The organism is Synechococcus sp. Tobar12-5m-g, from assembly GCF_024345415.1.
In the GTDB taxonomy this organism is placed as follows: domain Bacteria; phylum Cyanobacteriota; class Cyanobacteriia; order PCC-6307; family Cyanobiaceae; genus Regnicoccus.
Window position 1 is genome coordinate 1 of the sequence record NZ_JAGQBB010000003.1, and the last position, 53,844, is coordinate 53,844.

At 65.1% G+C, this 53,844-nt stretch carries 62 protein-coding genes and 2 pseudogenes (1 of these 64 only partly in view); 42 read left to right on the forward strand and 22 right to left on the reverse strand.

The features are described from left to right. Nucleotides 1-385: tyrosine-type recombinase/integrase (locus KBY66_RS02890; protein ID WP_399224716.1), on the forward strand; the 385-nt coding region annotated here is incomplete at its 5' end. 33 nt (nt 386-418) lie between these two features. Here KBY66_RS02890 and KBY66_RS02895 read toward each other — a convergent pair. Together KBY66_RS02895 and KBY66_RS02900 are read right to left on the reverse strand one after the other, a co-directional pair. Further along, the gene (locus tag KBY66_RS02895) at nt 419-580 is read right to left on the reverse strand and encodes a helix-turn-helix transcriptional regulator (RefSeq protein ID WP_255087653.1); all 162 of its coding nucleotides are present in this window, start codon (nt 578-580) and stop codon (nt 419-421) included. Between the two features lie 296 nt (nt 581-876). Next, complete coding sequence (locus tag KBY66_RS02900; protein ID WP_255087654.1) at nt 877-1,872, reverse strand: TIR domain-containing protein; 996 nt, start codon at nt 1,870-1,872, stop codon at nt 877-879. A gap of 121 nt (nt 1,873-1,993) precedes the next feature. Here KBY66_RS02900 and KBY66_RS02905 point away from each other — a divergent pair, with 121 nt between their 5' ends. From KBY66_RS02905 to KBY66_RS02975, 15 genes are all read left to right on the forward strand, one after another. Next, nucleotides 1,994-3,625: an ArnT family glycosyltransferase gene (locus tag KBY66_RS02905; RefSeq protein ID WP_255087656.1), complete on the forward strand. Its 1,632-nt coding sequence runs from the start codon at nt 1,994-1,996 to the stop codon at nt 3,623-3,625. Between the two features lie 39 nt (nt 3,626-3,664). Then, nucleotides 3,665-4,588: a decaprenyl-phosphate phosphoribosyltransferase gene (locus KBY66_RS02910; protein WP_255087657.1), complete on the forward strand. Its 924-nt coding sequence runs from the start codon at nt 3,665-3,667 to the stop codon at nt 4,586-4,588. Continuing rightward, nucleotides 4,585-5,313, forward strand: a complete 729-nt coding sequence (locus KBY66_RS02915) for an SDR family NAD(P)-dependent oxidoreductase (protein WP_255087658.1) — start codon at nt 4,585-4,587, stop codon at nt 5,311-5,313. Before KBY66_RS02910 ends, KBY66_RS02915 begins: the two co-directional genes overlap by 4 nt. Nucleotides 5,314-5,363: 50 nt before the next feature. Further along, nucleotides 5,364-6,683: an FAD-binding protein gene (locus tag KBY66_RS02920; RefSeq protein WP_255087659.1), complete on the forward strand. Its 1,320-nt coding sequence runs from the start codon at nt 5,364-5,366 to the stop codon at nt 6,681-6,683. A 50-nt stretch (nt 6,684-6,733) separates the two neighbouring features. Next, the gene (locus KBY66_RS02925; protein WP_255087660.1) at nt 6,734-8,824 is read left to right on the forward strand and encodes a hypothetical protein; all 2,091 of its coding nucleotides are present in this window, start codon (nt 6,734-6,736) and stop codon (nt 8,822-8,824) included. After that, nucleotides 8,821-9,759: an NAD-dependent epimerase/dehydratase family protein gene (locus KBY66_RS02930; protein WP_255087661.1), complete on the forward strand. Its 939-nt coding sequence runs from the start codon at nt 8,821-8,823 to the stop codon at nt 9,757-9,759. The genes KBY66_RS02925 and KBY66_RS02930 overlap by 4 nt, the downstream gene beginning before the upstream one ends. Then, nucleotides 9,759-11,063: an NAD(P)/FAD-dependent oxidoreductase gene (locus KBY66_RS02935; RefSeq protein ID WP_255087662.1), complete on the forward strand. Its 1,305-nt coding sequence runs from the start codon at nt 9,759-9,761 to the stop codon at nt 11,061-11,063. Before KBY66_RS02930 ends, KBY66_RS02935 begins: the two co-directional genes overlap by 1 nt. After that, nucleotides 11,060-11,473 (forward strand): GtrA family protein, encoded by a 414-nt coding sequence (locus KBY66_RS02940; RefSeq protein WP_255087663.1) that lies wholly within the window; start codon nt 11,060-11,062, stop codon nt 11,471-11,473. Before KBY66_RS02935 ends, KBY66_RS02940 begins: the two co-directional genes overlap by 4 nt. Beyond that, nucleotides 11,460-13,025 (forward strand): HAD-IB family phosphatase, encoded by a 1,566-nt coding sequence (locus KBY66_RS02945; protein ID WP_255087664.1) that lies wholly within the window; start codon nt 11,460-11,462, stop codon nt 13,023-13,025. Before KBY66_RS02940 ends, KBY66_RS02945 begins: the two co-directional genes overlap by 14 nt. Before the next feature lie 1,340 nt (nt 13,026-14,365). Next, nucleotides 14,366-14,590: a hypothetical protein gene (locus KBY66_RS02950; RefSeq protein WP_255087665.1), complete on the forward strand. Its 225-nt coding sequence runs from the start codon at nt 14,366-14,368 to the stop codon at nt 14,588-14,590. Nucleotides 14,591-14,735: 145 nt separating this feature from the next. Beyond that, nucleotides 14,736-15,290 (forward strand): tetratricopeptide repeat protein, encoded by a 555-nt coding sequence (locus KBY66_RS02955; protein ID WP_255087666.1) that lies wholly within the window; start codon nt 14,736-14,738, stop codon nt 15,288-15,290. Between the two features lie 14 nt (nt 15,291-15,304). Then, nucleotides 15,305-15,928 carry a thermonuclease family protein gene (locus KBY66_RS02960; RefSeq protein ID WP_255087667.1) on the forward strand — a complete coding sequence of 208 codons (624 nt, stop codon included), beginning with the start codon at nt 15,305-15,307 and terminating at the stop codon, nt 15,926-15,928. A gap of 15 nt (nt 15,929-15,943) precedes the next feature. Beyond that, complete coding sequence (locus KBY66_RS15815) at nt 15,944-16,009, forward strand: excalibur calcium-binding domain-containing protein (RefSeq protein WP_255087815.1); 66 nt, start codon at nt 15,944-15,946, stop codon at nt 16,007-16,009. 124 nt (nt 16,010-16,133) lie between these two features. Further along, entirely contained in the window at nt 16,134-16,358 is a 225-nt protein-coding gene (locus tag KBY66_RS02970; RefSeq protein WP_255087665.1) for a hypothetical protein, read from the forward strand. A gap of 25 nt (nt 16,359-16,383) precedes the next feature. Then, the gene (locus tag KBY66_RS02975; protein ID WP_255087668.1) at nt 16,384-17,688 is read left to right on the forward strand and encodes a tetratricopeptide repeat protein; all 1,305 of its coding nucleotides are present in this window, start codon (nt 16,384-16,386) and stop codon (nt 17,686-17,688) included. A gap of 889 nt (nt 17,689-18,577) precedes the next feature. Here KBY66_RS02975 and KBY66_RS02980 read toward each other — a convergent pair. After that, complete coding sequence (locus KBY66_RS02980; RefSeq protein WP_255087669.1) at nt 18,578-19,657, reverse strand: IS3 family transposase; 1,080 nt, start codon at nt 19,655-19,657, stop codon at nt 18,578-18,580. Nucleotides 19,658-19,704: 47 nt separating this feature from the next. Continuing rightward, nucleotides 19,705-20,166, reverse strand: coding sequence for a transposase (locus tag KBY66_RS02985; RefSeq protein WP_255087670.1), 462 nt, complete (start codon nt 20,164-20,166; stop codon nt 19,705-19,707). A 117-nt stretch (nt 20,167-20,283) separates the two neighbouring features. Between KBY66_RS02985 and KBY66_RS02990 the strand changes: the two genes are divergently transcribed. Then, entirely contained in the window at nt 20,284-20,433 is a 150-nt protein-coding gene (locus KBY66_RS02990; RefSeq protein WP_255087672.1) for a hypothetical protein, read from the forward strand. 229 nt (nt 20,434-20,662) lie between these two features. Here KBY66_RS02990 and KBY66_RS15820 read toward each other — a convergent pair whose 3' ends face one another. After that, nucleotides 20,663-20,830: a transposase gene (locus tag KBY66_RS15820; RefSeq protein WP_399224775.1), complete on the reverse strand. Its 168-nt coding sequence runs from the start codon at nt 20,828-20,830 to the stop codon at nt 20,663-20,665. Nucleotides 20,831-21,095: 265 nt separating this feature from the next. Here KBY66_RS15820 and KBY66_RS15825 point away from each other — a divergent pair. From KBY66_RS15825 to KBY66_RS03005, 3 genes and pseudogenes are all read left to right on the forward strand, one after another. Beyond that, nucleotides 21,096-21,434: pseudogene (locus KBY66_RS15825) on the forward strand (methyltransferase domain-containing protein); the annotation flags it as partial. Between the two features lie 152 nt (nt 21,435-21,586). Further along, nucleotides 21,587-21,784, forward strand: coding sequence for a hypothetical protein (locus tag KBY66_RS03000; protein WP_255087674.1), 198 nt, complete (start codon nt 21,587-21,589; stop codon nt 21,782-21,784). A gap of 178 nt (nt 21,785-21,962) precedes the next feature. Next, nucleotides 21,963-22,976, forward strand: coding sequence for an acetylserotonin O-methyltransferase (locus KBY66_RS03005; RefSeq protein WP_255087675.1), 1,014 nt, complete (start codon nt 21,963-21,965; stop codon nt 22,974-22,976). A gap of 61 nt (nt 22,977-23,037) precedes the next feature. Here KBY66_RS03005 and KBY66_RS03010 read toward each other — a convergent pair whose 3' ends face one another. The 3 genes from KBY66_RS03010 to KBY66_RS03020 all read right to left on the reverse strand — a co-directional run bounded on the left by KBY66_RS03010 (nt 23,038) and on the right by KBY66_RS03020 (nt 24,412). After that, entirely contained in the window at nt 23,038-23,892 is an 855-nt protein-coding gene (locus KBY66_RS03010; protein ID WP_255087676.1) for a lysophospholipid acyltransferase family protein, read from the reverse strand. A gap of 59 nt (nt 23,893-23,951) precedes the next feature. Continuing rightward, nucleotides 23,952-24,167 (reverse strand): Nif11-like leader peptide family natural product precursor, encoded by a 216-nt coding sequence (locus tag KBY66_RS03015; protein WP_255087677.1) that lies wholly within the window; start codon nt 24,165-24,167, stop codon nt 23,952-23,954. 98 nt (nt 24,168-24,265) lie between these two features. Continuing rightward, on the reverse strand, nt 24,266-24,412 hold the full coding sequence (locus KBY66_RS03020; protein ID WP_255087678.1) for a hypothetical protein: 147 nt from the start codon (nt 24,410-24,412) through the stop codon (nt 24,266-24,268). 136 nt (nt 24,413-24,548) lie between these two features. On the opposite strand from KBY66_RS03020, the gene KBY66_RS03025 reads away from it, so the two are divergent. The 4 genes from KBY66_RS03025 to KBY66_RS03040 all read left to right on the forward strand — a co-directional run bounded on the left by KBY66_RS03025 (nt 24,549) and on the right by KBY66_RS03040 (nt 27,643). Next, complete coding sequence (locus KBY66_RS03025; protein ID WP_255087679.1) at nt 24,549-24,842, forward strand: hypothetical protein; 294 nt, start codon at nt 24,549-24,551, stop codon at nt 24,840-24,842. 1 nt (nt 24,843) lies between these two features. Then, nucleotides 24,844-25,413, forward strand: a complete 570-nt coding sequence (locus KBY66_RS03030; RefSeq protein WP_255087680.1) for a hypothetical protein — start codon at nt 24,844-24,846, stop codon at nt 25,411-25,413. 31 nt (nt 25,414-25,444) lie between these two features. Then, nucleotides 25,445-25,891: a TspO/MBR family protein gene (locus KBY66_RS03035; RefSeq protein WP_255087681.1), complete on the forward strand. Its 447-nt coding sequence runs from the start codon at nt 25,445-25,447 to the stop codon at nt 25,889-25,891. A gap of 72 nt (nt 25,892-25,963) precedes the next feature. After that, nucleotides 25,964-27,643, forward strand: coding sequence for an NAD-dependent malic enzyme (locus KBY66_RS03040; protein WP_255087682.1), 1,680 nt, complete (start codon nt 25,964-25,966; stop codon nt 27,641-27,643). 49 nt (nt 27,644-27,692) lie between these two features. On the opposite strand, the gene KBY66_RS03045 is transcribed toward KBY66_RS03040, so the two are convergent. After that, nucleotides 27,693-27,974 (reverse strand): 2Fe-2S iron-sulfur cluster-binding protein, encoded by a 282-nt coding sequence (locus tag KBY66_RS03045; RefSeq protein ID WP_255087683.1) that lies wholly within the window; start codon nt 27,972-27,974, stop codon nt 27,693-27,695. A gap of 213 nt (nt 27,975-28,187) precedes the next feature. Between KBY66_RS03045 and KBY66_RS03050 the strand changes: the two genes are divergently transcribed. Genes KBY66_RS03050 through KBY66_RS03060 form a run of 3 tightly spaced genes read left to right on the forward strand, consistent with a single transcriptional unit; the run spans nt 28,188 to nt 31,059 of the window. Further along, nucleotides 28,188-29,351, forward strand: a complete 1,164-nt coding sequence (locus KBY66_RS03050; RefSeq protein ID WP_255087684.1) for an NAD(P) transhydrogenase subunit alpha — start codon at nt 28,188-28,190, stop codon at nt 29,349-29,351. After that, nucleotides 29,348-29,644, forward strand: a complete 297-nt coding sequence (locus KBY66_RS03055; protein WP_255087685.1) for an NAD(P) transhydrogenase subunit alpha — start codon at nt 29,348-29,350, stop codon at nt 29,642-29,644. The genes KBY66_RS03050 and KBY66_RS03055 overlap by 4 nt, the downstream gene beginning before the upstream one ends. After that, entirely contained in the window at nt 29,644-31,059 is a 1,416-nt protein-coding gene (locus KBY66_RS03060) for an NAD(P)(+) transhydrogenase (Re/Si-specific) subunit beta (RefSeq protein ID WP_255087686.1), read from the forward strand. Before KBY66_RS03055 ends, KBY66_RS03060 begins: the two co-directional genes overlap by 1 nt. On the opposite strand, the gene KBY66_RS03065 is transcribed toward KBY66_RS03060, so the two are convergent. Further along, nucleotides 30,990-31,487, reverse strand: coding sequence for a hypothetical protein (locus tag KBY66_RS03065; RefSeq protein WP_255087687.1), 498 nt, complete (start codon nt 31,485-31,487; stop codon nt 30,990-30,992). The genes KBY66_RS03060 and KBY66_RS03065 overlap by 70 nt on opposite strands. A gap of 48 nt (nt 31,488-31,535) precedes the next feature. Here KBY66_RS03065 and KBY66_RS03070 point away from each other — a divergent pair, with 48 nt between their 5' ends. From KBY66_RS03070 to KBY66_RS03095, 6 genes are all read left to right on the forward strand, one after another. Continuing rightward, entirely contained in the window at nt 31,536-32,924 is a 1,389-nt protein-coding gene (locus KBY66_RS03070) for a DEAD/DEAH box helicase (protein ID WP_399224730.1), read from the forward strand. An 82-nt stretch (nt 32,925-33,006) separates the two neighbouring features. Further along, nucleotides 33,007-33,867, forward strand: a complete 861-nt coding sequence (locus tag KBY66_RS03075) for a carbohydrate ABC transporter permease (protein ID WP_255087688.1) — start codon at nt 33,007-33,009, stop codon at nt 33,865-33,867. A gap of 84 nt (nt 33,868-33,951) precedes the next feature. Beyond that, complete coding sequence (locus KBY66_RS03080) at nt 33,952-34,953, forward strand: sodium-dependent bicarbonate transport family permease (protein WP_255087689.1); 1,002 nt, start codon at nt 33,952-33,954, stop codon at nt 34,951-34,953. A gap of 6 nt (nt 34,954-34,959) precedes the next feature. Continuing rightward, the gene (locus tag KBY66_RS03085; RefSeq protein WP_255087690.1) at nt 34,960-35,241 is read left to right on the forward strand and encodes a P-II family nitrogen regulator; all 282 of its coding nucleotides are present in this window, start codon (nt 34,960-34,962) and stop codon (nt 35,239-35,241) included. 75 nt (nt 35,242-35,316) lie between these two features. After that, entirely contained in the window at nt 35,317-35,958 is a 642-nt protein-coding gene (locus KBY66_RS03090) for a TMEM165/GDT1 family protein (protein ID WP_255087691.1), read from the forward strand. Between the two features lie 15 nt (nt 35,959-35,973). Further along, a complete protein-coding gene (locus tag KBY66_RS03095; protein ID WP_255087692.1) occupies nt 35,974-36,933 on the forward strand; it encodes a cation diffusion facilitator family transporter in 960 nt (319 codons plus the stop codon). Here the strand turns inward: KBY66_RS03095 and KBY66_RS03100 are convergent. Next, entirely contained in the window at nt 36,918-37,265 is a 348-nt protein-coding gene (locus tag KBY66_RS03100) for a DUF6464 family protein (RefSeq protein ID WP_255087818.1), read from the reverse strand. The two genes, KBY66_RS03095 and KBY66_RS03100, sit on opposite strands and share 16 nt — an antisense overlap. Before the next feature lie 5 nt (nt 37,266-37,270). Next, nucleotides 37,271-38,008 (reverse strand): TerC family protein, encoded by a 738-nt coding sequence (locus tag KBY66_RS03105; RefSeq protein WP_255087819.1) that lies wholly within the window; start codon nt 38,006-38,008, stop codon nt 37,271-37,273. A gap of 61 nt (nt 38,009-38,069) precedes the next feature. Between KBY66_RS03105 and KBY66_RS03110 the strand changes: the two genes are divergently transcribed. Continuing rightward, the gene (locus KBY66_RS03110; RefSeq protein ID WP_255087693.1) at nt 38,070-38,786 is read left to right on the forward strand and encodes a hypothetical protein; all 717 of its coding nucleotides are present in this window, start codon (nt 38,070-38,072) and stop codon (nt 38,784-38,786) included. 7 nt (nt 38,787-38,793) lie between these two features. Here KBY66_RS03110 and KBY66_RS03115 read toward each other — a convergent pair whose 3' ends face one another. Beyond that, nucleotides 38,794-39,612, reverse strand: coding sequence for a hypothetical protein (locus KBY66_RS03115; RefSeq protein WP_255087694.1), 819 nt, complete (start codon nt 39,610-39,612; stop codon nt 38,794-38,796). Nucleotides 39,613-39,700: 88 nt separating this feature from the next. Between KBY66_RS03115 and mfd the strand changes: the two genes are divergently transcribed. Then, complete coding sequence (gene mfd / locus KBY66_RS03120) at nt 39,701-43,255, forward strand: transcription-repair coupling factor (protein ID WP_255087695.1); 3,555 nt, start codon at nt 39,701-39,703, stop codon at nt 43,253-43,255. Between the two features lie 67 nt (nt 43,256-43,322). Here the strand turns inward: mfd and KBY66_RS03125 are convergent, their stop codons facing one another. Next, the gene (locus KBY66_RS03125; RefSeq protein WP_255087696.1) at nt 43,323-43,517 is read right to left on the reverse strand and encodes a hypothetical protein; all 195 of its coding nucleotides are present in this window, start codon (nt 43,515-43,517) and stop codon (nt 43,323-43,325) included. 55 nt (nt 43,518-43,572) lie between these two features. On the opposite strand from KBY66_RS03125, the gene KBY66_RS03130 reads away from it, so the two are divergent. After that, nucleotides 43,573-43,695 (forward strand): hypothetical protein, encoded by a 123-nt coding sequence (locus tag KBY66_RS03130; protein ID WP_255087697.1) that lies wholly within the window; start codon nt 43,573-43,575, stop codon nt 43,693-43,695. Nucleotides 43,696-43,750: 55 nt separating this feature from the next. On the opposite strand, the gene KBY66_RS03135 is transcribed toward KBY66_RS03130, so the two are convergent. Then, nucleotides 43,751-44,629, reverse strand: coding sequence for an ABC transporter permease (locus KBY66_RS03135; protein WP_255087698.1), 879 nt, complete (start codon nt 44,627-44,629; stop codon nt 43,751-43,753). A 186-nt stretch (nt 44,630-44,815) separates the two neighbouring features. Here KBY66_RS03135 and KBY66_RS03140 point away from each other — a divergent pair, with 186 nt between their 5' ends. Continuing rightward, on the forward strand, nt 44,816-45,541 hold the full coding sequence (locus KBY66_RS03140; protein ID WP_255087699.1) for a response regulator transcription factor: 726 nt from the start codon (nt 44,816-44,818) through the stop codon (nt 45,539-45,541). On the opposite strand, the gene KBY66_RS03145 is transcribed toward KBY66_RS03140, so the two are convergent. Continuing rightward, nucleotides 45,510-46,913: a sensor histidine kinase gene (locus KBY66_RS03145; RefSeq protein WP_255087700.1), complete on the reverse strand. Its 1,404-nt coding sequence runs from the start codon at nt 46,911-46,913 to the stop codon at nt 45,510-45,512. The two genes, KBY66_RS03140 and KBY66_RS03145, sit on opposite strands and share 32 nt — an antisense overlap. 58 nt (nt 46,914-46,971) lie before the next feature. Beyond that, a pseudogene (locus tag KBY66_RS03150) lies at nt 46,972-47,289 on the reverse strand (HEPN domain-containing protein); the annotation flags it as partial. A 158-nt stretch (nt 47,290-47,447) separates the two neighbouring features. Here KBY66_RS03150 and KBY66_RS03155 point away from each other — a divergent pair. Continuing rightward, nucleotides 47,448-47,597, forward strand: coding sequence for a hypothetical protein (locus tag KBY66_RS03155; RefSeq protein WP_255087701.1), 150 nt, complete (start codon nt 47,448-47,450; stop codon nt 47,595-47,597). Nucleotides 47,598-47,785: 188 nt separating this feature from the next. On the opposite strand, the gene KBY66_RS03160 is transcribed toward KBY66_RS03155, so the two are convergent. From KBY66_RS03160 to KBY66_RS03170, 3 genes are all read right to left on the reverse strand, one after another. Further along, the gene (locus KBY66_RS03160; RefSeq protein ID WP_255087702.1) at nt 47,786-48,478 is read right to left on the reverse strand and encodes a prepilin-type N-terminal cleavage/methylation domain-containing protein; all 693 of its coding nucleotides are present in this window, start codon (nt 48,476-48,478) and stop codon (nt 47,786-47,788) included. 84 nt (nt 48,479-48,562) lie between these two features. After that, the gene (locus KBY66_RS03165; RefSeq protein WP_255087703.1) at nt 48,563-49,120 is read right to left on the reverse strand and encodes a GspH/FimT family pseudopilin; all 558 of its coding nucleotides are present in this window, start codon (nt 49,118-49,120) and stop codon (nt 48,563-48,565) included. Beyond that, nucleotides 49,117-49,542, reverse strand: coding sequence for a hypothetical protein (locus KBY66_RS03170; RefSeq protein ID WP_255087704.1), 426 nt, complete (start codon nt 49,540-49,542; stop codon nt 49,117-49,119). Before KBY66_RS03170 ends, KBY66_RS03165 begins: the two co-directional genes overlap by 4 nt. Before the next feature lie 249 nt (nt 49,543-49,791). Here KBY66_RS03170 and KBY66_RS03175 point away from each other — a divergent pair, with 249 nt between their 5' ends. After that, nucleotides 49,792-50,448: a hypothetical protein gene (locus KBY66_RS03175; RefSeq protein ID WP_255087705.1), complete on the forward strand. Its 657-nt coding sequence runs from the start codon at nt 49,792-49,794 to the stop codon at nt 50,446-50,448. 120 nt (nt 50,449-50,568) lie between these two features. Here the strand turns inward: KBY66_RS03175 and KBY66_RS03180 are convergent, their stop codons facing one another. Continuing rightward, on the reverse strand, nt 50,569-51,441 hold the full coding sequence (locus KBY66_RS03180) for a hypothetical protein (protein ID WP_255087706.1): 873 nt from the start codon (nt 51,439-51,441) through the stop codon (nt 50,569-50,571). A gap of 124 nt (nt 51,442-51,565) precedes the next feature. Further along, a complete protein-coding gene (locus KBY66_RS03185; RefSeq protein WP_255087707.1) occupies nt 51,566-52,396 on the reverse strand; it encodes a hypothetical protein in 831 nt (276 codons plus the stop codon). A gap of 527 nt (nt 52,397-52,923) precedes the next feature. On the opposite strand from KBY66_RS03185, the gene KBY66_RS03190 reads away from it, so the two are divergent. The 3 genes in view from KBY66_RS03190 to KBY66_RS03200 are tightly spaced (at most 49 nt apart) and all read left to right on the forward strand, a layout consistent with a single transcriptional unit that may run on beyond the window. After that, nucleotides 52,924-53,145 (forward strand): hypothetical protein, encoded by a 222-nt coding sequence (locus KBY66_RS03190; RefSeq protein ID WP_255087708.1) that lies wholly within the window; start codon nt 52,924-52,926, stop codon nt 53,143-53,145. A gap of 15 nt (nt 53,146-53,160) precedes the next feature. Further along, nucleotides 53,161-53,706: a hypothetical protein gene (locus tag KBY66_RS03195; RefSeq protein WP_255087709.1), complete on the forward strand. Its 546-nt coding sequence runs from the start codon at nt 53,161-53,163 to the stop codon at nt 53,704-53,706. A gap of 49 nt (nt 53,707-53,755) precedes the next feature. After that, nucleotides 53,756-53,844: the 5' end (the start) of a transposase gene (locus KBY66_RS03200; protein ID WP_255087710.1), read on the forward strand. The gene runs 190 nt beyond the window's last position; only the first 89 of its 279 coding nucleotides appear in the window; the start codon lies at nt 53,756-53,758; its stop codon lies off the right edge, out of view.

The following is a 53,844-nucleotide window of genomic DNA, read 5'->3' on the forward strand; positions in this document are numbered from 1 at the left end:
TGTGCGGCGGGCTCATCCGCCTTCTCACATCAGCCTTGACGGCCTCGCTGTAGCGACGCATCGGTCATCTCCTCAAGCCCCCGGGTGTACGGATGAAAGGGGTGACATCTTTCCTGAACCCGGGGGCAGTGGATACATCAGCAACAACACCGTCAACATGGCGCTCAAGCGCATGGGATTCGATGGGCGCATGTGCGGCCATGGCTTCCGGGCTCTGGCGATGACCAACGTGCAGGAGCAACTGGGGATTGACCTCTGCATTGCCGATCGACAGTTGGCTCACATCGAGAAGAACAAGGTGACTGCGGCCTACAACCGTGCCGAGTACTGGCCGCAACGGGTCTCGATGATGCAGCGCTGGGCTGACTTGCTCGATCAGGTGTGAGCCAGCTGCTGATGCCCAATCCCAGCGTTCTGCTCACGCGGGGCCGTGACCGTTCAGCCGTTCTTCGATCCAGACTTCCAGGTCGTCCTGTGACCAGGCCACCGTGCGGGGACCAATGCTGATCTGCCTGGGGAATGCCCCAGCGGCGATCAGCTTGTAGATCGCCGTCCGGGAGAGGCCGACCTTGTCCTTCACCTCGCCCCCGGGTGTACGAATGAATGGGGTGACATCTTTCCTGAACCCGGGGGAACCCGTGGGGATATGCACTATGTAACTCATTAGCCCTAAGCGCAGGTCTGATATCCATACTTCGATCTTAAGCGAAAGCCAGTTAGCTAGTAATGCATTGCATGGCTGCTATCCTTGAAGTCATGCAATGCCTTGGAGGTTAGCGATGGTCCCTTTCCACATAAACCCAGACCCCTTCAGGCTAGCTCAACAATGGTGAGATAATAGACAGTCTCCCCCGAAGTTACGACTGCAACTCCAACTTAGTTAAGCCTCTGTGCCCGCAATTGCCATTCTCTATCATGGCCACAAAAACCCCAAGTTCCATTCATATTGCGACCATCAGCTGACAAACTTAACAAAAATAAACCTTCTTGTCTGCCACTCGGACAATCCTGGCCAGTACCGGATGTGTTTATATATGTTCCTGCAATCTTAGAAATGTTTCCTCCTACAAAGGTACCCGTAATCTTACCACTTGTAAGGCGTCTGTTAATATCAAGTCCTCTATAATTTCCTTCGATCCCATGCTGGTCAGAGCTTAGTGTCATTTTCAATTCATTACTCCATGCACCATTAAATTCAAATTGAAGACCCCATGATCCTTCCCAGTTGTGGAAAGGGGAAGTTTGGGGCTTGACTTGATGTTTGGACGCAACTTGAGGCTGGGTCGTAACTTGAGGTTTGGACGTAATAATGTACCAGGCTGACGCAATTAGAAGGAGCCCGACGCCCGTGACAACTGATGCAATGGGTTGAGATAGCCAAGGATTTAGATCTTTCCGAATGTATGGACGCAGGGCCTTGATTAACACCTGCACATCGGAATCCCATCGGGTGTGGGTCAGTTCTACTGCGTTGCGAAAGGCAAGAGCTCTCAGATCTTCTGGAAGTTCTTCTGCTCGTGGCATTTTCGCCCCCTGGACTAGTAATGGCAAGACAGGGATATCGCGGCGTAATGCTGAAGCGATTTCGAGTCGAACAAAGTCCATTGGATCATCAAGTCGAAGAGCACCTGAGTGATCCTTGGCGATAACCCAACCCTTTCCTATGACTGCGAGGAGGACACTACAAGAGGTCACTTGGTTATCAATGGCTTTGCGAAAGTCTCGTCCAGGCTCGATTCCAGTAACATCCATAAAAACCGCATTGTTACCAAAATGACGTATTAGATCATTAAACAGACGCCCCGCCTGACCCTCGGTGTCACCCTTGCGATAAATGATGAGGATTGATTTTGCTCTCCGGGCATTAGTCATAGTCCTGGTTTGGTCTGTAAGTGCTTAACTATAGTGGCGTGGACTTCCATAAACCGATCCAGCCCTTATGAGAGCTTCCCGACCGGCCAGACTCCCTGGTGGCCCTATCCCGCCTGTGCCCATGTACGAAGGAAGAGCGAGCAGATTCCGGCCAGTCGGTCTGCTGGTCTGGTGCGCAGTCCTAGCCAGCAGTCTGTTCGCCCTCTGGTTCTGGTTGAGTACGGCTTCACAACCTCTGGTCGATCAGTACGAATTTCGGCAGACGCAGACCGCACTCACGGCCTTTCATCTGTTCCGGAACGGGAACGGCCTCCTGAACTACGAGACCCCGGTCCTGGGTAAACCGTGGTCCATCCCCTTCGAGTTTCCTACTTTTCAGCTTGCAGCTTACTCGCTACAGAAGATCTCGGCCCTTGATCTTACCAGCGCGGGGCGGCTGACCAGCATCGGCTTCGCCCTGGCCTGCCTAGCCATCAGCATCGCCATTCTCAGGCAATTCTCGATTTCGAGAATTGGTATCGTCGTATTTGCACTCCTTTACCTTTCTTCGCCAATTTACCTGTACTGGAGCAGAACTTTCATGATCGAAAGTACTGCCTTGCTGTTCAGTCTAGCAGCTCTCTACCTATATTGGGCCTCCAGGCGACAGGATGACTGGCGCGGGAGGAAGAGCCTTTCGATCCTTACCGCTCTGCTGATCTGCCTGACGATGGCACTGCTGACCAAGGCCACCACCGCCTTGCCGGTGTTCCTGCTGATCCTGATCGACCAGGCCTATGTGATGGGGGCCGCAACCCTGCGCCGAACCCACAGCGTCGACAGGCACAGAATCCTCCCCCGTGGCGGCATGGTGCTCACCATTCTCCTGCTGTCGTTTCTTGTCTTGAAGGGTTGGACCACTCACGCCGATGCGCTAAAGGATCTGAATCCAATTGCACGATTCCTCACATCCCAGCGACTGGCGAGCTGGAACTTTGGAGATTTCCATCAACGCCACTCTGGCGATCTGTGGATCGGCGTTTTTTCGCAAAGAATGTTAACCCCGAATGGATCCATTCCCATTGCCATTCTTTTGACCCTCGGTATCATCAGGCCCCATCCCAGCAGCCAGAGCCGCTATCTGCTTCTCTGCTGCATGGGCCTGGCGCTGGCACCGCTACTCATCTTTACCAATCTCCACATTGTCCATACTTACTATCAGTACGCCAATGAGATCTACCTGCTTCTTGCCATCGCCGTCGCCAGTGATGCTCTGTCAGGCTCAGGCCGCCGATCATGGAATCTTCTTCTCGGCATCTGCCTGACCCTCATCATCATCAGCTTCTACGGTACCTTCTTCGGGTCCTACTATCGGGATGCCCAACTCAAGGACAATGCTGCAAGCGTGGCCGGGAGATACATCAGGAACATCACGAATCCTGCGGAGGCCATCCTTGTGTTCGGCGATGACTGGAACTCCGCAATGGCCTTCCATTCACAGCGCAGAGCTCTCACCTATCCGAACTGGGCTGCTTCAGACGATGGGATAAAAAAGGATGACCTTCTGGCCAACCCGGCTGACTTCATCGGTCCGCTCAAGCTAGGAGCCATCGCCAGCAGGTGGAAAAAGATTCCTGCGGAAAAAGTGCTCATGGCCTGCGGTGGAGCCGCCAGTCCGAATCCCCACGCCGAGGGCGACTGGCTGATCTACTCCTGCCGGTCCGGTACAGCGGCGGGTGCCCTGCAGGATGTGTCATCGGAGGCCAAGCCGTAAAGCCCGAGCCCATCCACAGTCCCTCGCGCATCTGAGTCCTTGGCCTTCGTTCCTGTCCTGATCCGTTCCTGCCGGCCCCGGCAATGGAGCAAGAATCTGCTGGTGTACGCATCGGCGGTGTTCAGTTTCTCGCTGGATCCTTCGGTCTGGTTGCACTCCAGCCTCGCCCTCCTCTGCTTCTGCCTGATCTCCAGCAGCATCTACCTGGTCAACGACGTCATCGATGTCGAGGCCGATCGCCGGCACCCCAGCAAATGCCACCGGCCGATCGCCTCCGGAGCCCTTCCGATCCCCGTGGCCCTGACGGCCGCCGTTCTGCTGGCATTGGCGAGCCTTTCCTTGGCAGCGACCCTGACGGCCACTCTCGTCGCGGTGATCCTGACCTACGCGCTGATCCAGCTCGCCTATTGCCTGCGGCTCAAGAGCCAGCCCCTGCTCGACCTGTTCTGCATCGCCTCCGGCTTTCTGCTGCGGGCCGTCGCAGGGCTGGTGGCCACGGGTCTCGGCAGCTCCCCCTGGTTCTTACTCTGCGTGGGCCTGCTCGCTCTCTTCCTGGCGGTGGAGAAACGCAAGGGCGAACTAAGGGTGTCCCTGGATCGTGGTGTGATCACCCGCCAGGTGCTGGGGCGCTACTCGTTGCCCCTGCTCCAACGGCTGGAATCCCTGGTGGCGAGCAGTGCCTTCATGGCCTACGCCCTCTGGAGCGCGGGTCCCACTCTCAAGGGCGCTCCCACCAGCTGGATGCTGCTGACTGTTCCCTTCGTGCTGGTGGGAATCTTCCGCTACCAGCTGCTCAGTGACCCCGAGGAGGCCGAACGACGGGCCGGCCGGCATCCCGACCAGAGCACGGAACGGCCGGAGGAGATCCTGCTCGGCGACCGCGGCATCCATCTCACCCTGCTGGGCTGGATGATCACCGTGGTCATGGTAGGGATGGGCCACCGCATGGGCTGGTTCCGATGATACGCAGCGCCTTCGTGCTCGGCAGCACCAGCGCTGTCGCAGCGGCCCTCTGCCGGGCGCTGGCCGAGCAGGGCTGTCGCCGCTTCCACCTGGTCGCCCGCGACGCCAACGCCAACGAACGGCTGGCCGCCGAACTGCGTGTGCGTTACGGGGCCGAGATCAGCCTGGAAGCGTGCGATCTTTTCGCCACAGCCTCCCTGGACAAGCCGCTGAGGCCCAGCATCGATCAGAGCTTCGATCTCTATCTCATCACTGCAGGCTCGCTCGGGGATGCCGAGGTGGCTCGGTTTGATCCAGCTGAAGCGCTGGCGATCACAGCCGCCAACTACAACGGGCTTCTTCCCTGGCTGACCGCCATCGTCACATCCGAACGGATCGCCAGGCCCGGAAGACTGTGGGTGTTCACTTCAGTGGCCGCCGACCGGGGCAGGCCCTCCAACTACCACTACGGCGCAGCCAAAGCGGCCCTCACCACCTACTGCGAAGGGCTGCTGCTGCGCTGTCAGGGCCAGCCCTTCTGCGTGCGCATTCTCAAGGCAGGGTTCATGGCCACACCGATGACGCTCGGCAAGGCCCCACCCCTGCTCTGCGCCAGCCCCGAGTCTGTGGCCCTGGACCTGCTGCAACGGCCCGATCGCCGTGGCATCGAGTACATCCCCTGGTGGTGGGCACCGCTGATGTGGATGGTTCGCCTGCTGCCGCGTCACCTGGCCAGCAAGCTATGAACCTCACCTGTCCCTCAGGAACCTGCACCCTCACGGGCTGGGGCCGCACGATGCCCGTGAAGGCGACGGTCTGGAGACCAGCGTCGTTGGAGCAGTTGCAGCAGTTGGTGTATCAGGCCAGGCAGGGCAGCCTGATCGCCCGTGGCCTCGGCCGGTCCTACGGGGATGCTGCCCAGTGCGCCGAAGGGAATGTGATTGATCTGGGCGGATTCGATCGGATCGAACTCGATCCGGTCCAAGGCACCGTCACGGCCGGAGGGGGTGTCAGCCTCGCCTCGGTGCTGCGGGTGATCGTTCCGGCCGGCTTCTTCCTGCCCGTCACCCCCGGCACCCGCAACGTGACGGTGGGGGGTGCCATCGCCGCCGACGTGCACGGCAAGAACCACCATGTCGAGGGCAGCTTCGCCAGCCACGTGCGCCAGCTGCAGCTGGTGGACGGCAACGGCGAGATGCGCACTCTGCAGCCAGATGGCGAGGCGGAGGCCGCCGACGCCTTCTGGGCCACCGCCGGCGGCATGGGGCTCACCGGCGCCATCACCGAGGCTACCTTCACTCTCCTGCCGATCCGCACCTCCCTGATCAGCGTCGATACCGACCGCCACGGCACACTCGACTCCCTGATGGCGGCGATGGTGGAGGGGGACGCGCGTTACCGTTACAGCGTCGCCTGGGTGGACAGCCTCCACCCCCGGGGCCGGGGGGTGCTCACCCGTGGGGACCACACCAGCCTCGAGCAGCTGCAGGAGCAGGCATCCGCGCAGATGGCGGACCCCCTGGCCTACGACCCCAGGGCGCTGGCTTCGGCACCGGCCTTCCTGCCGGGGGGGCTGCTGAACACCTGGACGGTAAGGGCCTTCAACGAAACCTGGTTCCGCAAAGCCCCCGCCCATCGGATCGGTGAGCTGCAAGCGATCGGCCCCTTCTTCCACCCCCTTGATGGGGTCGCCGACTGGAACCGCATCTATGGACCAGCCGGCTTCCTGCAGTACCAGTTCGCCGTGCCGGACGAGGCCGCCGAGTTGGTGCCCCGCGTCCTGGAGGCCCTGCGAGGCATCGGCGCGCCCAGCTTCCTGACGGTGCTCAAACGCTTCGGGTCCGCCAATGCGGGCCCCCTGTCGTTCCCAGGACCCGGCTGGACCCTGGCCGCCGATGTGCCGGCGGCCGTGCCCGGTCTGTTTGAGCTGCTCGATCGGCTTGACGAGCAGGTGGCTGCCAGCGGCGGCCGCCTCTATCTGGCCAAGGATTCGCGCCAGTCCGCTGCCATGTTCCAGCGCAGTTATCCGGGACTCGACGACTGGCGGCGGCAGCGCACCCGACTCGATCCCCGCTCCGTCTTCAGCTCCGATCTGGCCCGCCGCATCGGCCTCTGATCAAGCGGGGAGAGCCTCACCAACTGTTCATCCACCCTTCCTACGCTCCGTTGCTCGTGCCACCCGGCGAGAGCCCCCGACGGTCAAGGCTGGCGATCGGACAGCGCTGGCAGCCGTTCGTGGTGCTCGTCTCAGCGCTGGCAACGGCAGTGATCGTCTGCTTCGGGATTCCGTTGGCCTATCCCGCCCTGGGGCTTGATCCCTCCTGGCAGCAGGCGCTGGTGGAGGCCACGGACAGCAGCCGGGTGTTCGGGCGGGAGGTGATCTTCAACTTCGGTCCCCTGCATCAGGCCGCCACCGATCAGGTCTCCACCAACCTGGTTCCCTTGCTCACCGGACGGCTCGTCTTTTCGGTGGAATGGACGGCCGCCGTGCTGATGGCCGGCCTGCTGCGGGGCCTGCAGATCCTGGCCGCCGTGGCGATCGGACAGGCCGGTAGCGCGAAACCCGATCCGATGTTCTATTCCCTAAGCAGCCTGGGAGTGCTCCTGTCGGTCGTGCACACTGCAACGGAAACGGGCCCGCGCAGGGCCAGGACCACTCTGATGCTGATGGTGGCCATCGGGATCGCCCTGTCGACGCTGGTGAAACTCAGCTTCACAGCTGCCGCCCTGCCCGCCCTGACGTGCATGCTGTCGCTGGAGTTCCTGCGACTCTGCGCTCGACCGTCTTGCCGCCCGGCAGGGGCCTTGGCGGCCATGGCCATGATCCCGCCCGCGGCCCTCGTAGCAGCCTGGACCGGCGTGAGCTCCGGCGGACCTGAGGATTTCGCCCCGTACTTCACCGGCCTGAATGCCGAGATCGTCCTGGGCTACAGCGTGGCCACGAGCGCGATCGGACCCAGTCCCCAGATCGGGCTCGTGGCCGTCGGGGCCTACGGCCTTGCCTCGTTGGTGTCGGGCGTCCTGTGCTGGCTCACCCACTTGAAACCCTTGTCGAGGACTTTCCCAACGCCGACCCTATCGAAGCTGGCCGCCCTGGTGCCAGCCCTGACGTTGCTGGTGATCCAGTGGGTCGTCCTGAAGGCGGGTTTCGTTCGCCTGGACGGTCACATCGTCACCGGGACGATGCTGTGCATCCTCTTTCCACTCTTCGTGCTGGCGCTGGGGGGTCAGGATCTCTCCTCTCTCAGCAGCGGGCATCGCTGGCGGCTCGCTGCACCCATCCTCCTGTTCGCAGCCGGGGCGCTCCTGATTCTCGCCGCCCTGCATCGCAAACTCCCCCTGCACAACCATGGGCCCGTGACCTCTCTGCTCAACACACCCGCCATAGCAGCCCTGCTGCTGCTGTCGGCCGAGCGGGAACGGATCCTCGCCAGGCGAGGCGCCTCCCACCGCGACCTGCGGGGAGAATCGGAGGACTTGTGGTTGAAGGACGGCGCCAGCGCCGACATCCTCCCCTGGGAGGTCACGGCGTTGCTGGCCAACGGCGCCCCGTACCGCCCCCGGCCCGTGCCGCAGTCCTACTCCGCCTACACCCGTCCCCTGCAGCTGGCCAATGCCGCGTACTTCGCCCCACCCCACCCCCCCCGACCGGCTGGCCTGCCGCCGCCGCCGGAGCAGGTGGTGGTCAGCGTCAACGACATCGACGGCCGACTGCCGATCTCCCTGGACTCCCCGGCGATCCGGACGATCCTCGAGACCCATGCCTTCAGCCATACGGGCAGTCGTGGATCGCTCGTCTTCGGCCCGGGGGGGCACGGCATCCCCCTCGGGCCGAAGACGGTCGTGTCCGGTGAACTGAGCTGGAGAAGCACGGGCCAGGGAGGATTCAGCAGCACGCCGATCCCCCTGCCGGGCCAGGGGTCCATCGCCTGGCTGAGCGTCGATCTGCGCGCGACCCTCAGCCGGTCAGGCGCCTCAATCCTGTTCCGGTCGTTTCCTTTCTTCTTCGACTATCTGGATGCGAATGGTACTGTCGTCGAGAGCGACAGGATCGTGCCGAAAGCGGTGACGGACCTGCTCGTGTTTCCGTTGATCAAGAATAATGAGGAGCTGCTCGGCATGGTGGAAAGGAGAACCGGACGGCAGAAAGATCCCGTCCGCCACCAGTCACAGCTCGCGGCTGTGCGCTTCTCCGTGAACGGCTTCGTCAGGCCCTTCGATGTAAGCCCCTACAGGATGGAGGGGATCCGGCGATGAGGGTAATCCTCCCCGGTGGAGCGGGCCTGGTGGGCCTCAACCTGATCGCGGAGCTTCAGCAGCACCATCCCGACTGGCAGCTGCTGGTGGTGGACAAGAAGGTCGAAGCGCTGGAGGTCGGCAGGCGTCTGTTTCCTGCCGTCACCTTCGTCGGCGAGGACCTCACCCGCACCGATGGGCAGACATGGCCGGCCCTGCTGAGCGGTTGCGATGCCTGCGTGATGCTCCAGGCCGAAATCGGCAGCATCGATCCCGGCGCCTTCGAGCGCAACAACATCACCAGCACCGAGGTGGTGCTCGCCGAACTGCGTCGGCAGGGCATCCCCAGGCTGGTCCACGTGAGCAGCTCGGTGGTGAACTCGGTGGCCACCGACCTCTACACGAGCACCAAGCGCCGACAGGAGCAACTCGTCAGGCGTGCCTGGCCCGACGCCGTCGTGCTGCGCCCCACGCTGATGTTCGGCTGGTTCGACCGCAAGCACCTCGGCTGGCTGGCCCGCTTCATGCAACGCCTGCCGGTGTTCCCGATCCCCGGCTCCGGTCGGTTCATCCGCCAGCCCCTCTACGTCGGCGATTTCTGCCGGATCATCGAGAGCTGCCTGGAGAATCCCTCCTTCAGCGGCACCTACGACATCACCGGCACCGAGCGGGTGAGCTACATCAGCCTGATGCGCCAGTTGCGCACGGCCGTGTCCGCGCGGCCACTGATCCTCCACCTGCCGATTCCCCTGTTCGGCTGGCTTCTGCAGCTCTGGGCCCTGATCAGCCGTCAGCCGGCCTTCACCCGGGATCAACTCCGTGCCCTCACGGCCGGCGACGAGTTCCCGGTGATCGACTGGCCCAGCATCTTCTCGGTGACGCCCACGCCCCTGGCCGAGGCCCTGCGGATCGCCTATCGGGACCCGCGCTACCGCGACGTGGTGATCCCCTTCTGATGAGCAGCTCCCCCAGCATCGCCGTCATTGGCGGCGGCCCGATGGGTCTGGCCGTGGCCTACGAGCTCTGTCTGCAGGGCTTCCGGCCCGTGTTGCTTGAAGCCGACGATCGGCTCGGCGGCATGGCGGCCAGCTTCGATTTCGCCGGTGTTCAGCTGGAGCGCTATTACCACTTCCATTGCCTCAGTGACCGTGCCTTCTTCCAGCTGCTGCAGGAACTGAACCTGCAGGATTCCCTGCGCTGGAAACAGACCCGGATGGGATTCTTTCTCGATGGGCGCCTCTATCCCTGGGGCACGGCCGCAGCCGTGCTCGGTTTCCGGCGACTGCCTTTGGCAACGCGCCTGCGCTATCTGCTCCATGCCGCGCGTTGCCTCACGATCCGCGACTGGCACCACCTCGATGGCCTGTCGGCGACGACCTGGCTGAAACGCTGGCTCGGCGAACAGGGGTACCGCGTGCTGTGGGAAAACCTCTTCGCCTACAAGTTTTATCACCACAGCGATTCGCTCTCGGCCGCCTGGATCTGGAGCCGGATCCGCCGCATCGGCCAGTCACGCCGCGGCCTGAAGGAAACCCTGGGTTATCTGGAAGGGGGATCGCAGCGCTGGATCGAGACCCTCGCCGCCGAGATCCGCCGGCGCGGCGGCACGATCCGGCTTCACAGCCCGGTGAGTCGGCTGGGCGGCAGCGACGGGGCAGGTGGGGTGGTGCTGTCCACGCCGGCGGGAGAAGAACGTTTCGATACCGCCATCTCCACTGTGCCGCTGCCGTTGGTGGCTCCCATGCTGGTGGCCGGCGGCGCTGATGCGGCGCTGGTGCGGCCGTTCGAAGCGCAGCTCTCGGTGGCCTGCGCCTGCGTGGTGATCCAGACGAGACAACCGATCACCCCGAACTTCTGGACCAACGTGAATGACGAGCGCTTCCGGATCCCCGGCATCATCGAAATGTCGAATCTGCAGCCGCTGCAACCCCACATCACCTACGTGCCCTTCTACATGCCGGCCGATCATCCCGACTATGGTCGTCCGAGCGCGGCCTTCATCGACGATTCGATCGCCTGCCTGAAGGCGATCAATCCGTCCCTCCAGGACGGGGACATCGTTGCTGCCCACTGCAGCCGCTACCGCCATGCCCAGCCCGTGTGCGGCCTCCATTTCCTGGGCAGTCTGCCGCCGCTGCAGCCCCTGCCGAACCTCTGGATTGCGGACACCACCGTGTACTACCCGGAGGACCGGGGCATCTCCGAGAGCGTGCAGTTCGGTCGCACACTGGCGCGTGAGGTCGCAGGCAGGCTGCGATGACGACCACGGGGAGTCAACGGCGGGAATTCACGGCATTCGTGATCACCGGCGGGCTGGCGGCCCTGGTGAACGTGGTGAGCAGGGTCGGCTTCTCCACGGTGGTGCACTTCGAGCTGGCGGTCCTGCTGGCCTACGGCTGCGGCATGCTCACGGCCTATCTCCTGGCCCGGAGGTTCGTGTTCGTGAACAGCCGCGTCAGCGTGCGGCGTTCCTTCGCCGCCTTCTGCCTCGTGAATGCCTTCGCGGTGCTGCAGACCTGGGTGGTGAGCCTCGGGCTGCGCAACTGGCTGCTGCCCTTGCTCGGCATCGTGGTGTTCCGGGATCTGATCGCCCATGCCATCGGCGTCGCCGTGCCGGTGGTCAGCAGCTACTTCGGGCACAAGCACATCTCCTTCCGTGATCACCCCTGACGACGGCCGTCCGGTGGTGGCCGCCTTCGACTTCGACGGCACCTTGATCCCTGGCGACTGCCTGCTGATGCTGCACCGCCAGCTCAAGGGGGTCGCAGGCTTGGCCCTGGACTGGTTGCACCTGATCGCCCCATTCCAGGCCTGGGTAGGGGGCAGCCTGAGCACGGCCGCCTTCAAGGAGCGTTACCTGGGCGTGCTGCTGCGGGGCACGACCAGGGAGGCACGCTCCGCCGCGCTCGGCCAGAAACTCCCAGCCGCGCAGTGGCGCGCCCTGCGGCCCCGAGCCCTTGCGCGGTTGCGCTGGCATCAGGCCCAGGGCCACCGCGTCGTGATCATCTCCGCCTCGCCCCGCGCCCTGATCGCTCCGCTGGCCGCTCGACTGGGGGTGGACCTGCTCGCCACCGAAACCAGCGATCCCCTGGCGCACGGGCCGGCCACACCGCTGCGGCTCAGCTCGGCCAACTGCAAAGGGGAAGAGAAGGTGCGGCGGCTCGGGGCCTGGCTGGATCGGCCCCTGGAGGAGATCAGCCTGCATGCCTACGGCGACAGCCGGGGGGACCGCCAGCTGCTGGAGGTGAGCACGGCCCCCCACTGGCGCAGCTTCGGCCCGGATCCACTGCCCTACCCAGCCAGGAAGCCGAAAGCGGCACCACCCGGTGGCTGGATCCCGCTGCTGGCGCTCCTTCTGCTGAGCCTGGCCCTGTTCGGGCTGACAGGCCTGGACCCGGTGGAGCGGCTGAGCCTCCAGGGGGCCCTGGGTCGTGTGATGGCCTGGCTTCCGGCCATCTATGGGATCCTGGGAGTGGCCTACCTTGGGCGCTACTGGCGCTGGCGCCTGTTGCTCAGCTCCGCAGGCATCGGCCGTTGGGGCTGGCGCGATGCCAGGGCCTGGTTCGTGGGCTTCGCCCTCACTGCCACCCCCGGCAAGCTCGGTGAGCTGAGCCGGGTACAGCAGCTGCACCGGGAACTCGACTACCCGCGCCCGCCGCTGGTGCATGTCTTCGTGGCGGAACGGCTCTGCGATGGCGCGGCCGTGCTGCTGTGGCTGGCGCTGCTGGCGCCCTCCGCCCTTCGGGCTGGCCTGGGCCGGCTGCCGCCGACAGGGATCGGCCTGCTGCTGCTGGCAGGAGCAGCGACTCTCCTCGCCGCCATCTGGATCTGGAGAAGGTGGGGAGGACCCTGGCAGCACCATCTGCCCAGTGGTGCCCTGGCCAGGGCCTGCCGGCCGGCCGGCGCCGTGACTCTGGGGATCTGGGCCTGCGAATCACTGATTCTCTGGCTGCTGGTTCAGGTGGTCAGCCCCGCCCACACGGTGCCGATCCAGGCGGCGATCGGCACCTACCTGCTCTCGGGATCGCTCGGGATGCTCTCCACCCTCCCAGGCGGCGTGGGCGTGAACGAGGGGGCCACGATCCTGCTGCTGGCCCGCTTCGGCGTGCCCCCGTCCGCCGGACTCGCCATCGCCATCCTGCGCCGCCTCTGCACCGTGTGGAGTGTGACCGGGCTGGCCGTGCTGCTCGGCTGGTGGCGCGGCAGCCGTGAAGGGCCGTAGCTGCCAGCCACGGCTGATCAGCCAGCGCGGCATTGCACTGGTCGCACGCGAGATGAACAGGAACAGCCAGATCAACGAGGCGCGCAAGGCCTGAATCAAAGCGGGAGGCGATATGGCGGAAACATGCTTCATCGCAGAGACCCGCCACCTAACGCAAGGATCAGAGATGGCCGTGAAACGGGCAAAGAGGGCTGCCGGGCATCTCTGCGAAGTCACGGGACAGAATGCCTCCCGGCAGAGGAAATGGACCTCTCCGGCCAACATATTGTTGACCGGCGCACCCCCCCCGGACCTGGCAGACTTGACCGACAACATCCTGGTGATCACTCCAGATCGGCATCAGGAGTTTCACACCTGGATGGCCCGGGAGAACTGCACCCGAATCATTTTCTGAACTTCGCCGAAGCCGTGTGTGCTGATCTGTTCGATCCGGTGAACCCCAGGCAAAAGAAACAGCTGCAGACCTTGACCCGACGACTGAAGAGATTACAGCAGGAATGGGAGGGGCGCCAGGTGAGGTATCACAGGGACTAACTAGGAGCTGAGCCGCACCGCCGTTCTACCGAACGTCGTTCGGCTAGCAGGTGGTGTCGGCTCCAGCGATGAGTTGGTTCGCCGCGCAAACAGTCTAAGCATTAGATACAACCGTGAAAACGCGGTCGAATCAACTACAAAATAGGCGGTTCCCTGATCCACTCACCCCCCGGTTGAGAACGCCGCCTATGCAACCCCATCTCCCCCATGGTGATTGGTGAACCCCTATTGGCATGGGGATTCTGCCGGAATTTGCTGCGTGAGGCCGAGTGCATCACGAAACTGAGATGCAGGCCGATCCAGGGGCTGTGAACAGCTTCACATAGGAGATTTTTGGGGACAGTTGATCGACCCAGGCCCCCTCTAGCTGCTCCGGGGTGATGCCATCCGGTAAGGCTTCCGGGCGGATCCTGTAACGCCAGGCGTGGCCATCGGTCCCCCTCGATCGGTGGGCTTCCAGCTAGAAGCCGCATAGCCGCAGCAGGCGCCGCAGGGTGGCGGTGCCGGTCTTGGCGGGGGGGCTCACCCCAGGGCCTGGGTCAAGCCGAACCCTGCGCCTTCTGGAGGCCGATACCGTTGCAAGGACATCGGCAGCTTCGCCCTGGCCAAGGAGCTGCTGCGCCAGGGCCATACCTACCTCGATGGGAATGCGGACGGAGTTGCCAGCGAGTCGCTGCGGTGAAGGAGGCTGTCGAAACCCGCCAGCTAACCCATTGGGTGCCAGCCGATGGCTTAAGTAAGAGACGGAGTGTAAAGCTGGTTTCTTGATCTACAGAGGGGACGCCACTCCGGTTCGACACGAACCAATGCGCCTCTCTCTCATAGCGACTGCTGCCCTGGCCACCCTCACCCTGGCTCCGCTACCTGCCGGTGCAAAGGTGGTTGACGAAGGGAAGCCCAGCCCCGGCGGCTTCTATTGGCAGAAGGTCCAGAAAAGCAATGGCAGCACCCAGTACCTCTGCCGCTCAACCAAGGATGATGCGATCCAGAAGAACGCGAAGTGTGATGGGGCGAAAGCTGCCAAGCATTAGCCGCGCACTTGCTCTCTGCGCCTCAGTGCTGCTCCTGGCTGGGCCTGCTTCTGCCGGTGAATTCCATGGCGAGCAACCCGTGCCAAGTCGCTGGAAGTTGGCGGTTCAGCAGGCGGGCGAGCGATCTCCAGAGCCTCCGCCACAGGTGCTGGAGTGGATCAAGCAGGCAAAAGCCTTCGAATCCCAGGGTGCGTATGGGAAGGCGGCGGAGTTGTGGGAAAAGCACTTGGGCTGGGCTGAGAAAGTGCTCGGGCCCAATCACCCCAATACCGGCGCAAGCCTCAACAACCTTGCGGAGATGTATAGGACCCTGGGGGCCTACTCCAAAGCCGAGCCCCTCTACCTCCGCGCCCTGGCGATAGATGAGAAGACGCTGGGTTCTGATCACCCCAATACCGCCCAGATCCTTAACAACCTCGCGCTGCTGTACCTCAACCAGGGTGCATACGCCAAGGCCGAGCCCCTCTTGAAGCGAGCCCTGGCGATCTACGAGAAGGCGCTGGGGCCCGATCACCCCGATACCGCCCAGAGCCTCAACAACCTCGCGGCGCTGTACCTCAACCAGGGTGCATACGCCAAGGCCGAGCCCCTCTTGAAGCGAGCCCTGGCGATCTTCGAGAAGGCACTGGGGCCTGATCACCCCGATACAGCCTCAACGCGCGATCGACTGGAACAGTGCCGGAAAGCGCTCAACAACTGAGATTCTGGCTTGCCATGAGCCCTCCCCTCCCTCAAGACCTGATCCGTCACGTGTTGTTTGTTGGGCTGCTGGCTCTCCCGCTTGTTACCCCCTTGGCCGCTGCAGCGGCCAAGGTGATCTCGGTCGGTGATGGTGACACCCTGCGGGTCGAGGACGGCGGGAGAAAGGTAACGATCCGGGTGGCCTGCATCGACGCCCCAGAGATGGCGCAGTCTCCCTATGGGCAACAGGCCAGGCAGGCGCTCCAGGACATGCTGCCGGTCGGCTCCACGGTGACGCTAAAGACCCAGACCAAGGACCGCTATGGCCGGACCGTTGCGGAGGTGTTCGCCCAGAACGGGGCCAACGCTGGTCTCGCCCTGGTGCAACAGGGCCATGCCTTCGCCTATCGCCAGTACCTCAAGCAGTGCGACGAGTGGGTCTATCTCGATCGGGAGAAGCTGGCCCAGCGATACCGCGTTGGGGTGTGGAGGTTCGACGGCGAGATCCAGCGCCCCTGGGACTGGAGAGCCGCCAACAGAGGCGCCACGCGCCAGCCGCCGCAGCGCCCGGTGACGCTGACGATCATCAACGACAGGGCAGCTCCCGTCTCCAGTCCAGGCCGGAGGTGGTATTGCGCAAATGTTGGGTCTTGGTAGAGGGCGCAGCAGCTCCTGCGGGATGGGCACACATACCTCGACGGTGACAGTGACGGTGAAGCGTGCGAAGCGCTGCGGTGAGGGAGGCTGTCGAGACTCGCCAGCTATCCCATTGGGAGCAAGCCCTTGGCTGAAGTAAGAGACGGAGTGTAAAGCTGGTTTCTTGATCTACAGAGGGGACGCCACTCCGGTTCGACACGAACCAATGCGCCTCTCTCTCATAGCGACTGCTGCCCTGGCCACCCTCACCCTGGCTCCGCTACCTGCCGGTGCAAAGGTGGTTGACGAAGGGAAGCCCAGCCCCGGCGGCTTCTATTGGCAGAAGGTCCAGAAAAGCAATGGCAGCACCCAGTACCTCTGCCGCTCAACCAAGGATGATGCGATCCAGAAGAACGCGAAGTGTGATGGGGCGAAAGCTGCCAAGCATTAGCCGCGCACTTGCTCTCTGCGCCTCAGTGCTGCTCCTGGCTGGGCCTGCTTCTGCCGGTGAATTCCATGGCGAGCAACCCGTGCCAAGTCGCTGGAAGTTGGCGGTTCAGCAGGCGGGCGAGCGATCTCCAGAGCCTCCGCCACAGGTGCTGGAGTGGATCAAGCAGGCAAAAGCCTTCGAATCCAAGGGAGCCTATGGAAAGGCGGCGGAATTGTGGGAACAGGTCTTGGCATGGAGCGAGAAGGCGCTGGGGCCCGATCACCCCGGTACCGCCACCAGCCTCAACAACCTCGCAGTGCTGTACTCCGAGCAGGGTGCCTACGCCAAGGCCGAGCCCCTCTTGATGCGAGCCTTGGCGATCAACGAGAAGGCGCTGGGGCCCGATCACCCCGATACCGCCACCAGCCTCGACAACCTGGCGAGGTTGTACGACAGGCAAGGCGCCTACGCCAAGGCCGAGCCCCTCATGATCCGCGCCCTGGCGGTCAGGGAGAAGGCGCTGGGGCCCGACCACCCCGATACCGCCACCAGCCTCAACAACCTGGCGGGGTTGTACGACAGCCAGGGCGCCTACACCAGGGCCGAGCCCCTCATGATCCGCGCCCTGGCGGTCAGGGAGAAGGCGCTGGGGCCCGACCACCCCGATACCGCCCAGAGCCTCAACAACCTGGCGGGGTTGTACGACAGCCAGGGCGCCTACACCAGGGCCGAGCCCCTCTACCTCCGCGCCCTGGCGATCAACGAGAAGGCGCTGGGGCCCGACCACCCCGATACCGCCCAGAGCCTCAACAACCTCGCGTACCTGTACTCCGAGCAGGGTGCCTACGCCAAGGCCGAGCCCCTCTTGATGCGAGCCTTGGCGATCAACGAGAAGGCGCTGGGGCCCGATCACCCCAATACCGCCACCAGCCTCATCAACCTCGCGTACCTGTACTCCGAGCAGGGTGCCTACGCCAAGGCTCAGCCCCTCTACCTCCGCGCCCTGGCGATCAACGAGAAGGCGCTGGGGCCCGACCACCCCGATACCGCCAAAAGCCTCATCAACCTCGCGTTCCTGTACGCCAGCCAGGGCGCCTACGCCAAGGCCGAGCCCCTCATGATCCGCGCCCTGGCGATCAACGAGAAGGCGCTGGGGCCCGACCACCCCGATACCGCCAAAAGCCTCAACACCCTGGCTTGGTTGTACGAGAGCCAGGGTGCATACGCCAAGGCCGAGCCCCTCTACCTCCGCGCCCTGGCGATCAGCGAGAAGGCGCTGGGCTCAAATCATCCGATCACTCTCAGGGTGCGGGAAAACCTGGAACGGTGCCGGAAAGCACTGGGTAACTGAGATTCTGGCTTGCCATGAGCCCTCCCCTCCCTCAAGACCTGATCCGTCAAGTGTTTTTTGTTAGGCCCCACGCGATGGCCTCCGCATGTTTGCTATGAACTTTGCGTTGATACGGACTTTCTGCAACTCTTGCTTCGCGCTCAGCTTCCGCTTTCGCATGATGACGAAGTAGAAGGTTTGCTCCCAGTCGGTTATCCATCCCTTTGTGTGTGCGTAGTCGTTAGCCTCGGCATTCAGAGACTTTTTGTTGTCAGATCTGATTCGCTTGACGGCCTGGAAGATGAGATCGGAAGGGAGGCCGATGAATTTCTTGACGCAGCAGTTCCCGACCGTGGCAAAAGTGCCGCTGATCTAGTTGCGAAGATTGCAAAGTTCGATGATCGGAAAGTGGCCGCAAAGACAGGTCTCCGGTTCGTCTGCCTCGTAGACATCGTTCAACACCCATTCGAGTTTCGCCTGGTCCCAAGTCTTTGAGTGGGATCGATCGATGATCTCTTTGGTGAGCCGAAATTCGGACTTTGGATTTCCAGTGAAGCCGATGGGCGGGATTTGTGGGGCCTAACAACTACATGGTCGGTTCCGTGATCCACCACCGCCCTGGTTCGGAACGCCGCCTTTGCAGCTTCCTTTTTCCATGGTGGTCAGTGGAGAATCCCTGTTTGCATAGGCGGGACCTATCAGGGAAGTTGTCCGCTCGGGGTGCTGAGCTGAGCACCGAAATTGAGTGTACTGCGGGTTGAGGTTCAGGGTCCCCGCGGCCGGAGTGTCGTTGTCATCGATGGCTGTCTTTGGTCGGGGTTGGGGCGTCGGGCCCTTGATCGCGGCTGTTGCCGATCGCGCCCTTGGAGGGGCGCCATCGGACAGCCACGGGGGCCTGGATTGTTGAGGGTCAAGCAGCTACAAGTGTCTGCGGTCGGGGATGGTTGATGCTCACAACCTGTGGCTGGCTCCAGTCACGGATGTGACGACTCCAGCGCTGCGGATTCTTCTGCCGAGCTTCTTCGTAGGTCTGCTGCCGGATGGCACAGATCCCATCAGCCTGGCCGTAGTGCCGCTGATTGGGCGTCACATACTTGATGCCGCTGTGCCGGTGCTCAGCGTTGTACCAGTCGACAAAGCCATCCACCCAGGCTTTTACCGAGAGCAGTTCCCGGAAGCGCCGTAGCGGATAACTCTGGTGGTACTTCATGGTACGGAACCATGATTCAGCGTAGGCGTTGTCGTTGCTCACACGTGGCCTGGAGAACGAGAGCGACACACCCAACTCGGCCATCTTGGCCGCCAAGGTGAATGAGCGCATGGGGGCGCCATTGTCCGAGTGCAGGACCGCAGCAGTCTCCTTGCTGATTCCTTCATCGCGGCAGACGCGATCAAAGAATGCGCTGGCCAGCTCGCTGCATTCGCGCTCATGCACTTCCACTCCAAGGATGCGGCGGCTCCACACATCCATCACCATGTAGAGATAGTAGAATTGACCCTTGACATGGCCGGGCAACAGGGTGATATCCCAGGCCAGCACTTGGTAAACTCCTGTTGCCTCCAGCACCGGGACTGGCCTTGGCTCGCGGGGAGAGCGGGCCCTACCACGATGGTTCAGCAGGCCTTCCTGCCGCATGATGCGGTAGATCGTGGACTCTGAACCCACATACATTCTCTCCTCAGCAAGAATGGCCACGATCTGAGCAGGCGTAAGATCGGCAAAGCGCGGATCATTGACGGAGTCAATCACCCGCTGCCGCTCTTTTGCCGTGAATCTGTGAGCCACTTCACGTGGGGCACCCTTGCGGCGATCCACACTGAATCCCTGGCCGCTGATATCAAGCCCCCAGCGCCGCAGAGTGCGTGAACAGATGCCGATCAGATCAGCAACAGCCTTGATGGAAGCTCCTGCATTGAGGCCTTCATAGAGAAAGTCCATGGCTTTATTTCTCTGCTCTGACGGAATCAGGACTCCTCTTCTCGCAGCCAAAGCTGATCGAGCTTTTTTGACAGCAACCGCTTCGCGGAAGCGTTCCGCTACAGCAATGTTGCCGCCTCCGAAAGAGCTTTGTCCTTCTTCTGCAACTCACGTTCCAGGCGCCGGATCTGGCGGGCCTGCTCCTGGTTTTTGCGCTGTAGATCCCTGTGGTCGGTCATGGTCGGCGCGCTGGGGCCATTCGCATCCTCTGCCGCCTGGCGCCAGCGGGCAAGCTGCTTGGGATAGAGCCCACGCTCGCGGCAGTACGCGCCGAGATCGGGGCCGCTGAGGCCTGCGGCCTGGATCACGGCGGCCAGCTTGTCGGATGCGCCCCACTGCTCCGGCGGCTTCCTGGTGGCCGGCACCAGCTGCCCCTCTTTCTGCCACTGACTGCGCCAGTTGTAGAGGGTCTGTGTGGTGATCCCGGTGTCACGGGCGATCTGGGCCACGCTCTCCCGGTTGGGCGGGCTCATGCGATTGCGGATCTCGGCCCGCACGGCATGGTCGTAGATCGGTTTCATGGTCCTCGGTTTGGCCCCCTGGTGGATGGGTCAGACCGAGCGGACTTCTTTCCTGACAGAGGGGGAGGGATTCTGCCAGATTTCTCTGCTTCAGGCCGAGTGCATAACGCAACTGAGATGGCCGGCGGCGCCATCTGCCGCAGCCGCCTGCTCACGGTCACCACCACCCTCAGGCAACAGGGGCGGGATATCTGGGGATTTGTGGAGCAGGCCTGGATCGCCCATCATCGCGGCGGGGTGATGCCATCATTGCTGCTGGATCCCTGAGTTCAGCAGCAAGGGCAGCGCTGCTTCTTTGCCCGCTCAGCGATGAGCGATCAGGCGTGCATTCGCCCGGCGGGGCGTCCCGGCCCCTGAATGGTTTCAAAATTCTTGAGTATTGCAATACCATTTTGCATTGTCATGTCATTGCAGACCTTGAGCAGGTCTGGCCCAATTCGTTTACGGAAGTGAACCATCATTGAAGGATCGAAAGGCTTTATGAACTGGTAACCACTCAGCCGATTAAATACTGCATATATGGACTCTCTGCGATCATCTCGACCGTGTCTCGGTCCGTATAGCCCAGCCGTTGCTGGATGCAAAGAGATCCCAGCGCCATCCAGAAGGGCTTCGCTGGTGCTCCGATCGTGCGGTTGAATTGTGGAGCATCTTGATCTTCCAGTTGCTACCAAGGAATGATCACGGACATCACCACCCATCGGCTGTCAGGATCTAGCTGCTCCCCAAAGGGATGGTAAGACTCCTCGATGGATAGCTGACCGTTGTGCCGGATGAGATACATTTGAAGGCCTTGAGGTTATTCTAGTGAAGAAATCACTACTTTCGACCATTCCTATCATTAGATTATCATTGAAATAAGCTGCACTGGAATGGATCTGCGTTTTTCAGCAAGCCCAAGGTACCGATGTCTCGACGCGCTTCAGTCGATGGCAGCGGGCAGGGCGTACAAGGCCCGTGCACTCACGGTGCTGGACCTTAAACCAGGATCATCTGCCCTCGAGGTGGCCGGTGCCCTCGGCGACGATGTGGCGCGGATCAAGGCATTCGGCGCCCGAGCTGTTGGTGTCGACCGCAGCCGCACGCTGATCGCCGTGGCACAGTGGCGCCACGCAGTTGGCGGCTGCGAATTCACCGTGGCAGATGCTGCGGGCCTTCCGTTTGCGGAGGGCAGCTTTGACGCGGTCCGTGTCGGCCGCGCCCTCCAGCACATCCCCGACCCTGGCAGGGTCGTCAGCGAGATGGCCCGCGTCGCCTGCGGCGGCGGAGTGGTGCTTTGCGCCGAGCCCGACTGGGGGTCCTTCCTGCTGGGCGGCGGCCAGTCCCCACTGACCGAGCGGATCCAGCACGACTGGATCCGGACGTTCCAGAATCCGTGGATCGGCCGCGAGCTGCCGATCTTCCTCTCCGAACCCATTGGGTGGGCGATCTTCACCGCGAGGCGGTGTGGCTGCCCGCCCATGGGTTCGCCGAGACGGACCTCCTGTTTGAAATCGATGCCAACGCCCGCAAGATTGCCGCTGAACTCCCCAAGGCGCTCCCCTGCCTCGAGGCCTACCGCTTGGGGGAGGCTTACACCGGCGTTCTGATGCTGATCTGCTGGGGCCGCAAGGTCTGATGTGCCACGGCAGTTGTCGCCACCAGGCAGGCTCAATCCTTCAACCACAGGACATCGTGACCATCGCCAAGTAGGCCTGCTCAGCCGCTCATCCATACCCACGGATCGGATGTTCTGATCCAGGGCTCAGCCCACGACTCGCTCGTGTCTTACGCTTCTCTCACCGCTGGAGATAGCCATGAGCGCGCAGCCAACCCCCGACACAATCATCCAGACAGGTCTGGGTTTTTGGGCCTCCAAGACTTTGCTGAGTGCCATCGAGCTGGGTCTGTTTACAGAACTTTCCCAGGGCTCCACGAACTCTGATTCCATCGTTGCTTGTTTGGGCCTTCACCCCCGTGGAGCCCGTGACTTCCTTGATGCACTGGTCGCCCTGGGTTTTCTGAATCGAACTGGCGACCAATACAGCAACACACCGGAGACGGAACTCTTTCTGGATCGGAACAAGCCTTCCTACATCGGTGGCATCCTGGAGATGGCGAACCATCGCCTCTATCCAGCCTGGGCCCATCTCAGCGAAGCACTTCAAGCGGGCGAGCCGCAGAACGAAATCAAGGGTGGCGGGCCCGGTCTGTTCGAAACGCTTTATGCCGATCATGCCCGTTTGAAGGAGTTCCTCGCCGCCATGACCGGCATCAGTCATGGCGCCAACCAGGCCATCGCCCGGGCCTTTCCCTGGACGAACCACCGCACGTTCGTTGATGTGGGTACAGCACAGGGAGATCTTGCGACCCAGATCGCTCTCGCCAATCCGCATCTGCGTGGCTTCGGGTTTGACCTGCCCGAGGTGGCGCCGATCTTCGAGGAGTACGTTGCCCATGCCGGCATCGACGACCGGCTCACATTCCAATCAGGTGATTTTTTCAAACACCCCATACCCCAGGCCGATGTGGTCCTGATGGGCCACATCCTTCACGACTGGGATCTACCCACGAAGAAGATGCTGATTGGAAAGGCGTTTGATGCAATTCCGATCGGGGGCGCGCTCATTGTCTACGAGGCAATCATCGATGATGATCGCTCAAAAAACTCCTTTGGATTGCTGATGAGTCTAAACATGCTCATCGAAACACGAGGTGGTTTTGACTACACATTCGCTGACTGCACAGCTTGGATGATGGAAGCGGGATTTTCCGAAACGCGCGCCGAGCCACTTGTTGGCCCTGATTCGATGGTGATTGGTATCAAATAGAGCCTTTCCGTGGAATTCCACACGGCCCCACCAAAACTTGTCAGGCGCCTGACGCAGGATTTTATGCGCATCGTACTTGCGGAGTGGCCGACGCCTCAGCAGCCAAAAGATCCAGCTCCTCCTGCATCGCCAACACCACCTGCTGATAGCACACCTGCACATAGTTCCGATCCCTGCTGGCGGCATAGCCGCTGCGCTCGAAGTGAATCGGGGCGCAGACGCGGGTGTGGATTCGTGCTGGCAGCGGAATGTTTGGCAGGGGGCCAAACGCCAGACCCCAGGGCATCCCGAGGTAGACGGGGAACACTTCCGGATCGATTCCCATCAGCCAGGGCAGGCCCAGGCGGTGCAACCGTTCCACTTGGGAGTAACAGTCCTCGAGCACGACCAGGGTGTCGTGGCTGCCCCAGGAGATCAGCGGAACAACCGGCAGGGAATGCCAGAGGGCCAACCGAATGAAGCCCGTGCGGCCGCTGAAATGGATCTGGCCCCGGCAGCGATGGGGCCGGAAGGCATCGTTGCCGCCACCGGGATACACGAGCAGGCTGTGCCCCTGATCGAGAACCGCAAGCGCGTTGCGTGGATAGAAGGGAATTGCGCCCACCCGGGCGGCCAGCTGGGCCATCGCCGCATTGGTTTGCCAGACCTTGGCGTGGGCCAGGCCATACACCTGGCGGCCGTACCCGAAGCGCCGGAACCAGTCGTAGAGGAACATCGGCAGATCCGGTGTGGCCAGACCGCCGTTGTGGGAGCCCACCAGCATCAGCTGGCCACAGCTGGGCACATGCTCCCAACCACTGGATTGCACCCGGAAATAGTGCCGGTAGAACCAGCCCCACAGCGGCATCAGTTCCCTGATCAGCTGGGGATCGCGCAGCAAGCCGGGATCGCGATCAGGTGCAACGCCGTTGGCCATGGAGGCGGAAAAGCCGACAATGGCCGGTCGATCAGCGATCAGGCTGGCATCCCATGGCTTCAGGAGCAGGAACGGCTGGATTGCCGCTCCCGTTGCAGCCGCTCGCGCCGATCTTCCTCCCGGGCCTCGTGCAGATCGGCGCGGGTGAGCCGGTAGCCCAGGCGCCTTGCCGCCAGGACCAGCTCCAGCTCCGAGCGGCAATGCTTCAGCGACCTGCGCATTGCTGCGCTGGCTTCAGCCTCCTGGACGAACCGTTCAAGCTCGCTCCACGTCATTGAAGGCCCACCGGGTCTTCCACCCTGCCAACAAAGCCTGGCGGATGCCAACGTTCAGAACACAGCTCAAGGTTGGGCAGGCGACAGGGGCGGCAGGCTCAGCGGTTGCTTCCTTCGCTCTGGGATTCGGAGCTATTCTGATGGCCCTTGAGGTGCTTTTCGCAGGCCTTGGCCGTTGCGCTGTGAAGCAGGAGGCTGGCCAGAGCCGTGAACAGCATGGCCATGAATGGGAACGGTTTCGCCATGGCCAAGAAAGTTCTCCTTCAACTTCCCATCTTTTTTGGCCGTGGTCAAGTCGCACGATCGCCTTGTTGCAGGCCCAGGCTCTGCCGATGCCTGCCCCGGGCCGCCAGAGTTGTGATCCTGCCCAGGCACCCTCCGATGACCCCCTCCCCGAACACCGTGCTGGCCAGCTCCGCAGGCTGGGTGGCAGTGCTGCTCAACTTGGTGCCCGGACTCGGCACCGGCTACATCTACCAGCGCCGCTGGAAGGCCTACTGGATCAGCTCGGCGATCACCACTTCCTGGTTCGTGCTGGGGGCAGTGCTGGCCCAGAACCAGGGGGTCGCCGTCACGTCCCGGGATCAGGCGATCGGTCTTGCCGGGCTGGTGCTGGTGGCCGCCATCACCGCCGTGGAAGCCGGGGTGGCCGTCCGGCGCTCCCGCCAGGGCTGAGGTGGAACCGCACCTCCCCACCACCCACCCCTCCCCGCTGCCCGATGGGCCCTGGCTGCTGGAGCGCGAGCGGCGCAGCCGCCAAGAAGGCAGTGGCATCGCAGCGGCCGAGCTGGTTGGAACCTGGCTGCTTGTTCAGACCTGGCCGCGTCGTTCCAACCAGCCCGCCGTCATCAGCTCCGCCATCCTCCGCGGCCTGCAGGCCAGCCTCACCCTTGCCGCCCCCGCTCGCGCCACGGGCGACCCCAAGGCGCTGTTCACGATCGTCAACCGCGTGCAGCTCGGTGCCTTGGAGTTCCGTTTCGAGGGTCGGGCCTGGCTGCAGGGCCGCCGCCCGCTGCTGCTGTTCCGCTTCGAGCGGCTGCGGCTCCGGCTGGGCCGCTGGCACTGCCTGGATCGCCCCTTGCCAGGGCCTGGGGATGGCGCCGCTGCCAGCGGGAGAACCAAGGGACTGCCCTTCTTCGCCCTGATCTCCACGGGATCCACCCCACCATGGCTGGCGGCGCGGGGCAGGGGAGGCGGCCTGGCCATCTGGCGCCGGTTGCCCGAGGCCTCGATCGCTAAGGTTTGAACAGCCATCGCTGCGTTCGCGGATCGCGCCCATGCCGGCCTGGCTCTTCATTCTTGTTGTGCAGGTCGGCGTCAGCCTCAGCCTCAACCCGAGCAGCGCCGACTTCCAGTGGTTTCTGCGGCTGCGACGGCCGGCCTGGCTCACGTTCGAGCGCTGGATCCCGCTGATCTGGCTGGTGATCTACGGCTGCTTCTACGCCGCTGCCCTGCTCAGCTGGGAGGCCGGTGGCGGCTGGGGCGCCATGGCCGGATTCCTGCTGCTGCTGGTGCTGGTGCAGAGCTACACCTGGCTGATCTGCCGCACCCGCTCCCTTTCAACCGGCACCGTGATTGGCTTCGCGGGCTGGGCCTGGGGCATTGTGCAGGCCATCCTGGTGGGCACCCACTCGTCGGTGGCGGCGTTGCTGCTGGTGCCCTTCCTGCTTTGGAGCCCCCTGGGCACACTTGTGACCTGGCAGATGCAGCGCCTCAACCGCTGATGCCGGCTGAGCCGAAGCTGACTGCGGCGTACGCTGCCGTTCCGTGATCACCGAAAACGGCGGGTTCCCTTGATGCTTCCCCTGCAGACCCGGCTGCGGGGTCTTTCGTTGCTTGCCGATCCGGGACTCAACAAGGGCACGGCCTTCAGCCACGACGAACGCCGGGCGCTGGGCCTGGAGGGATTGCTCCCGGAGGCGGTGGAAACCCTCGACACCCAGGTGGAGCGGACCTGGCGGTGCTTCCAGGGCCTGGCCAGCGACCTGGAGAAGTTCCGGTTTGCCCAGGCGCTGCGGCAGAGCAGCTCCACGCTTTTCTATCGCTTTCTCTCCGATCACATCGACGATCTCCTTCCGATCGTCTACACCCCGACGGTGGGGGCGGCGATCCAGCGGTTCAGCCTCGAATACCGCACCCCTTCCGGGGGTGTCTACCTCTCCCGCACCAACCAGCACCGGCTCGATGGCGTGCTTCGCCAGGCGACCGCCGGCCCCGTCGATCTGATCCTGGTCACCGATGCCGAAGGCATCCTGGGCATCGGCGATCAGGGCATCGGCGGCATTGAAATCTGTCAGGGCAAACTGGCGGTTTATACCCTCTGCGCCGGACTCGATCCCCATCGGGTGCTCCCCGTGGTGCTCGATGTGGGCACGAACCGCCAGAGGCTGATCGACGATCCGCTCTACCCCGGCTGCCGGCAGCCTCGCCTGGTGGGTCCCGCCTACGACGCCTTCATTGCTGCGTTTGTGGCCGCAGTGAAAACGGTGTACCCCGGTGCCCTCCTGCATTGGGAGGATTTCGGCGTGGGCAACGCCCACCGCAACCTCGACACCTACCGCCACCGGCTGCCCAGCTTCAACGACGACATCCAGGGCACCCGCGGTGTCGCCTGCGCCGTGGTGCTGGCCGCCTCCCGCGCGGCTGGCGTGCCGGTTCAGGATCACCGCATCGTGGTGTTCGGCGCCGGAACGGCCGGTTGTGGCATCGCCGAGGGCCTGGTGCGCCTGCTGCGACGCAACGGGCTGAGCGAAGCGGAGGCGCGAAGGCGGATTTGGCTGATCGATCGGGAGGGGTTGCTGCTGCAGAGCCAGGCCATCGCTTCGCCGCTGGCCGCCCGGTTCGCCCGATCGCCGGATCAGGTGAGTGGCTTTTCGCGGGATGGTGACGGCCGCATCGGTCTGCTTGAGGTGGTGCGGCAGGTGGGCCCCAGCGTGCTGATCGGCACCTCCACGGTGGCCGGAGCCTTCAGCCAGGCCGTGGTGGAAACGATGGCTAGGGCGGTGGAGCGGCCGATCATCCTGCCCCTCTCCAACCCCACCCACCTGGCCGAAGCCACGCCCCGGGATCTTCTGGCCTGGACGGGTGGGCGGGCGCTGGTGGCGACCGGCAGCCCGTTTGATCCGGTGCCCGTGGAGGGGGTGAACCGCCGGATCGGCCAGTGCAACAACTGCTTCCTGTTTCCAGGCCTTGGCTTCGCCGCCGTGGCGGTGGGCGCCAGGGAAGTGAGCGAAGCGATGGTGGATGCGGGTCTGGAGGCCCTGGCGGAGCGGATCCCAGCCAGCCTGAATCCCACCGCCCCGCTGATGCCCGACCTCGACCAGGTGGGGGCCGTGGCCAGGGCGGTGGCCGAAGCCGTTGCCCTCAGTGCCGTCGAGGAGGGCCTGGCCACTCGGGCCTGCACAGCAGCCGAAGCAATCGAGCGGCTTGACCAGGCCACCTGGACACCCGTCTACCGAACAATTGAAGCGGTCTGATCCGGGCGGCTCAACTGAAGCGGGTCAGGTCAGGAGTTGGTTGTTCGGCTCAGAGATCGTCTTCGACGCCGGTCTGCACGGTGCAATCGCTCATCGGGTAGCTGACGCAGAGCAGGGCGTAGCCCTGGGCGATCTGGTCGTCGTCAAGGAAGCTCTGATCGGATTGATCCACACTGCCGGAGAGGATCTTGCCGGCACAGGTGCTGCAGGCGCCTGCCCGACAGGAGTAGGGCAGATCGATGCCCTGTTCTTCGGCGGCATCGAGAACGTACTGGTCGTCGGGGCAGGTGAAGGATTTGCCGTCGTTCAGCGTGATCGTGAAGCTGGCCATGGCTTGGGGCTGGGCTGATTCTTCTTTTCCCATCTAGGAACCCTTTCTGAGGTTGATTGTGTCCACCAACACCAATGACTGTCTTGTGCCGTTTCCCCCATGGCCTCCAGACCGGCGCCGGCTTCTGTGATGGGCCGAACACAACGCTTGGTAGCGGCTTGCGTTGCGCCGGGAAAAGCTCCATGAAGGGGGCCGCTGAATGGGAAGGATCTGTTGATCAGGCTGTTCGTCCCCACCGAGCGTCGATCCGGAGAGAATCGGGTGGCCGCCACTCCCGAAACGGTGCGTCGGCTCACGGCTCGAGGCTGTGAAATTTCCCTGGAAGCCGGGGCGGGCCAAGCGGCGGGCTTCGATGATCGATTGTTTGCGGACGCCGGGGCGGAGATCGTTTCCCCCGAGGCCACCCACCCCTGGGACCAGGCCGATGTGGTGCTGACCGTCCAGGGCCCTTTGGTTGAGCCCGATGGCGGGGAGAGCAGCTTCGAGCGCCTCCGCTCCGGCAGTTTGTTGATCGGCCTGCTCGATCCCTATGCCAACCGGGCCCTGATCGATCGCCTCACCCTGGCGGGCGTGTCGGCCCTCGCCCTGGAGCTGCTGCCCCGGATCAGCCGCGCCCAGACGATGGATGCCCTGTCCTCCCAGGCCAACATCGCCGGCTACAAGGCCGTGCTGCTGGCGGCGGCCGAGCTCGACCGCTTCTTCCCGATGCTGATGACCGCCGCCGGCACCGTGCAACCGGCCAAGGTTCTGGTGCTCGGCGCCGGAGTGGCGGGTCTGCAGGCGGTCGCCACCGCCCGCCGGCTTGGCGCCGTGGTGAAGGTGAGCGATGTGCGTCCTGCCGCCAAGGAGCAGGTGGAGTCGTTGGGGGCCCGCTTCATCGAGCCGCCCAGCCTTGATGCCCCCGGTGAAACCGGTGGCTATGCCCGCCAGGCCGGGGTGGCCTTCCTGGAGGCCCAGCGCCAGCAGTTGGCGGGTCATCTGCAGGAGGCCGATGTGGTGATCACCACCGCCCAGGTGCCCGGCAAGCCAGCCCCCCTGCTGATCACCGAGGAGTTGCTCTCCAACCTTCGTCCGGGCGCGGTCGTTGTGGATCTGGCGGTGGCCCAGGGAGGCAACTGCGCCGGCAGCCAGCTCAACTGCACGGTGGAGCTGGGGGGCGTTCGCATCATCGGAGCCTCCAACCTGCCGGCTTCGGTGCCACAGCACGCCAGCGCTCTCTACGCCCGCAATCTCGCGGCCCTGATGGAGCAGCTGATCGAGGATGGGGAGCTTCGTTTCGACCCTGAGGATGCCTTGCTTGACCCCTGCCTGATCACCCATGGGGGCTGTTGCCGTCGCCCCGATCTCTGGCCCGCCCTCGAGGAGGTATTGGCATGAGCACCGATCTCGGCAGTGCTGAAGCCCTGTGGGTGCTGCTGCTCGGCAGCCTGCTCGGACTGGAGCTGATCGGCAAGGTGCCCCCCACCCTGCACACCCCCCTGATGTCCGGCGCCAACGCGATCAGTGGAGTCACCCTGTTGGCCGCCCTGGCCCTGATCGGCGCCGCCCCGAACCCGGCCCTGCGGCTGCTCGGGGCCGTGGCGCTCGGCTTCGCCCTGTTCAACGTGGTGGGAGGGTTCCTGGTGACCGATCGCATGCTGGCCATGTTCCGCCGCAAGGGAGACAACTGATGGGCGAACTGACGCTCGATCTGGGAGCCGTGCTGCTGCTCGCACTTGGCCTCAAGGGCCTGGCCAAGATCCGCACGGCCCGCACGGCCAATGCCCTGGCGGCCCTCGCCCTGGTGCTGGCGGTGGCCGGTCTGCTGATCCAGCAGGGGCTGGACGGCTGGCCGTGGATGCTGCTGGGTCTGGCCGCTGGCGGCGGACTGGGAGCACTGCTGGCCTACCGGGTGGCGATGACCGCGATGCCGGAGACGGTCGCCCTGTTCAACGGCTGTGGGGGGATGTCCTCCCTGCTGGTCGCGATCGGTGCCGTCCAGTTGCCCTCGGCCCTCAGCCTGGTCGGGCAGATTTCGGTGCTCGCCTCGGTGGTGGTTGGCGCGATCACCTTCAGCGGTTCGATCGTGGCGATGGGCAAGCTGCAGGAATGGCTGGGCACCCCCGGCTGGACCCTGAGGCCCCAGCGCCATGCCTTCAACATCGCCACGGCGCTGGCCTGCCTGGCCTGCTGCGTGCTGGTGCTGAAGGGCTTCAGCCTGGCCCTCCTTCCGTTGACGGTGCTCTCCCTGCTGCTGGGGGTCGGGCTCACCCTGCCGGTCGGCGGTGCCGACATGCCGGTGGTGATTTCCCTGCTCAATTCCTATTCAGGGGTGGCCGCCGCCGCCGCCGGCTTCGTGGTGGGGAGTGAGCTGCTGATCGTGGCGGGCGCCATGGTGGGGGCCGCCGGCCTGATCCTCACCCAGGTGATGTGCACGGCCATGAACCGCTCCCTCACGTCGGTGTTGTTCGGCGGCGCCCTCGGTGCTGCCGGCTCGTCCACAGCAGGGGGCGAGTCCGCCAAGGAGGAGGGTTACACGAACGTCACCTCCTGCAGCCCCGAAGAGTGTGCCCTCACCCTCGAAGCGGCCGAGCGCGTCGTGTTCGTGCCTGGCTATGGCCTGGCCGTTGCCCAGGCCCAGCATAGCCTCAAGGAACTCGCCCGCCTGCTCGAGCAGCATGGCGTCGCCGTCAGCTATGCGATTCATCCGGTGGCCGGCCGGATGCCGGGCCACATGAACGTGCTGCTCGCCGAAGCCGATGTCCCCTACGACCAGCTCATTGAGATGGAGGTGATCAATCCCGACTTTCCCCGCACCGATGTGGTGATCGTGCTGGGGGCCAACGATGTGGTGAACCCCCGGGCCAAGAGCGATCCGGCCAGTCCCCTCTACGGCATGCCCGTGCTGGAGGTGGATCAGGCCCGCTCTGTGTTTGTCGTCAAGCGCAGTCTGGGCTCCGGCTACGCCGGTATCCGCAACGACCTCTTCGAACTGCCCCAGACCTCGATGGTGTTCGGCGACGCCAAGCAGGTGCTTCAGGGTTTGATCCAGGAACTGCGGGCTCTGGGTGTGGGCAAAACCGCCGTGGCCGGAGCCTCGCACTGAACGCAGGCGACCAACTGATCCAGCGGATTCCCAACCCATGCCGGGCGCTCGGGCCACCAGATCGCCCGCAGGGTTCCCAGCACTTCGCGCGTGGCCAGGGCCCCATCCAGCAGCGCCAGAACCAGCAGCATCAGCAGGGGCACCCCACGCCGGGGGTCAGCTGCGGCGGCCACAGGGTGGCCCTCACCGGGGGGCTCTGCTGGAACCGATTCGGGAACGGCAGGGGCAACAGGAACTGCAGGCCAAGACACCGCCTCCAAAACCACTGCCCCCACAGCCAGCGCCTCCAGCGCGACCGCCACTGGCGGTACCACCGCCTCGATTCCTGAAGCCTCCTCCAGCCGATCAGGCAGGAGGCTGGGGGGGTGCTGGCGGGCGTAGGGACTGCGCCGCCATTCCCGCAGACGGGCATACAGGGTGGGGTTCATCGAGTCCCGACCGCTCCGTCCATGGCTTCCTCCTAAGGTAAAGGACCTTTGCGGACTGCTCCGATCACCCTTCTGACCCACCCCGCTCCGGGACAGGAGCACCCCGTCCCCGGGGCCATCGGACCATCCCCCGTCAGCGATTTCGGCGCCCTCGGCCTCTCCGAGCCCTTGCTCAAGGCGATTGCCCTCAAGGGCTACGCGGTGCCGTCACCGATCCAGATTCAGTCGATTCCGGCGGTGCTCGCCGGCCACGACGTGATGGCTGCCGCCCAGACCGGCACCGGCAAGACGGCCGGCTTCACCCTGCCGATGCTGGAGCGGCTGCGGCACGGGCCCCACGCCCGCAACAACCAGGTGCGTTCCCTGGTGCTCACCCCCACCCGGGAGCTGGCTGCCCAGGTGGCCGAGAGCGTGCAGGCCTACGGCCGTTTTCTCGACCTGCGCAGTGATGTGGTGTTCGGCGGGGTCAAGGTCAACCCCCAAATGCAGCGGCTGCGCCGCGGCGCTGATGTGCTGGTGGCCACGCCGGGCCGCCTGATGGACCTCTACCAGCAGAACGCGATCCGCTTCGATCGGCTCGAGATCCTGGTGCTCGATGAAGCCGATCGCATGCTCGACATGGGCTTCATCCGTGACATCCAGAAGATCCTGGCCCTGCTGCCCCCCAAGCGCCAGAACCTGCTGTTCTCGGCTACCTTCAACCCCTCGATTCGCAAGCTGGCCCAGGGCCTGCTGCACAATCCGGTCCAGCTGCAGGCCACGCCGGAGAACCGGGCGGCGCCCCTGGTGGAGCAGGTGATGCACCCCTGCGACATGGCCCGCAAGGGCGACCTGCTCAGCCACCTGATCCGCAGCAACAACTGGCAGCAGGTGCTGGTGTTCTCCCGCACCAAGCACGGCGCCAACCGGCTGGCCGATCGGCTCAGCCAGGAGGGCATCACCGCCATGGCGATCCACGGCAACAAGAGCCAGGGGGCGCGCACCCGGGCCCTGGCCGGCTTCAAGAGCGGTGAGATGCGGGTGCTTGTGGCCACCGATCTGGCCGCCCGCGGCCTCGACATCGAGCAACTGCCCCACGTGGTCAATCTGGATCTGCCCAACGTGGCCGAAGACTATGTGCACCGCATCGGCCGCACCGGCCGGGCCGGCCAGAGTGGCCATGCCCTCTCCCTGGTGGCCGCCGAGGAGCACGAGCTGCTGCGGGCGATCGAGAAGGTGATCGGCAACCCCCTGCCCCGCCAGCCGGTGCCCGGCTTCGAGCCCACCATCCACTCCGCCCCGCCCCTGGATCTCAGCGGTGGCCGCGGCAAGGGGGGTCGTCGCGGTGGACCTGGCGGCGGCCCTGGCGGGTCGGCGCCGCGGCGCACCATGGCACGCAGTGGCTCCCCCCGCAGCCAGGCCTTGTCGAGGGAGAGTCGTCCCCGCGGCAGGGGCTGAGCGGGGTCCCGACAACAGGCGAGCCTTTGGCCCCTGGGCCCCCGGTTGATGCCCGCTAGGGTCGCAGTCAGCTTCCTTTCCCATGGCCCAGCTCACCGCCGGAACCCGGCGATTCCGCCTCGGCGGGGCCCTTCAGCCCGCCTTGCAGCTGGGGCTGCTGCTGTTGCTGGCCCTGCTGGTGCTGGTGCCGCTGTTCTGGCTGGTGAGCACCTCGCTCAAGGGCCCCGCCGAAGACATCTTCACCACCCCGCCGGCCCTGCTGCCCGCCCAGCCCAGCTTCGACGCCTACCGGCGCCTGTTCGCGGATCACCCGATGGGGCTGTATCTGTTCAACAGCACGGTGGTGAGCCTGCTGGCGGTGCTGGCCAACCTGGTGTTCTGCTCCCTGGCGGCGTACCCGCTGGCGCGGATGCGCTTCGCAGGCCGTGGCCTGGTGCTGGCCCTGGTGGTGGCCACCATCCTAATTCCCTTCCAGGTGGTGATGATTCCGCTCTATCTGCTGATGGTGCAGATCGGCCTGCGCAACACCCTCTGGGCCCTGATCATTCCCCAGGCGGCCACGGCTTTCGGCATCTTCCTGTTGCGCCAGAGTTTCGTCGGCGTTCCGGCGGAACTGGAGGAAGCGGCCCGCATCGACGGCTGCAGCCGGGTCGGGGAATGGTGGAACGTGATGATCCCCGCCGCCCGGGCCGATCTGATCACCCTGGCGATGTTCGTGTTCATCGGCACCTGGAGTGATTTTCTCTGGCCGCTGATCATTCTCGATGATCCCAAGCTCTACACCCTGCCCCTCGGCCTACAGCAACTGGCCAGCAGCTTCTCCCTCGACTGGCGGATGGTGGCGGCTGGTTCGGTGGTGTCGATCTTGCCGGTGCTGCTGCTGTTCGTGCTCTTGCAGCGCTACATCCTGCCCAGCGCCACCGGTGATGCCGTCAAGGGATGAAGCGCTCAAGGGATGAAGGAGGGCGCGGCGTCCCTGGTCTGTAAGGTCGAACCATCCCACCCACCACCCTGAGCCAGGCGCCCCATGGAGACCAGCCTGGTGCTGCAGAACCTGCTCTCCCCGCCGGTTCTGTTCTTCGCCCTGGGCGTGATCTCGGTGCTAGTGCGCTCCGACCTGGAGATCCCCGCTCCGCTTCCCAAGCTCTTCTCCCTCTATCTGCTGCTGGCAATCGGCTTCCGGGGAGGGGTGGAGCTTCAGCACAGCGGCCTCGGCTTCCAGGTGCTGAGCACGGTGCTGGCCGCCATGCTGATGTCGGTGCTGGTGCCGCTCTACAGCTTTCTGGTGCTCAGGCGGCAGCTGGATGTCTTCAACGCGGCGGCAATCGCGGCCACCTACGGATCGATCAGCGCCGTCACCTTCATCACGGCCGAAAGCTTCCTCGATGTCACCCGGACCTCCCACGACGGCTTCATGGTGGCGGCCCTTGCCCTGATGGAGTCGCCGGCGATCATCGTGGGCTTGCTGCTGGTGAAACTGGCCGGGGCGCAACAACGCCCGGAGGCGCAAGGCGGCCCGTCGATTCGCTGGCGCTCCCTGCTGCACGAGGCTTTCCTGAACAGTTCGGTGCTGCTGCTGATCGGCAGCCTGCTGATCGGCCTGATGGTGGCGGCCTTCAGCCCCCAGGGCCTCGAGAAGATGGAGCCCTTCACCGGCAAGCTCTTCTACGGAGCCCTCAGCTTCTTCCTGCTGGACATGGGCATCGTGGCGGCACAGCGCCTCAGCGATCTGCGCCGGGCGGGGGCGTTCCTGATCGGCTTTGCGGTGCTCATGCCCCTGTTCAATGCCGCGGTTGGGCTCGGCCTCTCCCTGCTGCTGGGCTTGCCCCAGGGGGATGCTTTGCTGTTCATGGTGCTCTGCGCCAGCGCCTCCTACATCGCCGTTCCGGCCGCGATGCGGATGACGGTGCCGGAGGCCAACCCCAGCCTCTACATCTCCACGGCCCTGGGGGTCACCTTCCCCTTCAACATCATCGTGGGGATCCCCCTGTACATGGCCATGCTTCAACTCGTCATCCCAGCCGGCTGAGAACCCATGCAACGCCTTGATCTGATCATCAGCGAGCGGGAATTGGAGCGGGTGCTGCCCCTGATCGACGCCGCCCAGGCACCCGGCTACACGGTGATGCGCCATGTCACCGGCCGTGGGCCCCACGGGATGGTGTCGGAGTCGATGGAGTTCAGCGGCTTCGGCGCCAACGCCCATGTAATCGTGTTCTGCGAGCAACCTGTGCTCGAAGCGCTGCGGCTGGGGCTCAAACCCATCCTGGAGTACTACGGCGGTGTCGGGTTCGTCTCGGCGGCCGAACCGTTCTGAGCTTTGCTCCGCACAGCCTGCTGAACAGCAACAAAGTCTCTACTGGGTCAGTCTCACTCCAGCCCCCTGTTTCTGATGGCCAGCGATCCTGCCCTCGCCGCCTTCGGCTCCAGCTTCACCGCCATTACCCTTGCGGAGCTGGGCGATAAAACCTTCTTCGTGGCCATGATCCTGGCGGCCCGTCACCGCGGACGTTGGGTGTTCCTGGGGGCGTTCGGCGCCCTGGCCGCCGTCACGCTGCTCTCGCTCGCCATGGGCTATGGCCTGCGGGAGCTGTTGCCGGCGGCCGTGGTGCCCTGGCTGGCGGCGCTGTTGTTCGGTGGCTTCGGCATCAAGCTGCTGCTCGATGCCCAGGCCATGTCGGCTGGGGCCGCCGAGCAGGAAGCCCGCCAGGCCGAGGATCTGGTCAACAGGGCCGAAGATCGCCAGATCTTGCTGGGCCCCTTGGCGGTGATCAGGGAGAGCTTCGTGCTGGTGTTCCTGGCCGAACTGGGCGATCGCACCCAGTTCGCCACCATCGCCCTGGCCACGGCGCCGGCGTTCACCTTCGCCGGGCTGCTGGCCGGCACCCTGGCCGGTCACGCCATTGTAACCGGCCTGGCCGTGGGCACCGGCAAGTGGATCGGCCAGCGGATCCAGGAGCGGGTCCTGTTCCGGCTGAGTGGGGCCCTCTTTCTCCTCTTCGCCCTCTTCGCCCTCAAACAGGCCCTGGCCTGACCCACCGAGCACCCCATGGCCCACAACCACTCCAGCCAGGAACCGCCCCATCCGGCGGTGCGGATCCAGCGTCGCCCGCACCGCCAGCAGCACGAGCACCGTCCCGGATCGGCGGCGGCCTTCCGCTGGAGCGTGCTGCTCAACAGCGCCCTCTCGGGTCTGCAGCTGGTGGTCGGCTTCAGCTTCGGCTCCCTCGCCCTGATCGGCGATGCCGTGCACAACCTCGGCGATGTGGCGGGGCTGCTGCTGGGCTGGGGGGCGGAGCGGCTGAGCACGAGGCCCGCCAGCCCCCGCTTCACCTACGGCCTGGGCCGCAGCACCCAGCTGGCCTCCCTGGTCAATGCGGTGCTGATCCTGATGGCCGCGGCGGTGGTGGTGGTGGAGGGTCTTCAGCGGTTGTTCGATCCCGTTGAGGTGGTCAGTGGCCCGGTGGCCTGGGCGGCGGCGGCCGGGATCGTGGTGAACCTGCTCTCGGCGCGGCTGTTCGGCGACGACCACAGCCATGATCTGAATCGGCGCGCGGCGGTGGTTCACCTGCTCACCGATGCGGCTGTCTCGGCGGCGGTGATGCTCAGTGCCGTGCTGGTGGGGCTGACTGGCTGGTCGGTGCTGGATGCGGCCACGGCAATCGCCGTGGGTCTGGCGGTGGCCTGGAGCGGCTGGACCCTGCTGCGGGAAGCATTGAGCGTGGCCCTCGACGGGGTTCCCCCGGGCATCGAGCTGCCGGCGGTGCGGCGCGCTCTGCTGGAGATCCCAGGGGTGCAGGGGGTTCACCACCTCCACGTCTGGGGGATGAGCACCTCCCAGAACGCCCTCACCGCCCACGTGCAACGGGATGCCGGCCTGATCGATGACATGGAGCTCCTGCACCAGGCCAAACAGCGACTGGCCGCCCTGGGCATCGCCCACAGCACCCTGCAGCTCGAACCGTTCGAAGCGATGGCCGCCGATCAGGCCGATCAGCCAGGGGTGTAGTGCGCGCAGCGCTCGCAGGGGCCCTCCGGCAGCACGGCGCAACGCAGCAGGGGAGTGCGGGCGTTGAACCGGCAACTGGGATCGCCGATCACCCAGTGCTGGTTCCACCAGCGGGCATCCACCGGCTGGCGCTGCATCTTCACCTGCAGGGCCACGGAGGCCAGCTGGTAGCGCCCGTTGCAGAGCCGGTAGCGGTGGTGGCGCTGCAACACCAGAAAGCTGCGTTTCCCCACCTGAAACCACAGCCCCGGCTGGGGCACGGCGCCCAGGTCAGGCAGCTCCAGGTGCTCCAGCAGCCGGTCGCTGCCGGCCTGGCGCAATTCGACGCGCAGGGGGCTCAGGGGTTCACCTCGCCAGGCAGGTCCGCATTCCGCCGGGAGAAGCCCCAGAGGAAGAGGGCTCCCACCAGCAGCAGCAGCACCCACTCCGGCAGGACGATCTGGGGCAGTGCCAGCCGCAGCAGCAGGCGAAGGCCCACCAGGCCCACCGCCAGGTAGCCGGCCTTCTCCAGGTGCCGGTAGAGGGCCAGCCAGCGGATGAACAGCTCGGCCGTGAGCCGCAGGGCGATCACCCCGATCAACCCGCCCAGCATCACCAGCCAGAGGCGATCGGTGACGGCCACGGCGGCGGCCACGCTGTCCAGGGAGAAGGCCAGATCAGTGACGGCAAGGGTGAGCACCACGCCCCTGAGCCCAACCGGACTGCCGTGGGCCGTGGCCTCCCCAGCCACGGCCGTTCCCTGCTCGTCCTGGCCGGATCCCAGCAGATTGGTGCCGGCAAGCCAGAGCAGATAGCCTGCCGCCGCCAGCTGCAAGGGCCAGAAATTCAGCACCCAGCGGGCCGCCACAATCAGCCCCATGCGGAAGGCCAGGGCCAGCAGCAAGCCCAGGTTCAGGGCCTGGCGCTGACGGGTGGGGTCCTGCAGCCGCCGGGCGATTGCCGCCAGGGCAATGGCGTTATCTGCGGAGAGCACGGCCTCCAGGGCCACCAGCAGAGGCAGGAGCAGCAGCAGTTCGCTCCACTGATCCGCCCCTTGCAACAGCGGTGTCAGGGATTCGATCGACTCCGCTTCCATGGGCGTGCAGCGGTACGCGTAACGCCCCACTGTAGAAAATGCCCAGTACCGGCCCGGCCCGATGCAGTTGCAGTCCCACCTGGTCCATGCCGAAGCGGACTGCCGGGTGGTGCTGGTGGGCGCCTGGCAGCAGGGAATCTGCCTCGGCAGTGCCCTTGGGGAGGGAAGCAGCGCCGAAGAGGCCGAGGACCGGGCGATCGAGCGCCTGCGCCGACGGCTGCTGCCCACCAGCGCGGTCCCCGTCCGGCTTCCTCCGGCCGAGCCGATCGAGCACCCGCCGCAGCCGAGCCCCCCCGGACCGGATCCAGCCGAGGCTTCCCCCGTTCCCGAGGCAGCGGCGCCCAGCCCCGAGCTTGCCAGCCCCGAACCCCCGGCCGACCCGGAGGATTGGAGCGATGAGCTCGCCGAGGTGGAGCTCGAGTTGAGGCGGCTCCACTGGGGGCGTGAGCAGGAGGCGATCTATCTGGAGAGGGTGTTCGGCCATCCCAGCCGCAGCCGGCTGGTGCGCTACCCCGATCTGATCAGCTACCGCAAGGCCCTGCGCCAACTGGAGCCGGGCAGCGATCCCGCCCTGGCGCCGCCGCCGCTGCGCCGGCACGAGCTGATCACCCAGTGCGAACAGTTGCTGGACCAGCTGCACTGGGGAGCGGCCCAGGGGCGGGAGTTCCTGGAGCGGCACTTCGCGCTGTCCAGCCGCCAGCTGCTCAGCGACGAGCAATTGCTGCACTTCAACATGCTGCTGGAGGGTGTGCTGATCGGCGAACACCCGGTCGGCTGAAGCGGGTTCAACGCCGCTGGCGGCATTCGCTCGCCAGCAGGGCGATGGCCAGCTCCAGGCGGTGCTGGTTGGCGTAGGCCTCCGTCTCCAAGGCGCGCTCCAGGGCGGACGCCCGGGCATAGACGGGGTCGCCCAGGTGGCGCTGGCCCTGGGCATCGAGCTGGGTGGAGAGCCCGAGCAGCTTCGGCTGGGCGGCCAGGCCGCCGCGCAGGCAACTCTGGGCCACGTGGATGGCCTCGTGGTTGAGCACCCGGGCGAACTCGGCGCTGCCGTTGCTGACCACGGCGGGTTGAATCCGAATCGTGCGCGCCGCCGGGTCCCATTCGGCCGCGGCCCCCCGCTTGATCGGTGGCCCCAGCACGACGAGCACGCCCACCCGCTCCAGGGCGGGGATCAAGGAGGCGATCGCCTGCCGCTCCAGGGCGAAAACGGGTGGGTTGAGCAGGCGGTCCTTGATCTGGGCGACCGTGAGCAACGGGTCATCGGCGCGGCGCTTGTAGAGGTAGCGAACGCCGCCGCCGGGGAGCGGAATGGCCCGGGGCCGCCAGCCCTGATCGGCGAGCTTGAGCTGGCCCAGCAGGCCCGACAGGTCGGTGGAAGCCACCACCACGTCGCCGGATCTGGGGGGAGCCGGTCGCCTGGCCAGCCACAGCTCCGAGAGCTGAAGCGATCCATTCTCAAGGGCCGCCAGGGTGGCGCCGGACCCTGCAGACGCAACGGGTGCCGGCAAAAAAGAAGCCCAGGCCGCGACACCAGCCAGGCCAGCGCCGACCAGCAGGGCCGTCAGGTGGCGCAAGCGGGAGCAGCGAAAAGTGGAGCAGCGCAAGCGGTCCAGGGAGGCCGGAGGCGGGTTCGGTCGGTCTCATGCTGACGCGGAGCTGGCAGGATCGAAGCCCTCCGCCCAACGCTCCCCGATGCCCCTCACCGCCCTGGTGCGCCAGCTCGAGCAGGTGCCCCTCACCGGCGAGGTGCTCGAACGGAGCCGCAGGCCGCAGCGGCTGCGCCTGAGCGGCGCCGGCCGAGCGGGACGGGCCCTGATCGCCAGCGCCCTGGCCAGGCTGGCCGAGGCGCCCCTGCTGGTGGTGGTGCCCACCCTGGAGGAGGCGGGACGGTGGAGCGCCCTGCTGGAGCTGATGGGCTGGCCAACGGCTGCCCTCTACCCCACCAGCGAAGGCTCGCCCTACGAGGCGTTCGATCCCACCAGCGAAATCACCTGGGGCCAGCTGCAGGTGCTCAGCGAGCTGGTGGAAGGGGGCCAGTGGCGCGGCGCCGGTAGTTGGCGTGGAGCCGTGGTTGCCACCGAGCGGGCCCTGCAGCCCCACCTGCCGCCGCCCGCCGCCCTGGCCGCCCAGTGCCTGAGTCTGCGCAAGGGCCAGGTGGTGGACCTCGAGGAGCTGGCCGCCACGCTGACTCGGCTGGGCTACGAGCGGGTGCCGACGATCGAGCAGGAGGGCAGCTGGAGCCGCCGCGGCGACATCGTCGATCTGTATCCGGTGAGCGCCGAGCTGCCGGTGCGGCTGGAGTTCTTCGGCGACACCCTCGAGAAGCTGCGGGAGTTCGACCCCGCCAGCCAGCGTTCGCTGGATCCGATCGAGGCGGTGCGGCTCACCCCCACCGGCTACGGGCCGCTGGTGGCCGAGGCCCTGCGGGAAACCATGCCGGATGGGCTCGAAGGCCTGCTCTGCCCCGAAGCCCTCAATCAGCTGCTGGAGGGCGGCACGCCCGAGGGCATGCGGCGCCTGATGGGCCTGGCCTGGGAGCGGCCCGCCTCGCTGCTGGATTATCTGCCGCCCCACACCCTGATCGCCATCGATGAGCGGCGCCAGGTCCTGGCCCACGGCCAGCAGTGGTTCGAGCACGCTGAAGCGCACCACGCCGATGGGAAGGTGCTGCCCGCCCTGCACCGGCCGATCGCCGAGGCCCTGCAGGCCGCTGAAGCCTTCGCCGGCTTCGATCTGGCCGAGCTGCACGAAACCGACCGGCATCCGAACAGCTTCGATCTGGCCAGCCGGGCCGTTGCGGCCCATCCCAACCAGTTCGGCCGCCTGGCGGCCCTGGTGAAGGGGTATCAGCAGGAGAAAGCGCGGGTGTGGCTGGTGTCGGCCCAGCCGAGCCGGGCGGTGGCGCTGCTGGAGGAGCACGACTGCATCTGCCGCTTCGTGCCCAACCCCCACGATTTCCCGGCGATCGAGCGGCTGATCGGCCAGCACACGCCGGTGGCGCTCAAGTTCAAGGGAACCGCCGAGCTGGAGGGGCTGCAGCTGCCGGCCTGGAAGCTGGTGCTCCTGACGGACCGGGAGTTCTTCGGCCAGCACAGCCTGGCCGCCAGCGGCTACGTGCGGCGGCGGCGCAAGGCGGCCAGCCGCACGGTGGATCCCGGCAAGATGCAGCCCGGCGATTTCGTGGTGCACCGCAACCACGGCATCGGCCGTTTCCTGAAGCTGGAGAAGCTGGCAATCAGCGGCGAATCCCGCGACTACCTGGTGGTGCAGTACGCCGACGGCACCCTGCGGGTGGCGGCCGACCAGCTGGGCAGCCTCGGCCGCTACCGGGCCAGCACCGACAGCCCGCCCGAGCTCAACCGCATGGGCGGCGTGGCCTGGAGCAAGGCCAAGGAGCGGGCCCGCAAGGCGGTGCGCAAGGTGGCGCTCGATCTGGTCAAGCTCTATGCCGAGCGGCACCAGTCGCCGGGCTTCCCCTTTCCCCCCGATGGTCCCTGGCAGCTGGAGCTGGAGGATTCCTTTCCCTACGAGCCCACGCCGGATCAGCTGAAGGCGATCACCGAGGTGAAACGCGACATGGAAAAGGCCCAGCCGATGGACCGTTTGGTGTGTGGGGATGTGGGCTTCGGCAAGACGGAAGTGGCGATCCGGGCGATCTTCAAGGCGGTGACGGCCGGCAAGCAGTGCGCCCTGCTGGCCCCCACCACGGTGCTGGCCCAGCAGCACTGGCGCACGCTGAGCGAACGCTTCGCCCCCTATCCGCTCAAGGTGGCCCTGCTCAACCGCTTCCGCACCACCGCCGAGCGCAGGACGATCCTCGATGGCCTGGAGGCGGGGAAGGTGGATGTGGTGGTGGGCACCCACCAGCTGCTCTCCAAGGGCACGAGCTTTCAGCAGCTGGGGTTGCTGGTGGTGGACGAAGAACAGCGTTTTGGCGTGAACCAGAAGGAGAAGATCAAGGCGCTCCGAAAAGACGTGGACGTGCTGACGCTCTCCGCCACGCCGATCCCGCGCACCCTTTACATGAGCCTCTCGGGGGTGAGGGAGATGAGCTTGATCACCACGCCGCCGCCGCTGCGCCGCCCGATCAAAACGCACCTGGCCGCCCGCGATGAGGAGGCGGTGCGCAGCGCCATCCGCCAGGAACTCGACCGCGGCGGCCAGGTGTTCTACGTGGTGCCCCGCGTTGAGGGAATTGAGGAGGTGGCGGGTCAGCTGCGCGAGATGGTGCCAGGCCTGAAGCTGCTGGTGGCCCACGGCCAGATGGCCGAAGGGGAGCTGGAGAGCGCCATGGTGGCCTTCAACGCCGGTGAGGCCGATGTGATGCTCTGCACCACGATCATCGAATCGGGCCTGGACATCCCCCGGGTGAACACGATCCTGGTGGAGGACGCCCACAAGTTCGGTCTCGCCCAGCTCTATCAGCTGCGGGGAAGGGTGGGCCGCAGTGGCGTCCAGGCCCACGCCTGGTTGTTCTATCCGGGCGATGCCTCCCTGAGCGAGGCGGCGCGGCAGCGACTGCGGGCCATCCAGGAGTTCGCCCAGCTGGGGTCCGGGTACCAGCTGGCCATGCGCGACATGGAGATCCGGGGCGTGGGCAACCTGCTGGGGGTGGAGCAGAGCGGCCAGCTAGAGACGATCGGCTTCGATTTTTACATGGAGATGCTGCAGCAGTGCCTGGCGGAGATCCAGGGCCAGGACATCCCGGCCGTGGAGGACACCCAGATCGATCTGCCGGTGACCGCCTTCATCCCGGCCGACTGGATCACCGAAGCCGACGAGAAGCTGGCCGCCTACCGGGCCGCCGCCGATTGCGGCAGCCGGGATGCCCTGTTGGAGCTGGCCGCCGGCTGGATTGACCGCTACGGCACCCTGCCGGCACCGGTGGCGAGCCTGCTGCAGCTGATGGAACTGAAGCTGCTGGCCAAACGCTGCGGATTTTCGCGCATCAAGCCGGAGAAGCCGAACATTGTGCTGGAAACGCCGATGGAGGAGCCCGCCTTCCGGCTGCTGCGCCAGGGCCTGCCCCAGCACCTGCACGGCCGGCTGGTGTATCAGGGCGGCTCCGGCAGTACGGCCAAGGTGCTGGCCAGGGGGTTGAGCGTCCTGCCGGCGGAGAAGCAGCTCGAGCAACTGAAGGAATGGCTGGGGGCAATGGCCGAGCAGATCCCCGGCGCCGATGGGTTCAACGAAGCCCAGCGGGTGGAGCAGCAGAAGGCAAGGAATGCCGCGGTGCTGGTGGTGTGAGGGGAGAGCACCAGCGAATAGAACCCACGATGCCCAGGGTCCTTGTCTGAATACCCCATGGCCCTGATCACTCACACTGCCCTGGTTCCTGCATCCCAGGATCCAGGGCTGCTGAGATCCGCTGCAGCACATCCGCCAGCTGATCTGGCGTGATGCGTCCAAGGGGGCCTTCCAGGTTGATGGCATCCACGGTGGTGGGATGCCAGGCCATCGCGTAGGCGCGTTGCTGGAGCCCATTGGCCGGGCTCGGATCTAACGCCACCCCCTAGAAGATGGCCATTCAGCCTGGGATCACGACTCAGGGGAACCACAACCCGGTGACCAAGGTGCTGCTGAAGGTTCTGCTTTTTCAGGTCGATCGCCAGACCATCTGGATACAGGATTCAGACCCTTCAAGGCAGCAGGTTCGCAACGGTTCACCAAAGAACAGTTCGACCTGATGCGTAATCAGATGGGCTTTTATTCGGCCCATCTCTCCATCATTCCCCCAGTCCGTCAGCTCCCCCTTCCCCCATCGCTGCCGCTCACCCAGGCCTCCATGCCCTCCCCTAGAAACGAGAGCCCCAGCACAAGCACGAACATCGCCAGGCCGGGGTAGAGGGCCGTCCACCAGATACCGGTGGGCACGGCGGTGAGTGCCTGCTGCAGGTCGGCGCCCCATTCCGGGATCGCTTCCGGCAGCCCCAGGCCGAGGAAGCCGAGGCCGCCGAGCACCAGTACCGCATCGGCGGCGTTGAGGGTGAGCAGCACCGGCACCGAGGTGATCACGTTGCGCAGCAGGTAGCGGCGCAGGATCCACAGCGGCCCAGCCCCCAGGGAGCGGGCCGCCTCCACGTAAAGCTCGGCCTTCACCTGGGCCGTCTGGTTGCGCACCACCCGGAAGTACTGCGGGATGTACACCACGCACAGCGCCGCCGCCGCGTTCGGCAGGCCCCGCCCCAGCAGGAAGGCCAGCACCACCGAGAGCAACAGCACCGGCAGGGTGTAGAGCGTGTCCATCAGCAGCACCAGGATCCGGTCGAGCCAGCCGCCCAGGTAGCCGCTCAGCATCCCGAGCGGCACGCCGATCAACAGCGCCGTGATCAGGGCCAGCAGCACCACCTGCAGCGCCACGCCGCTGCCGGCCAGGGTGCGCACGCACACGTCACGCCCCAGCCGATCGGTGCCGCACCAGCGGCCCAGCGACGGGGCCGCATAAATCGGGCTGTCCAGCCCGGCATTGGGATCCGGCAGCAACCCCGTGTGAATCAGCAGGGGGGTGGCCACCGCCAGCAGGGCATAGACCAGCACGATCACCAGACCCCAGCGCGCCATGCGGCCGGAGAGATCGGTGGGGCGCCAGCGGAGCAGCGCCCCGGGCAGGGACAGGGTCATGGCGGCGGCAGGCAGCCGAACATCGAGGAAACCTCCGGACTTCTCAGGAATTGAGAAAAACCCTCAAACCAGGGGAAGCCTCCAGGGCCTCTCATGGTTCTTTAAGAAAATGTCTCCAGTCGGTCCCTACCTTAAAGCGGCTTCCTCGCTTCCCAGCCTGCTGAACGTTTTGATGGGCTCCTCGGCATGAATGGCAATGGGGCCGCTCGGAACCGCGGTCTGATCGTGGACGACGACTGTGAGATGCGCCGCTTTCTGGTCGGCGAGTTGGCCGTGGAAGGGGTGGACCTCGAGGAAGCCGATTGTGGCCAGAGCGCCCTCAGCCTGATCCGCGAGAGCCCCATCCCCTACGACCTTGTGCTGCTCGACTGGAGTCTGCCCGATTTCAGCGGGGTGGAGATCTGCCGGCGCCTGCGCGCAAGCGGCCTCACCATGCCGGTGCTGATGCTCACCGGCCGCGACGATGTGCGTGACCGGGTCGAAGCGCTCGACTCCGGCGCCGACGATTTCATCAGCAAGCCTTTCTCGATCGAGGAGCTGCTAGCCCGGATCCGGGCCCGGCTGCGCCGCACCAGCTTCCACGTCAACGGCAGCGAGGGCGAGCAGCTCAGCCTGTCCGACCTCACCATGAACACTGGCACCCGCGAGGTGTTTCGCAACGGCGCCCAGGTCCACCTCACCGTGCGCGAGTACGACCTGCTGCGCTGCCTGCTGAGCAGCCCGAACCGGGTGCATGAACGCGGCACGATCCTCAAGACGGTCTGGGGTGAGAACCACTACGGCGACGACAACCTGCTCGATGTCTACATCCGTTATCTGCGCAAGAAGATCGAAACTCCCGGCCTGCCCACCCTGATCCACACCGTGCGCGGCGTGGGATTCATGCTGAAGGAGGGGGCTGTGAAGGAGTGAAGCGAGGCAGGCTCAGCTGAAAATCGGCGCCACCGCCCGTCCCGTCCACCACCCGCGCCTCGCCACCCATCCGCCGCATCAGTAGCCGCACCACCGAGAGGCCAATGCCGCCACCCCGGCGGGCCGCCTGGGTGGCCGGGCTGCTGCTCCCCTGCACGAAGCGCTCGAAGATCCTCTCCTTCTCTGCATCGGGCACGCCCGCTCCCCGGTCCCTCACGTGTACCACCACGGCGGCGGAACTGTCGGTGGCGGCATCGGCGGGGGTGGCGAACAATTCGATCAAGGCATCGCCAGGCGTGTGCTTCAGGGCGTTCTCCACCAGGTTGGTGAGGCACTGCTGCAGCCGGTCGCCGTCGCCCGAGGCCTCCAGGGCTGTGCCCTCCTGGGGAGGGCACAGCCGCAGCCGCGCCCCGGCATGGCCGGCCAGCCGCTCGTAGGCCTTGAGCAGCTCCTGCTCCACATCGAGCCGCTGGCGGCTGAGCACCAGTTGGCCGGTGTCGTCGCGGGCGATCTCGAGCAGATCGCTCACCAGCCGCCCCATCCGCTCCGCCTCGCTCTGGATCAGGGCCAGGTATTGGGGGTTGCGCGCATAGCCGCTGATCAGGGTGATTGGTGTTCGCAGCTCGTGGGCCACCCCATCGGCGAAGGCCCGCTGGCGCTCGAACGAAGCGGCAAGGCGATCGAGCAGGGCATTGAAGGCGAGCGCGATCGGTTGGAGTTCCTCGGGACGGGGCTGCTGCCCCAGGCGCTGGTGGCCCAGGCTGTCGGCCTGGATCGCGGCGATGCCGGCGCCGAGCTGATCGAGCGGCCGGAGCCCCCGCCGTAACACCAGCCGCAGCAGAAAGCTGGTGAACAGGGCGGTGATGCCGGCGAAGGCGATCAGCAGCAGCTGGGTCTGCCGCACCCGATCGGCATCGAGACTGAAATCCTCCAGCACGTAAAGCTCCGCCACGCTTTTTCCGACGGGCACCAGGCGAGTGGAGCTGATGTAGGTGCGGCCATCGATCTCAAAACTGCTGGGCCGAAAGCTGGATTTGGCGAAGGCTCCGGCAGTCGCCAGCAGCCGCCCCATCGAGCCGGTGGGGATCTGAATCGCGGCGCTGCGGGGCTCTTGGTAAGGCCGGCCGGGCTCCAGCTCCAGCCATACCAGCGCCGAAGGGCTCACCACCTGGTTGATCCGCCGCTGCAGGGCCGCCGCATACGGGGGCGTCGGCGGAAGGGTGAGCTGGCGCTCCAGCTGGTCGACACCGTCGTTGTGGATCGCAATCCGGTTTTCGGCAGCCAGCTGGCGGTTTGCCAGCAGCAGCAGTCCGTAGCCGGCCAGCACCGCCAGCAGGCTGCTGGCCTGGAGGCTGCGGCGGATGGAGGTCAACGCACCGGTCTCTGCATCGCCAAAGTGTCCCTCAGCTTCGGCCTTTTGTCGTACGGGATCAAACCAACCCTTCCACGCACCAGAGCACCAAACAGGCAGTGGCCAGGGACTGCTCGGCATCCAGGGGATCGGAGAGGTCCCGCGGGGCTTCATCGCCATCCGGGAGCGAGTGGCGCTCGCCATGCGACTCAGCACGTTTCAGGCGCAGGCCCTGAAACGCGGCCGTGTCCACGCCGGCCACCGGCGCCGCCTCCACCAACCGTTCTAAAGAATCGGTTCGCGGCGGTTCCTGGCCAAGGGCGATTACCAGTCCCTTGAGCGCCTTTCCCACCGCCTGGCAGGCGTGGTGGCACGCCTGGGCATGGAAGCCGCCAGTGAAGGCGAGTCGGCCATGGCCAGATCATCCCGCACCTGCAGCAGCCAGGCCTCCACCCGGGGGGTCATCAACGCCGCGCCGCCACGAGGTCATTTAGCCACGGCACATCCCGGCAGATGCCACGCCAGTAGGGGTCGTTGCCCCGTTAGCTCCCGCCATTGAGCCGCGTCGAGGGGGATTTCGTCATCGGCCAGGCGGGCGGCGAGCAGGGAATCCGCCAGGCCCTCCGCCTCGGCTCGGTTCGGGGCCAGGGCGAGCAGGTCAACATCCGAGCGGACATCCCAATCGACCGGGCCAAGGAGCCGTAGCCGAAGGCTTCACAGAAGGAGTGCAGCCACACCTCCAAGCCCCACTGGCCCACCACCAACTGCTGCATGCCGGTGCGCAATTGCGCGATTCGCTCCTGGCGGCGCTGCTCTCCAAGCTTGGCGAGCTGGGCCATAGGGACAGGTTATCGAGAAAGAACAGGGCGTTCGGCCACCTGATGGCCGCCCCCCTACCCCGCACCCGCCACCGCCTCGCTGGCGATGCGCTGAGAGGATCCGCCGCCCGCCGTGAAGTGCTGCTCCAGCCGCAGGGCCACCAGCTGGGTGCTGGGGTCGAGGCAGGCCGAGAAGGGCAGGCGGGCTGAACCGTTCAGGTCCACTGGGGCGGCCCCAGGGCCTGGAGCCAGCAAGGAGCCGCAGCCCTGCCAGGGGGTGGCGCTGGCGGCCAGGCCGTCGATCACCACCCGGCTCTGGAACGCCGTGCCCGCCGCCACCTGGCCGTTCAGCCCGAAGGCGGGTCCGCAGCGCATCAGCACCCGCCCCTGCCAGATGCCGCTCGGCGCCGTCCCCACCGAGTAGGTGATCGGCCCCTCCGGTGTGCTGAGCTGCAGCACCGCCGTGCGCCCCGCCAGGCCGCACACCGAGCCTTGGCGCTCGGGGTCGGCCGCCACCGCCGTGGCCCGCTGCAGATCGGCGCGGACCAGGGCCAGGGCGCGGCTCTGGTTGGCCCGCTCCCGCAGCAGCCGGGTGAAGCGCTGGGCGTTCTGTCCTTCCCCCAGCAAGGACTGAATCACCACTCCGCAGAACAGCAGGCCCAGGCCCATCGCCAGCAGCAGCTCCACTAGGGAGAAGCCGCCCTGGTGGTGGGGGCCCTGGCAAGGGCGCCCGGGACGTGGAGAGCGCAGCGGCAGCGACAACGACATGGCGGGGAGGAATCGAAAGGGAGCAAAAAAGAAGAGCGAAGCAGGGGGAAGGAAACGGTGATCCTGCGGCGGGCAGGCCCGCGGTCACAGGGTGGAATCGGGCTGGCAGAGGGTGCTGTCCGGCGCGCCGGAGGGGCCGCCGCCGTAGCGGCCCAGCCGCACGATGCCCAGGGGCAGCGCCATCACCAGGCAGCGGCGCAACGGCGTGCCTGCGCTGGTCAGCACCACCGTGCCGCCGTCGAGCACCAGGCCATTACTGCTGAAGCGCAACACCTCCGGCAGGTTGTGGTTGAGGTACACCGCGCCGCTCTCCACCCCCTCGGCCAGCTCCAGCACAGTGGTGCTGCAGGCGGTGAGGCTGCCGGCCTCCGGTGGCTGCCAGCCCTGCTCCGAGAGGCTCAGGCCGCAGGGCTCGCCCCGCTGGAGCGCTTCGGCCCGACCGCGTTCGATGCCCTGGGCCAGCCGCCGCGTCGCCGCCTCCAGCCGCTGCCGCGCCAGGCTCTCGCTGCCCGCCTGGATGGCCAGCCCGGCCAGCAGGCCCAGCACCGCCACCGTGACCAGCAGCTCGGTGAGGGTGGAGCCGCCCGCCAGGTCACCGCGGCGCGGAAGAAGCCGGCCGTTTTGGCTCAGTCGCGTGCTCATGCCCCCACCTCGCTGTCGGTGAGGGGAGCGGATTCGGCCTCGGGCGGGGGGCACAGGCCATGGGCCGAGGCGCTGAAAAGGCGGCGGCGCTCCAGCCCTAGCGGCTCGGCCCGGTAAACGAGCCAGAAGGCGTTCGCCCCGGCGGCCGCCTCGGTGCTCACCTGGCGGCTCACCCCGGCCGGCAGGGGGGCGCCGTCCGCCTCGAGTTGTTGGCGCAGCCGCTGGGCTGCGACCTCGCAGCCCGGTGCCTCCGCCTGCCAGGCCAGGGCCGCCTGGCGCAGGGCGTACTCCCGCCGGAGCAGATCGGCATCGATGCGGCGCAGGGTGTCCTGGCGCTGCTCGGTGGCCCGGCTCCAGCTGGCGCTCGCCCCCCAGAGCTGCACCGAGGCGTTGGCCGCCAGGGCGAACACCAGCATCGCCATGGTGATCTCATCACTGTCACAGTGCTATGGGCACCACTGCAGCACCACGGTCCCTGGCTGCCTTCGGGGGTTCACCCTCCGCCCGTATCAACAGGAGTTGATCGACCGTGCCCGGAAGGCCCTCAGGGCAAAGCAAGCCCCCCTCCTGGTGGTCCCCACCGGTGGAGGGAAAACCCCGATGACTGCCTCGGAGGCATCACCGGTCATCAGGTGAAGGTGATCTGCCACCGCCGGCACACAGCCAAACTGATGGCCATACAGTTCCTTGCTATAGGACACATCCTCATGGCTGAGTTTGAGCTAAATCAAGCCCCGATACCAATCCTGGCCGTCGTTCTTGCCTTTCTTCTATCTCAGTTTGCCGAGTTCATCCGCTATCAAAGGGACAAAAACTTACTAAATAGTTCAATTCGCAAAATCGTAGACAGAGAAATATCACGAAACCATTCACTGCTTTTGGAGTTCTGGCAAGCTGTAGTCAATTCATGCAAAGATGGATCGAGCGAAGGGCAAGGGAAGTTGAATTATGGCCAGATGGCGAGTGCCGTAATCAACAACCCGTTCCCTCCAGTGAAGAGCAGTGTATGGTATGCGTCAATTTCAAGGCTTGCCTCTGTTTATTCAAAAGAAGAGCTAAACGAAAAGTGCAGACATCATGAAGCTGTAGACTGTTGTATAAATATCTACAATAGGATCCAACTGCTTGATCGGGATGCCGAAGCAATCCGACTTCGGCCAAAGCCACCTAGAGCCACCGAGACTACTGCACAGTCCTTGTTTTCTTCCATGGATTCATCAGCAATTGAAAGCATTCGCCAAAGCAAGATCAAACGTGTAATTGACTTAGTTCCGCAGCTTGAAGCTCAAGTGCGATTAGTTCTTGGAGATGATTACATTGAGGCCTGACATGTAGCGAAGAAGTGTTGCCCAGTTTTAGTTATGACTTCAGGCTCCAATGCTGCGGGCTCACGGGTGGGAGACGGTGGAGCCCATGGGGATGCCATGGGTTGCTTCAGGTTCTATCTCTCAGTTCAAGCAGTAACGCATCCACTGGCTATCAACCGAATGGACGGCAACTGTGTCTCCTGCGGCTAAGCAGGCCTGGTAACGTTCCCACTTTTGCTTAATCTCCGGTGGGACAGAATCGGCCGCTCGCACCTCTTCGGCTTTCTCGGTTACAGCTTGGGCTGCTGCCTCTTTCTTGCCCCGCTCACGGTTAAGGTCGGCCTCACGGTTGAGGTGGAGCTGGTATCCATTGCAGCTTCCTACGACTGAACCAGCGAACACAAGGATGAAAGCTAACTTCCAATTGGGGCCTTTCTTTGTCACAGGTGATTGGGGTGGTATTGGTTTAGGGGTAGCTGGGAGATCCACGGGCTTCGCCTCAGGGTTGGGAGTCTCCCCAGCGTTCGCCCATTCGTCCATGCGCCTGGTTACGTCGGCCGTCGTCATGGTCTTGGCTTCTTCTGCCGTGACCGGCTTGAACCGATAGGTCCCGTCTTCCGCCTGCTCCTGGATGCCAGTGGCCAGGGTCTTGGGGGTTGGCAAAGGCTCAGCCTGAGACGGTCGAGGCGTTGCTGGGGCCTCAGGCTCTTTCCCCCATTCGTCCAGCTTCTTCCATGCCGCTTTCGGGTCGGCCTCTGCCTCCTCAGGGGTGGGCATCTTGAACCGATAGGTGCCGTCTTCCATCTGCTCCTGCAGCCCAGCCGCCACGGTGCGGGCCCTGCTTGCTCTTATTTCCTCCACGCGCCGTTTGACCCGCAGCCAGCGCATAGTGGCGGGGAGCGCGCGCTGAGAGAACTCCCCGTGGCTTTCCCCCTCCAGGGGTTGAAGGGGCTCAACTTGATCTGGCTGACTGTCGCCAGGAGAGTCCTTGTCTCCCTGAGAATCGCCTGACATGGCAGTGGGCTCATTTGCTTCAGCCTTCCTAGTCGGGTTCTTCAACCCTTGCAGTAACCCTGGATGTTGAGAGTCAGAAGGGAACGAAGCCCCGACCGGGGCCTAACTAGGCAACCAACGCCCCTCACCCCCCAGTCTTCCCTGATCCCGTCCACTTGCTCAGGCTGCTGTAGGTGTTGACCCCAGTGGCCGCGGCCCCCAGCAGGTTCTCCCCGATCTTCAACGCTGCCCCAGCACCACTGGGCCCGCTACCCGTCATCGTCGGTGCTGCAGGGGCCAGCAGGGCGGGCAGCGGTGCAAACGGTGCGATCGGCTCCATGTACGGCTGCGCCTGGTAGAAGTCCTGGCTGTTGTACTGGCTCAGATACTGCGCCACCTGCCCCGCCTGCTCACGGTTGTATTGGCGATTCCTAAGGTTCTGGTTGATGTTCAGAATCGTTGAGTAGTCACCAGCCTGCCGGGAGTAATCATTGATCAACCGGTCGATGCTCGCCCCCTCCTGCCCGCTGGCACGGATCGACGCACGGCCCTTGAGTGCTGCAACGTTGTACTGCTGCAACGCGACCGCATCCTGCATCGACCGCTCGGCGAACTGCTGACTCAGTGCCTCGCTCGATCGCACAAAGTTTCCACCAGCCGCCTGCCGGGTCTGGCCCACCAGCTCGGCCTGGTTGTAGGCCTTGACAAGCTCGTAATTCTGCAGACTCTTGCTATAAGCCAAGTTCTGGTTGTAGTTGACTGTCTCCTGCCAATACTGCTGTTGGGATTGGGCATCTGTATATGTCTTGGTGAACTCTGACTGCCACTGGGCAAACTCAGCATTTGCATCCTGAAAGGCAAGGTCGTTCAGGTACTGCTGTTCGGCGGCGGCTCCACTGGCTACCCCCTGCGTCACACCCAGAACCGCATTGATCCCGCCGTTGATCAGCGCACCAGTCAGAGGATCGAATGGCATTGTTCCAGTAGGTGGAATGTTCCCCACACTCTATCGAAACTGGCGGCAATTTCGCCACCCCCACCAACACCACACACACGCCGGATTCGATGATTTTGGGGGTCGTGATTTTGGGGCGCGTGATGTGATGGGTGACGCGATAGCGGACCAGCTGGAAGCCCCCCCTTGCCCCCTTCGGAATCTGCAGGGGGGTGGGTGCCGGTCGTCTCGATGTGGTCGCCCTGGGCCCTGCTGCTGCGGGGTGGGAGGGGGAGGGGGAGGCCCATGCCATCGGCGCAGTGCTGCTGGGCTGTTGCAACTCGTAATAATCTCGTGCTCCATTGCGCTGCAGTTGATCTGCGCTGCCATCCCTGGCCTATCCCTGCCCATCCCAACCACGTCACGGAACGACCCGCTACAGTCACGGCAGGCAGCGGAACCCGGCAGCAGCAGACGCCGGACGCCCGCCTCACCAGCACTCACAACCAGCTCACGCCGACCGCTCAGGGCCGCTGCCTGTTTCACATCACCATCACCGCATCAGCGCCATGAACAGCACCATCGCTTCCACCGGCTTCGCCATGCCCGTCTGCCTCGGCTTCGAGCTGGCCATCCACGCCGACCACTGCCCCGCCGGGTTCGGTTTGGGTTCCTGGTCCGATCAGAGCGGGCCCACCTCCACCTTCGGCTTCGACGCCGGCCGCCTCCGCTGCCGCCTGGTGATCGACCGGGTGGGTGAGCGCGACTCAACCGGGTGGGGCTGCTGCTGAATCCTCCTCGGAGCCTTGGGAAACCTCGGCTCCCTGGAGGGCTCCGGCTCTCTGTTCACCACCTGCCAGCAGCCGCTCACGGCGGCCACCAGGGCTCGGGGCCCTGGGCTGGTATTGCCCCGCCGGATGCTCTCGATCCCCGGCAGGGGCAACCACATGAACCACACAACCGACCCAACCGAGGGGGCTCTGCTGCTGGCCCTGGTCGCCGCGGCCGTCTCCATCGAGGCCCTGGTCCTGCTGGCCCGCCTGCTCGTCGTCCACGGACTGGCCCTGCTGCTCGCCGTCGCCGGCTGGGAGCCCGCCAGGGGGCGCCCGAGCACCGCCAGGCTCAGCTCAGCACCATCGCCAGCCCAGCCGCCCGCCAGAGGGCACCAGGGAGCTCAGGAAGCCCAGCCAGCCCCGTTGGTTCCCATCGCCCCAGTGGAACCCCCAGCGGCTGCCGGGGGCCAGCTGGAGGCCCTGCCCGTCCGCGAGCTGCGCCACCTGGCCCGAGCCGCTGGCCGCCGTGCCTTGGCTCGATCCGGCCGCCGTGCCGAACTGCTGGAGGTGCTGGGCTGATTCCGGACGATTCTCAACTGCCCGAGCTTGCTGCGAATTCAAGATACTGGTGCTGCAGCAATTGTTCAACCTCAGCGATGAGGAACTGGAATTTCAGGTCAACGACATACGCTCATTTCAGGAGTTTGTTGGACTTGG

Excerpts from the sequence above, each read along its gene's own strand:
- KBY66_RS03085 (WP_255087690.1), top strand. The coding sequence starts at position 34,960 with ATGCAACGCCTTGATCTGATCATCAGCGAGCGGGAATTGGAGCGGGTG.
- KBY66_RS03110 (WP_255087693.1), top strand. The coding sequence starts at position 38,070 with ATGCAGTTGCAGTCCCACCTGGTCCATGCCGAAGCGGACTGCCGGGTG.
- KBY66_RS03045 (WP_255087683.1), bottom strand. The coding sequence starts at position 27,974 with ATGGCCAGCTTCACGATCACGCTGAACGACGGCAAATCCTTCACCTGC.
- KBY66_RS03020 (WP_255087678.1), bottom strand. The coding sequence starts at position 24,412 with ATGGCGAAACCGTTCCCATTCATGGCCATGCTGTTCACGGCTCTGGCC.
- KBY66_RS03160 (WP_255087702.1), bottom strand. The coding sequence starts at position 48,478 with ATGTCGTTGTCGCTGCCGCTGCGCTCTCCACGTCCCGGGCGCCCTTGC.
- KBY66_RS03040 (WP_255087682.1), top strand. The coding sequence starts at position 25,964 with ATGCTTCCCCTGCAGACCCGGCTGCGGGGTCTTTCGTTGCTTGCCGAT.
- KBY66_RS03075 (WP_255087688.1), top strand. The coding sequence starts at position 33,007 with ATGGCCCAGCTCACCGCCGGAACCCGGCGATTCCGCCTCGGCGGGGCC.
- KBY66_RS03175 (WP_255087705.1), top strand. The coding sequence starts at position 49,792 with ATGGCCATACAGTTCCTTGCTATAGGACACATCCTCATGGCTGAGTTT.
- KBY66_RS02930 (WP_255087661.1), top strand. The coding sequence starts at position 8,821 with ATGAGGGTAATCCTCCCCGGTGGAGCGGGCCTGGTGGGCCTCAACCTG.
- KBY66_RS02940 (WP_255087663.1), top strand. The coding sequence starts at position 11,060 with ATGACGACCACGGGGAGTCAACGGCGGGAATTCACGGCATTCGTGATC.
- KBY66_RS03165 (WP_255087703.1), bottom strand. The coding sequence starts at position 49,120 with ATGAGCACGCGACTGAGCCAAAACGGCCGGCTTCTTCCGCGCCGCGGT.
- KBY66_RS03060 (WP_255087686.1), top strand. The coding sequence starts at position 29,644 with ATGGGCGAACTGACGCTCGATCTGGGAGCCGTGCTGCTGCTCGCACTT.
- KBY66_RS02900 (WP_255087654.1), bottom strand. The coding sequence starts at position 1,872 with ATGACTAATGCCCGGAGAGCAAAATCAATCCTCATCATTTATCGCAAG.
- KBY66_RS03185 (WP_255087707.1), bottom strand. The coding sequence starts at position 52,396 with ATGCCATTCGATCCTCTGACTGGTGCGCTGATCAACGGCGGGATCAAT.
- KBY66_RS02905 (WP_255087656.1), top strand. The coding sequence starts at position 1,994 with ATGTACGAAGGAAGAGCGAGCAGATTCCGGCCAGTCGGTCTGCTGGTC.
- KBY66_RS02915 (WP_255087658.1), top strand. The coding sequence starts at position 4,585 with ATGATACGCAGCGCCTTCGTGCTCGGCAGCACCAGCGCTGTCGCAGCG.
- KBY66_RS03170 (WP_255087704.1), bottom strand. The coding sequence starts at position 49,542 with ATGGCGATGCTGGTGTTCGCCCTGGCGGCCAACGCCTCGGTGCAGCTC.
- KBY66_RS03025 (WP_255087679.1), top strand. The coding sequence starts at position 24,549 with ATGACCCCCTCCCCGAACACCGTGCTGGCCAGCTCCGCAGGCTGGGTG.
- KBY66_RS03065 (WP_255087687.1), bottom strand. The coding sequence starts at position 31,487 with ATGAACCCCACCCTGTATGCCCGTCTGCGGGAATGGCGGCGCAGTCCC.
- KBY66_RS03055 (WP_255087685.1), top strand. The coding sequence starts at position 29,348 with ATGAGCACCGATCTCGGCAGTGCTGAAGCCCTGTGGGTGCTGCTGCTC.
- KBY66_RS03080 (WP_255087689.1), top strand. The coding sequence starts at position 33,952 with ATGGAGACCAGCCTGGTGCTGCAGAACCTGCTCTCCCCGCCGGTTCTG.
- KBY66_RS02950 (WP_255087665.1), top strand. The coding sequence starts at position 14,366 with ATGCGCCTCTCTCTCATAGCGACTGCTGCCCTGGCCACCCTCACCCTG.
- KBY66_RS02985 (WP_255087670.1), bottom strand. The coding sequence starts at position 20,166 with ATGAAACCGATCTACGACCATGCCGTGCGGGCCGAGATCCGCAATCGC.
- KBY66_RS02935 (WP_255087662.1), top strand. The coding sequence starts at position 9,759 with ATGAGCAGCTCCCCCAGCATCGCCGTCATTGGCGGCGGCCCGATGGGT.
- KBY66_RS03005 (WP_255087675.1), top strand. The coding sequence starts at position 21,963 with ATGAGCGCGCAGCCAACCCCCGACACAATCATCCAGACAGGTCTGGGT.
- KBY66_RS03135 (WP_255087698.1), bottom strand. The coding sequence starts at position 44,629 with ATGACCCTGTCCCTGCCCGGGGCGCTGCTCCGCTGGCGCCCCACCGAT.
- KBY66_RS02960 (WP_255087667.1), top strand. The coding sequence starts at position 15,305 with ATGAGCCCTCCCCTCCCTCAAGACCTGATCCGTCACGTGTTGTTTGTT.
- KBY66_RS03010 (WP_255087676.1), bottom strand. The coding sequence starts at position 23,892 with ATGGCCAACGGCGTTGCACCTGATCGCGATCCCGGCTTGCTGCGCGAT.
- KBY66_RS03190 (WP_255087708.1), top strand. The coding sequence starts at position 52,924 with ATGAACAGCACCATCGCTTCCACCGGCTTCGCCATGCCCGTCTGCCTC.
- KBY66_RS03035 (WP_255087681.1), top strand. The coding sequence starts at position 25,445 with ATGCCGGCCTGGCTCTTCATTCTTGTTGTGCAGGTCGGCGTCAGCCTC.
- mfd (WP_255087695.1), top strand. The coding sequence starts at position 39,701 with ATGCCCCTCACCGCCCTGGTGCGCCAGCTCGAGCAGGTGCCCCTCACC.
- KBY66_RS03105 (WP_255087819.1), bottom strand. The coding sequence starts at position 38,008 with ATGGAAGCGGAGTCGATCGAATCCCTGACACCGCTGTTGCAAGGGGCG.
- KBY66_RS02970 (WP_255087665.1), top strand. The coding sequence starts at position 16,134 with ATGCGCCTCTCTCTCATAGCGACTGCTGCCCTGGCCACCCTCACCCTG.
- KBY66_RS03095 (WP_255087692.1), top strand. The coding sequence starts at position 35,974 with ATGGCCCACAACCACTCCAGCCAGGAACCGCCCCATCCGGCGGTGCGG.
- KBY66_RS02920 (WP_255087659.1), top strand. The coding sequence starts at position 5,364 with ATGCCCGTGAAGGCGACGGTCTGGAGACCAGCGTCGTTGGAGCAGTTG.
- KBY66_RS03090 (WP_255087691.1), top strand. The coding sequence starts at position 35,317 with ATGGCCAGCGATCCTGCCCTCGCCGCCTTCGGCTCCAGCTTCACCGCC.
- KBY66_RS03015 (WP_255087677.1), bottom strand. The coding sequence starts at position 24,167 with ATGACGTGGAGCGAGCTTGAACGGTTCGTCCAGGAGGCTGAAGCCAGC.
- KBY66_RS02990 (WP_255087672.1), top strand. The coding sequence starts at position 20,284 with ATGGCCGGCGGCGCCATCTGCCGCAGCCGCCTGCTCACGGTCACCACC.
- KBY66_RS03140 (WP_255087699.1), top strand. The coding sequence starts at position 44,816 with ATGAATGGCAATGGGGCCGCTCGGAACCGCGGTCTGATCGTGGACGAC.
- KBY66_RS03180 (WP_255087706.1), bottom strand. The coding sequence starts at position 51,441 with ATGTCAGGCGATTCTCAGGGAGACAAGGACTCTCCTGGCGACAGTCAG.